Annotated in this window: 57 protein-coding genes, 5 tRNA genes, 1 other RNA gene and 2 pseudogenes (2 of these 65 only partly in view); 39 read left to right on the plus strand and 26 right to left on the minus strand. The window is 43.7% G+C overall.

The annotated features are described in order from the left end of the window. Positions 1-522: the 5' portion of a hypothetical protein gene (locus tag NT141_01845; protein MCX6783792.1), read on the minus strand. It extends 54 nt beyond the left edge of the window; only the first 522 of its 576 coding nucleotides appear in the window; its start codon is at positions 520-522; its stop codon lies off the left edge, out of view. A gap of 126 nt (positions 523-648) precedes the next feature. On the opposite strand from NT141_01845, the gene NT141_01850 reads away from it, so the two are divergent. The 4 genes from NT141_01850 to NT141_01865 all read left to right on the plus strand — a co-directional run bounded on the left by NT141_01850 (position 649) and on the right by NT141_01865 (position 5782). After that, positions 649-723, plus strand: a tRNA-Ile gene (locus NT141_01850). A gap of 109 nt (positions 724-832) precedes the next feature. Beyond that, complete coding sequence (locus tag NT141_01855) at positions 833-2743, plus strand: hypothetical protein (protein MCX6783793.1); 1911 nt, start codon at positions 833-835, stop codon at positions 2741-2743. A 124-nt stretch (positions 2744-2867) separates the two neighbouring features. Then, positions 2868-4706, plus strand: a complete 1839-nt coding sequence (ftsH, locus tag NT141_01860) for an ATP-dependent zinc metalloprotease FtsH (protein ID MCX6783794.1) — start codon at positions 2868-2870, stop codon at positions 4704-4706. A 143-nt stretch (positions 4707-4849) separates the two neighbouring features. Beyond that, positions 4850-5782, plus strand: coding sequence for a hypothetical protein (locus NT141_01865; protein MCX6783795.1), 933 nt, complete (start codon positions 4850-4852; stop codon positions 5780-5782). Positions 5783-5835: 53 nt separating this feature from the next. Here NT141_01865 and NT141_01870 read toward each other — a convergent pair whose 3' ends face one another. After that, positions 5836-6180: a hypothetical protein gene (locus tag NT141_01870; GenBank protein ID MCX6783796.1), complete on the minus strand. Its 345-nt coding sequence runs from the start codon at positions 6178-6180 to the stop codon at positions 5836-5838. 153 nt (positions 6181-6333) lie between these two features. On the opposite strand from NT141_01870, the gene NT141_01875 reads away from it, so the two are divergent. Together NT141_01875 and NT141_01880 are read left to right on the plus strand one after the other, a co-directional pair. Next, positions 6334-6645, plus strand: a complete 312-nt coding sequence (locus tag NT141_01875) for a hypothetical protein (GenBank protein ID MCX6783797.1) — start codon at positions 6334-6336, stop codon at positions 6643-6645. Positions 6646-6649: 4 nt separating this feature from the next. Beyond that, positions 6650-6724 (plus strand) — tRNA-Asn (locus NT141_01880). A gap of 366 nt (positions 6725-7090) precedes the next feature. Here NT141_01880 and NT141_01885 read toward each other — a convergent pair. Further along, positions 7091-7387, minus strand: coding sequence for a septation protein SpoVG family protein (locus tag NT141_01885; GenBank protein ID MCX6783798.1), 297 nt, complete (start codon positions 7385-7387; stop codon positions 7091-7093). Between the two features lie 209 nt (positions 7388-7596). Continuing rightward, positions 7597-8970, minus strand: a complete 1374-nt coding sequence (locus tag NT141_01890; GenBank protein MCX6783799.1) for a hypothetical protein — start codon at positions 8968-8970, stop codon at positions 7597-7599. 129 nt (positions 8971-9099) lie between these two features. Here NT141_01890 and NT141_01895 point away from each other — a divergent pair, with 129 nt between their 5' ends. From NT141_01895 to NT141_01910, 4 genes and pseudogenes are all read left to right on the plus strand, one after another. Beyond that, a complete protein-coding gene (locus tag NT141_01895; protein ID MCX6783800.1) occupies positions 9100-9465 on the plus strand; it encodes a hypothetical protein in 366 nt (121 codons plus the stop codon). Positions 9466-9557: 92 nt separating this feature from the next. After that, positions 9558-9965, plus strand: coding sequence for a hypothetical protein (locus NT141_01900; protein MCX6783801.1), 408 nt, complete (start codon positions 9558-9560; stop codon positions 9963-9965). A 259-nt stretch (positions 9966-10224) separates the two neighbouring features. Beyond that, positions 10225-11364: a Fic family protein gene (locus NT141_01905; GenBank protein MCX6783802.1), complete on the plus strand. Its 1140-nt coding sequence runs from the start codon at positions 10225-10227 to the stop codon at positions 11362-11364. Between the two features lie 137 nt (positions 11365-11501). Then, a pseudogene (locus NT141_01910) lies at positions 11502-11654 on the plus strand (DUF4256 domain-containing protein). A 59-nt stretch (positions 11655-11713) separates the two neighbouring features. Here NT141_01910 and NT141_01915 read toward each other — a convergent pair. Continuing rightward, a complete protein-coding gene (locus tag NT141_01915; protein MCX6783803.1) occupies positions 11714-12439 on the minus strand; it encodes a GGDEF domain-containing protein in 726 nt (241 codons plus the stop codon). 46 nt (positions 12440-12485) lie between these two features. Between NT141_01915 and NT141_01920 the strand changes: the two genes are divergently transcribed. The 4 genes from NT141_01920 to NT141_01935 are packed head-to-tail and all read left to right on the plus strand — an operon-like array spanning position 12486 to position 15376. After that, a complete protein-coding gene (locus NT141_01920) occupies positions 12486-12911 on the plus strand; it encodes a tryptophan-rich sensory protein (GenBank protein ID MCX6783804.1) in 426 nt (141 codons plus the stop codon). Further along, entirely contained in the window at positions 12898-13035 is a 138-nt protein-coding gene (locus NT141_01925; protein ID MCX6783805.1) for a hypothetical protein, read from the plus strand. Before NT141_01920 ends, NT141_01925 begins: the two co-directional genes overlap by 14 nt. Then, complete coding sequence (locus NT141_01930) at positions 13032-15080, plus strand: hypothetical protein (GenBank protein MCX6783806.1); 2049 nt, start codon at positions 13032-13034, stop codon at positions 15078-15080. Before NT141_01925 ends, NT141_01930 begins: the two co-directional genes overlap by 4 nt. Beyond that, positions 15080-15376 carry a GIY-YIG nuclease family protein gene (locus NT141_01935; GenBank protein MCX6783807.1) on the plus strand — a complete coding sequence of 99 codons (297 nt, stop codon included), beginning with the start codon at positions 15080-15082 and terminating at the stop codon, positions 15374-15376. Before NT141_01930 ends, NT141_01935 begins: the two co-directional genes overlap by 1 nt. Here the strand turns inward: NT141_01935 and NT141_01940 are convergent. The 3 genes and pseudogenes from NT141_01940 to NT141_01950 all read right to left on the minus strand — a co-directional run bounded on the left by NT141_01940 (position 15312) and on the right by NT141_01950 (position 17005). Then, positions 15312-15482, minus strand: a pseudogene (locus tag NT141_01940) (Rieske 2Fe-2S domain-containing protein). The gene NT141_01935 and the pseudogene NT141_01940 overlap by 65 nt on opposite strands. Before the next feature lie 343 nt (positions 15483-15825). Beyond that, positions 15826-16710, minus strand: a complete 885-nt coding sequence (locus tag NT141_01945) for a glycosyltransferase family 2 protein (protein MCX6783808.1) — start codon at positions 16708-16710, stop codon at positions 15826-15828. A 67-nt stretch (positions 16711-16777) separates the two neighbouring features. Beyond that, the gene (locus NT141_01950; GenBank protein MCX6783809.1) at positions 16778-17005 is read right to left on the minus strand and encodes a DUF1059 domain-containing protein; all 228 of its coding nucleotides are present in this window, start codon (positions 17003-17005) and stop codon (positions 16778-16780) included. Positions 17006-17281: 276 nt separating this feature from the next. On the opposite strand from NT141_01950, the gene NT141_01955 reads away from it, so the two are divergent. From NT141_01955 to NT141_01965, 3 genes are read left to right on the plus strand one after another with little or no spacing between them, the layout of a single operon-like run. After that, a complete protein-coding gene (locus NT141_01955; protein MCX6783810.1) occupies positions 17282-17854 on the plus strand; it encodes a vitamin K epoxide reductase family protein in 573 nt (190 codons plus the stop codon). Further along, positions 17851-18540 carry a VIT1/CCC1 transporter family protein gene (locus tag NT141_01960; protein ID MCX6783811.1) on the plus strand — a complete coding sequence of 230 codons (690 nt, stop codon included), beginning with the start codon at positions 17851-17853 and terminating at the stop codon, positions 18538-18540. The genes NT141_01955 and NT141_01960 overlap by 4 nt, the downstream gene beginning before the upstream one ends. Positions 18541-18563: 23 nt before the next feature. Beyond that, positions 18564-18821: an ATP cone domain-containing protein gene (locus tag NT141_01965; GenBank protein ID MCX6783812.1), complete on the plus strand. Its 258-nt coding sequence runs from the start codon at positions 18564-18566 to the stop codon at positions 18819-18821. Positions 18822-18898: 77 nt separating this feature from the next. On the opposite strand, the gene recF is transcribed toward NT141_01965, so the two are convergent. Beyond that, on the minus strand, positions 18899-19954 hold the full coding sequence (gene recF, locus NT141_01970) for a DNA replication and repair protein RecF (GenBank protein ID MCX6783813.1): 1056 nt from the start codon (positions 19952-19954) through the stop codon (positions 18899-18901). A gap of 175 nt (positions 19955-20129) precedes the next feature. On the opposite strand from recF, the gene mutM reads away from it, so the two are divergent. Then, positions 20130-20963 carry a bifunctional DNA-formamidopyrimidine glycosylase/DNA-(apurinic or apyrimidinic site) lyase gene (gene mutM, locus NT141_01975; protein MCX6783814.1) on the plus strand — a complete coding sequence of 278 codons (834 nt, stop codon included), beginning with the start codon at positions 20130-20132 and terminating at the stop codon, positions 20961-20963. On the opposite strand, the gene NT141_01980 is transcribed toward mutM, so the two are convergent. The 6 genes from NT141_01980 to NT141_02005 all read right to left on the minus strand — a co-directional run bounded on the left by NT141_01980 (position 20908) and on the right by NT141_02005 (position 25350). Next, positions 20908-22044, minus strand: a complete 1137-nt coding sequence (locus tag NT141_01980; GenBank protein MCX6783815.1) for a glycosyltransferase — start codon at positions 22042-22044, stop codon at positions 20908-20910. The genes mutM and NT141_01980 overlap by 56 nt on opposite strands. A gap of 7 nt (positions 22045-22051) precedes the next feature. Continuing rightward, positions 22052-22143: transfer RNA gene (locus tag NT141_01985), tRNA-Ser, on the minus strand. Between the two features lie 330 nt (positions 22144-22473). Next, on the minus strand, positions 22474-22938 hold the full coding sequence (gene smpB, locus NT141_01990) for an SsrA-binding protein SmpB (GenBank protein MCX6783816.1): 465 nt from the start codon (positions 22936-22938) through the stop codon (positions 22474-22476). Further along, positions 22935-24560 (minus strand): hypothetical protein, encoded by a 1626-nt coding sequence (locus tag NT141_01995; protein ID MCX6783817.1) that lies wholly within the window; start codon positions 24558-24560, stop codon positions 22935-22937. Before NT141_01995 ends, smpB begins: the two co-directional genes overlap by 4 nt. Before the next feature lie 3 nt (positions 24561-24563). Further along, entirely contained in the window at positions 24564-24770 is a 207-nt protein-coding gene (locus NT141_02000; protein MCX6783818.1) for a hypothetical protein, read from the minus strand. A 4-nt stretch (positions 24771-24774) separates the two neighbouring features. Then, positions 24775-25350 carry a PH domain-containing protein gene (locus NT141_02005; GenBank protein ID MCX6783819.1) on the minus strand — a complete coding sequence of 192 codons (576 nt, stop codon included), beginning with the start codon at positions 25348-25350 and terminating at the stop codon, positions 24775-24777. Positions 25351-25487: 137 nt separating this feature from the next. Here NT141_02005 and NT141_02010 point away from each other — a divergent pair, with 137 nt between their 5' ends. The 5 genes from NT141_02010 to NT141_02030 are packed head-to-tail and all read left to right on the plus strand — an operon-like array spanning position 25488 to position 29958. Then, positions 25488-26171: a class I SAM-dependent methyltransferase gene (locus tag NT141_02010; protein MCX6783820.1), complete on the plus strand. Its 684-nt coding sequence runs from the start codon at positions 25488-25490 to the stop codon at positions 26169-26171. Continuing rightward, a complete protein-coding gene (locus tag NT141_02015; protein ID MCX6783821.1) occupies positions 26168-26911 on the plus strand; it encodes a class I SAM-dependent methyltransferase in 744 nt (247 codons plus the stop codon). The genes NT141_02010 and NT141_02015 overlap by 4 nt, the downstream gene beginning before the upstream one ends. After that, positions 26908-27828: a hypothetical protein gene (locus NT141_02020; GenBank protein ID MCX6783822.1), complete on the plus strand. Its 921-nt coding sequence runs from the start codon at positions 26908-26910 to the stop codon at positions 27826-27828. The genes NT141_02015 and NT141_02020 overlap by 4 nt, the downstream gene beginning before the upstream one ends. Before the next feature lie 35 nt (positions 27829-27863). Next, positions 27864-28418, plus strand: a complete 555-nt coding sequence (locus NT141_02025; protein ID MCX6783823.1) for a hypothetical protein — start codon at positions 27864-27866, stop codon at positions 28416-28418. Then, the gene (locus tag NT141_02030) at positions 28399-29958 is read left to right on the plus strand and encodes a hypothetical protein (protein ID MCX6783824.1); all 1560 of its coding nucleotides are present in this window, start codon (positions 28399-28401) and stop codon (positions 29956-29958) included. Before NT141_02025 ends, NT141_02030 begins: the two co-directional genes overlap by 20 nt. Before the next feature lie 92 nt (positions 29959-30050). Here the strand turns inward: NT141_02030 and NT141_02035 are convergent, their stop codons facing one another. Further along, positions 30051-31778 (minus strand): hypothetical protein, encoded by a 1728-nt coding sequence (locus NT141_02035; GenBank protein MCX6783825.1) that lies wholly within the window; start codon positions 31776-31778, stop codon positions 30051-30053. On the opposite strand from NT141_02035, the gene NT141_02040 reads away from it, so the two are divergent. The 8 genes from NT141_02040 (at position 31759) to NT141_02075 (ending at position 39542) form a co-directional block, all read left to right on the plus strand. Beyond that, positions 31759-32112 carry a hypothetical protein gene (locus tag NT141_02040; protein MCX6783826.1) on the plus strand — a complete coding sequence of 118 codons (354 nt, stop codon included), beginning with the start codon at positions 31759-31761 and terminating at the stop codon, positions 32110-32112. The genes NT141_02035 and NT141_02040 overlap by 20 nt on opposite strands. A gap of 2 nt (positions 32113-32114) precedes the next feature. Then, complete coding sequence (locus NT141_02045) at positions 32115-33065, plus strand: pilin (protein MCX6783827.1); 951 nt, start codon at positions 32115-32117, stop codon at positions 33063-33065. Positions 33066-33068: 3 nt separating this feature from the next. Then, positions 33069-33383 carry a hypothetical protein gene (locus NT141_02050; GenBank protein ID MCX6783828.1) on the plus strand — a complete coding sequence of 105 codons (315 nt, stop codon included), beginning with the start codon at positions 33069-33071 and terminating at the stop codon, positions 33381-33383. 24 nt (positions 33384-33407) lie between these two features. Further along, on the plus strand, positions 33408-33677 hold the full coding sequence (locus NT141_02055; GenBank protein ID MCX6783829.1) for a hypothetical protein: 270 nt from the start codon (positions 33408-33410) through the stop codon (positions 33675-33677). Positions 33678-33787: 110 nt separating this feature from the next. Next, positions 33788-34141 carry a hypothetical protein gene (locus NT141_02060; GenBank protein MCX6783830.1) on the plus strand — a complete coding sequence of 118 codons (354 nt, stop codon included), beginning with the start codon at positions 33788-33790 and terminating at the stop codon, positions 34139-34141. A 63-nt stretch (positions 34142-34204) separates the two neighbouring features. Further along, on the plus strand, positions 34205-34513 hold the full coding sequence (locus NT141_02065) for a hypothetical protein (GenBank protein MCX6783831.1): 309 nt from the start codon (positions 34205-34207) through the stop codon (positions 34511-34513). A 76-nt stretch (positions 34514-34589) separates the two neighbouring features. Then, a complete protein-coding gene (locus NT141_02070; GenBank protein ID MCX6783832.1) occupies positions 34590-37997 on the plus strand; it encodes a hypothetical protein in 3408 nt (1135 codons plus the stop codon). Positions 37998-38030: 33 nt separating this feature from the next. Further along, on the plus strand, positions 38031-39542 hold the full coding sequence (locus NT141_02075; GenBank protein ID MCX6783833.1) for a hypothetical protein: 1512 nt from the start codon (positions 38031-38033) through the stop codon (positions 39540-39542). Positions 39543-39642: 100 nt separating this feature from the next. Here NT141_02075 and NT141_02080 read toward each other — a convergent pair whose 3' ends face one another. From NT141_02080 to NT141_02090, 3 genes are all read right to left on the minus strand, one after another. Further along, on the minus strand, positions 39643-40653 hold the full coding sequence (locus NT141_02080; GenBank protein ID MCX6783834.1) for a hypothetical protein: 1011 nt from the start codon (positions 40651-40653) through the stop codon (positions 39643-39645). Continuing rightward, a complete protein-coding gene (locus tag NT141_02085) occupies positions 40653-44189 on the minus strand; it encodes a peptidoglycan DD-metalloendopeptidase family protein (GenBank protein MCX6783835.1) in 3537 nt (1178 codons plus the stop codon). Before NT141_02085 ends, NT141_02080 begins: the two co-directional genes overlap by 1 nt. Before the next feature lie 189 nt (positions 44190-44378). After that, the gene (locus NT141_02090) at positions 44379-45119 is read right to left on the minus strand and encodes a double zinc ribbon domain-containing protein (GenBank protein MCX6783836.1); all 741 of its coding nucleotides are present in this window, start codon (positions 45117-45119) and stop codon (positions 44379-44381) included. A gap of 238 nt (positions 45120-45357) precedes the next feature. Here NT141_02090 and NT141_02095 point away from each other — a divergent pair, with 238 nt between their 5' ends. The 3 genes from NT141_02095 (at position 45358) to ssrA (ending at position 46475) form a co-directional block, all read left to right on the plus strand. Beyond that, a complete protein-coding gene (locus NT141_02095; protein MCX6783837.1) occupies positions 45358-45843 on the plus strand; it encodes a hypothetical protein in 486 nt (161 codons plus the stop codon). A gap of 127 nt (positions 45844-45970) precedes the next feature. After that, positions 45971-46046: transfer RNA gene (locus tag NT141_02100), tRNA-Arg, on the plus strand. A gap of 59 nt (positions 46047-46105) precedes the next feature. Beyond that, positions 46106-46475, plus strand: a transfer-messenger RNA (tmRNA) gene (gene ssrA, locus NT141_02105). A gap of 157 nt (positions 46476-46632) precedes the next feature. Here the strand turns inward: ssrA and NT141_02110 are convergent. Both NT141_02110 and NT141_02115 read right to left on the minus strand, forming a co-directional pair. Further along, positions 46633-47493 carry an RDD family protein gene (locus tag NT141_02110; protein ID MCX6783838.1) on the minus strand — a complete coding sequence of 287 codons (861 nt, stop codon included), beginning with the start codon at positions 47491-47493 and terminating at the stop codon, positions 46633-46635. Beyond that, entirely contained in the window at positions 47490-48443 is a 954-nt protein-coding gene (locus NT141_02115) for a hypothetical protein (GenBank protein MCX6783839.1), read from the minus strand. The genes NT141_02110 and NT141_02115 overlap by 4 nt, the downstream gene beginning before the upstream one ends. Positions 48444-48504: 61 nt before the next feature. Here NT141_02115 and NT141_02120 point away from each other — a divergent pair, with 61 nt between their 5' ends. The 3 genes from NT141_02120 to NT141_02130 all read left to right on the plus strand — a co-directional run bounded on the left by NT141_02120 (position 48505) and on the right by NT141_02130 (position 50133). Next, on the plus strand, positions 48505-48888 hold the full coding sequence (locus tag NT141_02120; GenBank protein MCX6783840.1) for a hypothetical protein: 384 nt from the start codon (positions 48505-48507) through the stop codon (positions 48886-48888). Between the two features lie 227 nt (positions 48889-49115). Next, positions 49116-49616 (plus strand): hypothetical protein, encoded by a 501-nt coding sequence (locus tag NT141_02125; GenBank protein ID MCX6783841.1) that lies wholly within the window; start codon positions 49116-49118, stop codon positions 49614-49616. After that, complete coding sequence (locus NT141_02130; protein MCX6783842.1) at positions 49606-50133, plus strand: hypothetical protein; 528 nt, start codon at positions 49606-49608, stop codon at positions 50131-50133. Before NT141_02125 ends, NT141_02130 begins: the two co-directional genes overlap by 11 nt. A gap of 123 nt (positions 50134-50256) precedes the next feature. Here the strand turns inward: NT141_02130 and NT141_02135 are convergent. Next, positions 50257-50347 (minus strand) — tRNA-Ser (locus NT141_02135). Between the two features lie 41 nt (positions 50348-50388). Here NT141_02135 and dnaG point away from each other — a divergent pair. Together dnaG and rpoD are read left to right on the plus strand one after the other, a co-directional pair. Next, positions 50389-52146, plus strand: coding sequence for a DNA primase (gene dnaG / locus NT141_02140; protein MCX6783843.1), 1758 nt, complete (start codon positions 50389-50391; stop codon positions 52144-52146). Continuing rightward, complete coding sequence (gene rpoD / locus NT141_02145) at positions 52143-53234, plus strand: RNA polymerase sigma factor RpoD (GenBank protein ID MCX6783844.1); 1092 nt, start codon at positions 52143-52145, stop codon at positions 53232-53234. Before dnaG ends, rpoD begins: the two co-directional genes overlap by 4 nt. Positions 53235-53318: 84 nt before the next feature. Here rpoD and NT141_02150 read toward each other — a convergent pair whose 3' ends face one another. From NT141_02150 to NT141_02165, 4 genes are all read right to left on the minus strand, one after another. Continuing rightward, the gene (locus tag NT141_02150) at positions 53319-53900 is read right to left on the minus strand and encodes a hypothetical protein (GenBank protein ID MCX6783845.1); all 582 of its coding nucleotides are present in this window, start codon (positions 53898-53900) and stop codon (positions 53319-53321) included. Positions 53901-53975: 75 nt separating this feature from the next. Beyond that, positions 53976-54971 carry a cellulase family glycosylhydrolase gene (locus tag NT141_02155; protein MCX6783846.1) on the minus strand — a complete coding sequence of 332 codons (996 nt, stop codon included), beginning with the start codon at positions 54969-54971 and terminating at the stop codon, positions 53976-53978. An 18-nt stretch (positions 54972-54989) separates the two neighbouring features. Further along, the gene (locus tag NT141_02160) at positions 54990-55322 is read right to left on the minus strand and encodes an S-adenosylmethionine decarboxylase (GenBank protein MCX6783847.1); all 333 of its coding nucleotides are present in this window, start codon (positions 55320-55322) and stop codon (positions 54990-54992) included. Beyond that, positions 55309-56938, minus strand: partial view of a polyribonucleotide nucleotidyltransferase gene (locus NT141_02165; GenBank protein MCX6783848.1) — the 3' portion only. The gene runs 587 nt beyond the window's last position; 1630 of the gene's 2217 nt are visible here — the last part of the coding sequence; its start codon lies beyond the right edge, outside the window; its stop codon occupies positions 55309-55311. The genes NT141_02160 and NT141_02165 overlap by 14 nt, the downstream gene beginning before the upstream one ends.

Here is a 56938-nt window from a genome sequence, read left to right on the forward strand (position 1 = left end):
TTTAGCCAAATCAACGTGAGTTAGGTCAAGGTCTTTGTGATTAAGGTTGGTAAGGCCACGAGATTCAAAATACAGAGTATCCAAAAGAGCCTTCTCAGGCATGGCTATTAGAAACTCACCGGTTTTTTGGTAACCGAAGAAGAGTTTCTGTCCCAAATGAGAATATTTAATAATTTGGTTATCATAAGCAGTTTCGCGGCTTTTCTTGATAGTCGCCACTGTTATAACTTGCGGATTTTGTGACAGTATTCCATAATAATTTAAAGCGGATTCGAAGGAAATGTAGCTGGGAGAAACTACAGCCGTTGCTACCGCGAATTTTTCAGGAGCTTTAAAACTGTTGGCGTAGAGGCCTTTGCGAATCGGCAGTAACCACCGATTCTTAACAAACCGATGTATTGCGGTGTTTTTAGAGTTAGCTGACTTAAACCCTAAAGCGTTTTGCAAATCCTGACTCCCCAAAATGCTTTTAGTGGTACTTTGCAGAAATGAGATAAGTTGTTTGTTATAGATGGGTTCCATATTATGTACAATAATGTACATTATCTGGGATCCTGTCAAGCACTAAAAGGTTGCGCCGTGCTAAAATAGCTCCGGAGCCAGCATTTAATCGCGGGGTCAGAGCCGTCGTCTTCAGATTGAATTTTTGGGTGAGTAGCTTAATGGTAGAGCAGACGTCTTATACACGTCCGGTTCCAGGTTCGAATCCCGGCTCACCCACCAAAATTCAATCGCTGCGAGCGCAGCGAGAAGTTACACGACTGGTCGGAGTTTTCAGTCCAGCTAAGTGCACCACTTAACAGTCACTAAAATAAATGTTAAATTTAAGGTAATGAAAAACGAAAATAAAAGAGATGACGAAGTCACCAGTATTACCCCGGAAACGATCAGGGAAGAACTCCCTAGTCATATCGAAGCCACGGTTAAGGCTGCTAAAGATCCTCAAGGTCAGGAAAAAGGCTTTGGTTTTGTAATAATTCCGGAAGGAAGTTTAACTGAGCATCCGGAAGTCTTAGGCGGCGCCAGAGTCGATGGGGCTACCCTAAGAAGTTGGGAAAGAAAGGGAGTGTTCGTCCATGCCTCGGCCATTTCGGGCCATTATCAACGGGAACCGCTTGAAGGTCTTGTAATTGTTCCCCAGAAAATTGGAATCAACCCTAGAAATGGAATGTATGCCGTTACTGAAGCTCAAACGGCTGAAGCATACAAAAGAGACGCTCAAGCCACCAGGATCCAAGCGCTCGCGGAACAACAGAAAAAGCAGGCTGAAGCCGCCAGAGAAAAGGCGGAGACCGAAAGGTCCCAGCAAATATTTGACCAACTAGTAGCAAAAGGACATCACTTAGATTCGGAATCACTTTGGGGAATCGCCAAAAGTTACGCTAGGTTTTATTACGCCAATGATGGTCGCTACCAGCAAGGAGATTTACAGGAACAGTTAGCCCAAGCTGAAATCTCCGCGACCACAGCCGTCAAGAGGCAAAAATATGAAGAGGCTTTACCAGGAATCAGAGCCTGGGCTCAAGAGGAGGCCACTAAATGCGGCGGGGTGGTTGAAGAAGTTGACTGGCCTAAAGAAATTCGAATAGTGCTTAAAGAGGAACCCAAGGAGTATCAACAAGCCTCAGCGGCCTACGGGCGAGCCGCGGAAGTTGATAAATGGTTAGCCCAACAAAAATTGGTGCCGGTTCTCCCTAAGACCGATGACAACACTAACTACGCTGGCCGGTTTACCGGGGGTAGGGTGACTGTACACTCATGGTACAGCCCCGGAGATATGTACAGTAACCGCGGCGGCTCTTCTAGCGTTTCTTACGAAGTTGTCCCGCCTACCGATCAACCGGTAGCGGAAGTGGTAATTTGGAATCGACGTCTTGACGGAGTGACCGTCGATCGGTTAGCTGAATCTGCAGACCTTCGCGCTAATTTTCCACAAATTCTTAACAAATGGACGGAAGCCGCAGAGCTTGCCGAAGCCTACCAAAGGACTATCGAGTTAAAAGAAGCACAGGAGGCCGAAGCCAAGAAGCAAGCCGCTGAATATATAGAGTGGTTAACTAATAAAGTCTATCCGCCGATTGCCGATAAGGTGGATGTCACTCAAGAAAAAGAATGGCTCGGCCTGCCCGTGATTACGAAGTCTTGGTACGACCATTCAGATGTAACCATTAGATCAGTGCTGGTTAGATCCTGCGAGGTTGATATTCCCGGATTTGGCGCTTTGGATCTAATTCGCCATGGTTACTGGCCCGATGATGTCCGGCCTGCGGCGGCGTATCTTAAGGAGCAGTGGGATAGGCAGCAGCCGGAAGAGGCGGTGGTTGCAAACGAAACTAAAGACGAAGCTCTCACCAGATTAATAGGATTTGCTTTCAAGGAGGAGAATTTACCAACCATCCCTGGAATGGACTGGAAAATTAGCGGAGCTCTCCATCAAGCCCAAGCCTTTGCCGATGCTCAAAAAGAAACTTTAGCTCCGGCAATTCCAAAAGTTCCAGGAGAATGGGACCAAAAACACGAGCAGTACTATACTCACGATTTGGTGTTATCAGGTCGCGGATTACCGGATACAGTCATTTCCTCAATCTACTTTAGAGCCGGTCGACGTGGTAATGGGTACTTGGCCGAAGTCGAAGGCTCACCAAATTACCGAGTGGACGATTTATTTAAGGCGCATCCTGAGCTTGACCCCCGTCAAATCAGAGCCACCTGGAAAGTCGTGGAACCACCCAAAACCTCTTGACAAACTCTTAGTCCTGTAGTATAATAATGAGTGATCAAGTCTCTTAACCACTGAAACGAGCGAACCCTAATATTCAACATCCTCTCAGCCCAACCTCATCAAAATGTTATATAATCACTAAGTTATGCCAAATGGAAATCAAAATCCACAGTCAAACGTCAAAGCTCCCAAAAAGAAAAACTTTTGGGACAATATTTTCTTTTATCTGTTAATAATTGCCATCGGTTGGGCGTTAATAAGTGCTTTCGGAAACAGTAGCAAAAGCGACGTCACTAAACCCTTTTCCAATGTTATTGGCCTTGCGCTCCAAGGGAAGGTTAGAGGCATCGAAGTGGCTGGCGACACAGTCACAGTGACCCTTAAGGACAGTTCCAAGTTTGATGCCACTAAAGAAAGCAACGTTTCCGTTTTGGAAACCCTGCAGCGAAGCAACGTTGACCTAAATAATATTCCTGATGGCGTGACTACTAAAACAAACCTCCCCATCCTCGACCTTCTCCTAAATTTTGGCCCAATAATACTAATGGGCGCTCTACTCTTTTTCTTCTTCCGCCGAGCTCAGGGCGGGGCTTCCGACATTTTGTCGTTTGGTCGCAGCAAAGCTAAATTATTTATTAAAGATGCTAATAAAGAAGTTAAAGGCGTCACTTTTGGCGATGTGGCTGGCTCAACAGAAGCCAAACGAGAACTTACCGAAGTAGTCGACTTTTTAAAATTCCCCGAAAAATATCGCAAACTGGGAGCCCGCATTCCTAAAGGGGTTCTATTAATTGGGCCACCCGGGGTTGGGAAGACAATGCTGGCCAAAGCTGTCGCCAACGAGGCCGGTGTCCCCTTCTTTAGCATGGCCGGCAGTGAATTTATGGAAATGCTCGTTGGCGTTGGCGCGAGTCGCGTTCGCGATTTGTTTGACACTGCCAAGAAGGCTCAGCCCAGTTTAATTTTCATTGACGAAGTGGAATCTATTGGTAAGCAGCGGGGTGGCGGGATGATGGGCGGTCATGATGAACGAGAGCAGACCCTTAATCAGATTTTGGTGGAAATGGATGGCTTTGACACCCGCACGAACGTGATCGTGATTGCGGCGACGAACCGACCGGATATGCTTGATAGTGCCCTGCTGAGACCCGGAAGGTTTGACCGAACAGTAACACTGGAGTTACCAGACTTAAAAGAGCGCGAGGAAATTATTAAAATTCACATGCGCGGTAAACCTTTTACAGGCAATGTTTCCGTGGAACACGTGGCCCAGCAAACCAGCGGTTTTAGCGGAGCAGATCTAGAAAATATGCTTAATGAAGCCGCCATTTTAGCCGCCCGCAATGATAAAAAAGAAATTGATGATCGTGATTTAACGGAAGCTTCCCTAAAAGTTAAATTAGGCCCCGAAAGGCGCCGCTTGCAAAGCGATGAGGATAAAAAAGTAATTGCTTACCATGAAGCCGGGCACGCTTTGGTGTCTTCCCAAATTCCGGGCTTGGATCCGGTGACGAGAGTGTCGATTGTGGCCCGCGGCATGGCCCTGGGCTTTACTCAAAGTGCGCCTCTTTCTGATCGCCGTAACGAAAGCAAGACTCGACTCTTAGGAATGATTACCTCTGCTCTTGGTGGCAGAAGTGCCGAAGAATTAGTCTTTGGTGAAGTAACGACTGGAGCGTCTAACGATATTGAAGTGGCCACAGCGTTAGCGCGAAGAATGGTTACCGAGTTTGGAATGAGCGAACTCGGGCCTGTCTCTTTTGATAATTCAAATGAGAAGATGCTCTTCCCATTTGGTGATTCTGCGATGTCGGAAGAAACTAAAAGTAAAGTCGACAAAGCTGTTAAAAAAATCGTCGACGATGCCCACGAAAGAGCTTTAGAATTATTAACCACACATCGCGAAAAGCTCGACAAAATCGTGGCCGGTTTAGTAGAAAAAGAGACTTTGGAAGCAGAAGACTTTAAAGTGTTGATTGGATAAAGGAAACATGTCATTCCGGGCTTGACCCGGAATCCAGTAACGGATTAAAATTTTTAATTTAAAATTTTTAATCAAACATTAATTTTTAATGAATTAATTCATTAATTATTGATTGAAAATTAAAAATTGGTAATTAAAAAATTATGTCTACCTTACTAATCTTAGATACATTTAATTTCCTACACCGCGCCTTTCACGCCATTCCCGCGACTTTAACTAATAGTGACGGTGAACCGATTAATGCCGTTTACGGAGTGGCCTCGATGCTCCTTACTATCATTGCGGATCAGCAGCCCACATATTTAGTGGCCGCCATGGAAAGCAAAGAAAAAGAAATTATTCGGGCTAGTCAATTTGTGGGTTATAAAGCCACTAGGCCAGAAATGGACTCGGGGCTGCGAAACCAAATCCCTAAAGTCGAGCGTCTTTTTTCCGCCATTGGTATCCCCCAACTTAAAGTGGAAGGTTATGAAGCCGACGACGTCATCGGCACTTTAGCCACCCAAATGATTAAAGTAGATCCCACCTTACAAGTTTTAGTGGTTAGTAATGATCAAGATATGATGCAGCTCATCAATCCTCGCGTCAAAGTTCTCTCACCCACTTTAGGCTCGGCCAAAAAGCCAGAGCTCTACGACGAAGCAACCATGATTGCTAAATACGGTTTTAAGCCGCGGCAGATGATTGACTATAAATCCCTGCGCGGCGATCCGTCAGACAATATTCCCGGCGTTTTTGGCATTGGCGAAAAAACGGCTAAAGAATTAATCGAACAATTTGGAAATTTAGATGCGATTTATAATAATTTAGGAAAAGTGACGAAGGAAAGTGTTCGCACGAAGTTGGCCGAAAATGCCGAAATGGCCGTGCAAAGTAAAATGCTAGCCACCATTAATTGTGATTTACCACTGTCAGAAAAGCTAGCCGATTTAAAACTCCCTAGTGATTGGAAAATAAAGGCAATAGATGTACTAAAAGAATTTCACTTTAAATCTCTCGTCGCCCGCCTCGAAGGTCCCGTGACAGCATCAAAAACCAAAGTCGACCCCGACTCTCCGCAACTAGGTTTACTGTAAAAACAAAAAAACCGACACCCTGTTGTTTAAAAACAAAGTGTCGGCCGGAGAAGCTACACTCGAAGTGCTTCAACCAAGAGATTGATTATCTCGTGAAGCTGCGCCTCCAAGAAAACGTGAACAGCAAAGACATCAGCCCGTAGGAGGTTGTCGTTGTTCTTCACAGCACAGTTAATCAGAACCGCCCATCTCCCACCAACCGTTCTCATCGGACTCACCTGATGAAAAACCGGCCCGAGTACTTTATGAAACCAAGTGTCAGTTGGGTAACCGGTGACCGGAATCTTGGGCTCAAAAAGCATCGTCACTTCTACGAAGCCGTTAATATTACCAACAACTCCCACAAACGTCAGGTCGCCCATAGCATCATGTAGTATGGGGTTACGATCTTTATCCATATTTAAATCTCCTTATCTAATTGCGAGTCTTTATAAACAGGGCGATGGTAGCATGCGCAAGCGTTTACAGCAACCATCCTTAATGCTAAGATTCAAGGCGGAAAGATACATTAAGCTCGTTGACAACTACTGTGAATTATCTAAAATGAAGTAATGCCGAAAGAAACACGAAAGTATTCCGATCGCCCCGAGTACATGACGATGGCCGTAACGCGCCGGCGTCGGAGGCTTAAAGAGATGGCAGTAGGTTTAAAAGGCGGCTGTTGTCATTTTTGTGGATATAATAAATACATCGGAGCTTTAGACCTTCATCATATTAATGAAAGTGAAAAGAGTTTCGGTCTTTCATCTCGAGGCCTAACTCGTGGTTGGGAAAAGGTGAAATTAGAACTTACTAAGTGTGTTCTGGTTTGCGCTAATTGTCATAGAGAAATTCATGGTGGTTTATTAAAAATTGAATATTAAATGTTCCTCCCTGGCGCAATGGTAGCGCGGCGCCCTGTTAAGGCGATGGTTGGTGGTTCGAATCCACCGGGAGGAGCCAAAGTTTACGAGAGGCGTAAAAAGCAATCTTATCAAAGGGTTTTACCCAGTCGTAGCTTACTTTCTTGCCCGTAAGCGTTAAGTTCTGAAGTGCCATTTTCAAAAGCAGTCGTTTTTCTAGCGGTTCAGAACTTTCAAAGATTTTGCTGGCGTTAGAAGCCAGTTTTAGCAAGTAATCAGAGGTAATATAGTACTCTTCGTCAGCGACCCGCAGCTTGCCCATTTTGGTCTCAATACCCTTCTGTTTTTCCCTAAACTCTTTTCTCTTTTTCTCATAGTAGCTCTCAGTAATCCACCATCACTACTATAAAGCCCTTTTGTGGACGGGCTAAACTTGTCGTGGTCCAGTATTGTAAACATTCCTGGTTTAAGTGTTAGCACAATAGTGTCTATCATTTTGGTTTTTCATTACTTCTTCGTAACGCTTTACAACTTCGTCCTCTGCAAATTCCGCAAAACCTTTGTTTAAGGGATAGAAAATGTTTAAGTTCCTCTCGGCCACTTTTTTCGTTGGGTAAATTAGCCTGTACCCGCCACTTGGCCTGGTCATAATGCCGATTGAGCCAAGATAAAGGTTGTTGTCCAGCACAAAACTGGCAAAGGCTACCAGCCCGTTCTGCGGTTTTATGGGTATTATTTGGACCTCAGTTAGTCGGTTTTCCATAGGTTTTCGTAACATTTACCCTGCGGTCAATTTCCATTAGGACCGAGAAGAAGTCAGTTAAATGCCTCTTTTCTTCGGTCGTTAAAATTAACCTGTTGGGCTGTAGTTGCTGGTTATTTAATTCTGAAACGACCTTGCTTATTTCCATTAAGCAAAGTCTAGAAAATGGTGTGCTAGCTTTAAGTAGCTAGTAATTAGCTAAAAACTAGCTAGATGTACTTGGGGTTAATGTGGACTGTGTTCTGGGTATAATCCAAAAAGTCGTTTATGCCAGTTTTCTGTGCGATAGCTTTGGCCAAGCCGTCGCAAGCAGGGTAAAACTTTTTCCTACATTTTTGTAAAACAACCTCATCGTCAGTGCCTTCAATTTGCTGGACGACCTCATCCCAACTCCAATCTTTCTTCTTGTTTTGAGGGCTTTTCATCAATAAAGCAATTAAATTGGTTCTAAACCTATCCTTTTGTAGCTTTAATTCTCGCTCTTGTATGTGCAGGGTGCTAGTTTTGTCGTTATAGCTGGAAGTGAGTGGCTTCTGAGCCTCAGATGGTTTTGTAACCGTTGGCAATACTGGCTCTATGGACCCTCGTTTTTGTTCAACTAATTTTGCTGTTTCCCAAGTATCCAAGAAATTATTTACATCTACCTGAACTTCTGCATCAACCGAGTTTTTACTGTGGGAGTAATCTTTAATCACACCAATTTTCTGAAGATAATTTAGTGCTGTGAGGTACCAATCAGCCAACTCATCAATATCGTGACTGTCGTAGCCTTCAATCTCGTTTAGCGAGCGTATAAATGGTAAGTTGAGTGTGCTTGATTGGCTAAGTTGTAATTGGTCATCAATTTGAGCTAGAACCGAATAAATTTGACCGAAATTGGTTGCTGACAGGTTCTCAATCTTCCCTTTCTGCTTTATTTGATACCCTTCGTACCAGGTATCAAAGCCGTCAAGAACATCAATATAGAAGAGGCTGGGGTTAATTGGTTGTTCGCTGAGAGGTAAAAGCCTATTAGTTATCTGACGGACCTTAATAATTTTCTCATCTTGCAGTTGTAGCAGGATGTTACGGATTTCCTCGTTGTCCAAGTAATTCAACCCACTATTTGCATTTGTGTGTAGTGTTGTTGGTTGGTCCTTGCGGGTGGCCTTTCTGGCCTCAATAATGGCTTTGACAATGCGTCCTAGCTTCTCTTCATAAGGCATTAGAGTGCTACTACCCAGCTTTTCAGGGCTAGTTACTGGTTTTTTGCCTGTAAATCTTTGATATTCTGGCTCTTGTTGGATTTTTAGAAAGTAGCGGTCAAAAGCGGGGAGAAGTTGAAGATGCCAGCAACCGTCGTCAGCGTGGTCATAAGGGTCAAACTCGTCAAGGTACGACTTTATCCTCGTGGGAACTTTTAGGACCTTTAAGACCTTCTCGTCTTTTTCTAATTTGGTTAACAATTGCGGTAGCTCAGTACCGCTATAATTTTGGTACAGGCCTTTAGAAGGGTCTAGCAGGGCTGGTTGGCCAGAAGGGGCAATAACCCTTGCGTCCTCAATTCTATTTAAGAGTAAATATAGCTTTTCTTTGCCGTTCATAATCAATCATTACTTTTTCAAGAATTACGCTGTTATTTACCTATTTTATCACTGCTTTACATTGGCCACTATATTTTGGTATCATTTGATAAGTGAAATGTCCTTTTGGGACTTAAGGGGGTGATATATGTGAAAAAACAAAGAGGTAAATTTTTAACCTTTATGCTGGTGTTAGCAGCTTTAGGCATTATTCAAACTCCTTATTACTTAATAAATACTAACGCCCTCCAATTGGCTTACGGCAATGTTCCTTCGTGGTATCCGATATATGCGGTACTAGGTCTGGGACTTGGCATCGGAATGATAATTGGAATGTGGCAACTAAAAAAATGGGCCGTGTACTTGCTAGTTGCATCTACTACACTGACCTTCTTGTCACAGTTATTTATACTAAAGCCAGCTCAACAGTTTGCAGGTGTCACATATGCGATGACCATAGTATCGGCTGGTTTGTGGTTTTGGGCAATATCACGGAAGTGGGCTTCTTTTGATTAGTTTCTAATGTATGCTCCCTCTACCAGTATGGCACGGAGCATATTTAGTTAACCGTCTCTTTACAAAGATTATTGATTTGCTAACATTCTAGTATGAGTGGAGCAGCAGCAGGAGCCGCTGCGGCAGCAGCTGCGGCCGCTAGGATGCGGCAAGAGGAAGAAGAAATGACAACTTACACACCAGAAGACCTTAACAATGGTTGGGAGTTCAAGATACTGAGAGCCAATAGAATTGGCGGCTTTAAGGACCCGCTGGTTCTTAAAAAAGCTCTTGATGAAGAAGCACAAACAGGCTGGCAACTTGTAGAGAAGTTTGACGACTACCGCTTGCGGTTAAAAAGGAAGATAAGCGAACGCAGTAAGGACTCTCAGGCAACTAGTGACCCCTACAGAACAATCTACGGAATGTCTACCGCAGCTATGTTTTGGTTAGTTATGGGTGGTACATTGGGATTTACTGCCTTAATTATTTTGATAGCCTTTGCTGCCTCTGGTACATAACCTAACCGTACTAACTATTTATCACATAAACCCTACATTAAATGTCTTACTTTCTTCAAATCAGGCTAAGTGGTCAATAACGCCAGCGTATACAGTTTGGATATTTTGAAGCGTAAAACCGTACTCTAACTCTTGGTTGCAGAATAGGTATTTTAAGGGGAGCCACTAAACTCTAGTATTTCCTTGTTATTAAAGCCCAAACTCAATCCGTACATCTACTTGACAGATGTACAGTTAAACATGTATTATCCATACATCTATGAAAGTAGGAACCTTTATAACACAGCCTGGAGGATTTAAGGCGTTCGTTCCGGAACTCTTTCCTCCACAGGAAGAGGTACCTATGGATATTGGGCTGATTAATCTTTTAAACAAAGCTACTCATAGTTTAGGAAAGTTGGACGGTATAACACAAACGTTACCTAATCTCTCATTCTTTATTTTTATGTATGTGAGAAAAGAGGCGGCGTTGTCCAGTGAGATAGAAGGGACTAGAGCAACGATGATAGATTCTATTAAAGCTGAATTAGAGGAATCAACCGACTTGCCTGATGACGTAGACGACATATTTCATTATATAAAGGCGATGGACTATGGTTTACAAGCTCTCAGTGATTTACCCTTGTCATTACGGTTAATAAAGGATGTACATAGAGTGCTGCTTACAGGAGGAAGGCATTCTCAACCTGCTACTCCTGGGGAGTTTAGAAAATCTCAGAATTGGATTGGTGGCGCTACCCCGGATAGTGCAAAATTTGTTCCGCCCCCTGTTCACGAAATGTTGCGTTCTTTGGGGGAGTTGGAGCTATTCTTAAAAAACGAGGATGGTCCTATACCATCGCTAATTAAGATAGGCTTGGCTCACGCTCAATTTGAGACAATACATCCTTTTAGAGATGGTAACGGTAGAACTGGTAGACTGCTAGTAACCTTTTACCTATGCGAGCAAGGCGCTTTGGAGAAACCAGTTCTCTACTTGTCTGAGTTTTTTAAGAAAAACAGAGATTTATATTTTGATTTGCTGAATAATTATCACAACAAAGGAGAAGTTTTACCGTGGCTTACCTTTTTTCTTGAGGGGGTAACTTCTGTAGCAGAGGCTGCTATTAAAACTTCAAAGAAAATAGATGCTTTGAGGAATAAAGATATAGAGAGAATTCAGTCCTTCGGTGGCAAATCTACTAAACCTGTTATGGCGGTGCTGAATAAGTTATACGAACTTCCTATTGTGAATGTCTCCAAAGTACAAGAGTGGGCAGGCTTTTCCTCTCGTTCCAGTGCTAATGAATTAGTGGACAAGTTGGTAAAAGTGGGAATTTTAAAGCAACGAGACGAAAGTAAAGATTATGCTAGAACATTCGCTTACCAGGAATATCTGGATGCTTTTGCAACCGAGTAACTTAATTCCCTTTTTTAGTTGGAATAAACACTTACATTTTTATAGTATAACTACTTCAGCATACTCCTGAAGGTGTTGGAAGTAATAATTTACAACATAGTTTGCAAGGGCGAGCCATCATTCGATCAAAAATCACTCTTAAAACGTCGAGCTGGCTCAAAACGCCTCCCGAAGTTAGAAAGTTGGATGGCGCTATCTTTGCTGACCGTCTTTACGACCGGGTCTTTATCTTCCGTAACAGCGCCGATTCTTATAAATGTCTCATTTACATAGACCGAACACCTTCTTAAGATTTAAAAATGTGAGGTATATACTAAGGATCAAGAGGCTTTCGCGGATCCTTAAAGGTTTAATTTGAGCTAACTTGCTTCTTTTTCTTCTTCTCTACATACATCGCCGCGTCGGCTTGATGAACTAGATCTGCTAAAGTACAGGGATGATCGGGATCAAATACGGTTACTCCAATACTCATAGATAACTTATATTTTAATGTTACTTCTTCGGTAAGACTGGCTATTCGGGAAAGTATGACGGCGGTTCCACTCGATTTACCAAGTGTTAAGATAGCAAATTCGTCACCACCTAGGCGTGCCACTATATCGGATCCTCTAAATGTTTTCTTTAAAACTGCAGCAGCCGCTTGAATGGCTTCATCACCAATCCGGTGACCAAAGGTATCGTTAATTAATTTTAAGTTGTCTAAATCTACAAAAAATAATTCTAAATTTTCCTTAGCCCGGATCGCGTATTTAAGTTGCTGTTCCGCTAAAATATTAAAGCCCCGCCGATTAGTTAGACCGGTTAAATGATCAATTATTGAAAGGTTTTCTAAACTAACTAGATCACGTCTAATCGGCCGCACAATCAATAAATAAAACAGTGGCACCATCAGTATCGCAGTGGCCACACTACTGACTGACATATGCACAAAAGTATTTGGAGAATCAGGCATTACCTGTAATAACAGAAATAGTGACAAATTTAGAATAATTACAGCCGCCAAAACAATTAACGAAATTCTAATAAATAATTTAACGCTATTTTTAGTTAGGGGCATAATATAAGGATCTGACATATAAATGTTTGACCAGCTTCAATGATCATCGTAGACTAACAGGGAAGTGGTGAAAGTTATACAAGCGAATAAAAATTACAGTTGGTACGCTAAACTTAAAAAGCCCGCCTGGGCCCCACCGTCTTGGCTATTTGGGCCAGTGTGGTCGGTACTATACTTAATTATAGCGGTTACCTTCGGCTTTGTCTTTTTTAAAGCCTGGCAAGGGCAACTGCCGCGATTTATCGTTATTTCTTTTATTATCAATTTAATTAGTAACCTTATTTTTACTCCGCTACAGTTTGGACTGCGCAATAATTTGGCCGCCGCTATAGACATTTTTATAGTGTTATTAAGTTTAGTAGTGAGCCTCAGTTTTATCTACCCCTTTATTCCCCTAATTGCCTGGTTACTCATTCCCTATCTACTCTGGGTCTCCTTCGCCACAGTTCTTCAGTTGACCGTCACCTATTTAAATTATGGCCAAAAATAATATTGACAAAACAAGCAAATTAAAAAGGATTAAAGAAATTAGGCTTGAAATTGTTAAAATAATGGCTCAGATTGATGAGAAATCAGCCGCCGAAATCATAAAGCAACTGCGTAAAAACTTATGAGCCTCGAAAGTCACAGTGATAATGCAAACGACATTTCTCAGTCAACCGAAGGCCTACCGGATTCCAAGCAGCCCGAGTCAATTAGTATCCCCTCTTCCAAAACCGAAGATCAGAACGAAATTATTATCCCCACCATCGAAATTGAAACTGGCGAAAAGTTAACTGTAGCGGAACTAGACTTCCAAACCACTCAAACAACTAGCCGAGCTGTTTCTGAGGTGGAGGCTACCACAACGTTTGGCCAGGAAAAATCGGCCGAAATTGTTAAGCAGGGCGGTGACCCAACTGTCGTCGCACCAGAGTTACATAGATTAGAGGAGTTACACCAGGAATTAGCGGATTTAACCATCGAAACACCAGCCACAACTGAATTTAGAACTAAAGTCGGAGGTAACAAAACCGATGAGATTGAGATTAAGTTAGCAACGGCGGAAGATTTACAAATAGTTGAGCGGGCTGCTTGGATTACCTACACCGCAGAAAGAGCCCACAGTTTAGCCGAGGTTAAAAGCCTAAGCGCCCAGGTTCAAGAGATCGCCAAGCAGGATTTCGAAGATGACAATATTTATGACGCTGCCACAGCCGTGGTGATGCAAGAAGCTCAGTTTATTGCTGCTGCTACCCCATTGACGATTGAAAATGGAGCCACAATTTCTGGTCAAAAACCAGTCAACATTGAGGTATCTAATCCTAACGAAACTTTACCAACTCGCCCCACAACTGAAGAGTTAGCGGCCGCTTGGGAACAGATTGACCATACCACTCGCGGAAAACTAGGTGAAGTATTAGCGTACTTGCAAGATTATGAAGCTGTAGCCACCAACCATTTTGAACCTTACCAAGTAGGCATGCCGGATAGTCGGAGACGCGAGTTGGGACGAAAGTCGTGGTTTGAAGAAGGGTCTTCAAATCAAATAAAACCAAATTTAGAAAGTAGTTCAAGTGGAATCGTAGCTGAAGTAAAGATAAGCAATCACGAAATTAACTTTGAAACCGTTAGTCAACATCTTGAAAGTAGCACAACTTACAGTGGCCCAGAAGACAAAAAAGCCTCTAGGCAACTTGAAGCTACCTTAACACTCATGAATATGAGCGCACAGGAAAATATAAAGGCAGCGGGGGATTTAATAGCTCAACAAATAGAACTATTTGAAAATAGTTACGGTAACGAGGGGGTAATAGTTTATTTTAGTGAGGGAGGCGAAGTGCAATCAGCGACTGTTTTTAGCGTTAACAACGAGGTTAATACTCGCCTCAGACTACAGGTAAATAGTTTGTATTTTAATAATTCTCCAATTGAAGAACGAGAGCTAGTGCTAATTCACGAGTCCGGACATTTAGCGGATCTTCTAGAAGGAGCAAATGACGAAACCAGTACTGAGTACCACATCTTATTGGAAACACGGGCTTTTTATGAAGAGTTAAAAGCATACTCAGATTTACGAAGTAACACCTTTCAAGATGTAAATAGAAATCGAGCGTTAGAATTAACAGAGCAACTCGGAGGTCTGCAGAATGTCTGCAATATACTAGGCAAATACCATGTTCTTTATCCAGAAGCTAACTTTAGTGAACTCATTAAATTAATGGAGTCTATCGAGTTAAAACAAAAAAAAGCTGACACTACAGCAACTAATCAATTAGCGTTAAATGATGCCGATGCCGCTAAATATTTTGCTACCTTACCTGTAGCAACCCCAGCAGAAAATAGCCTAACCATAAGTGTAAACGAAGCTAGTCTCAGTAAAGCCCCGGAAGACGCGACACTACCGCAAAGGCTTTTATCGCAAGTAGAAATTACCACCGCAGAATTACTGGAACTTAAAGGTAACGAAGCAGTATTTAATTTTATTCGTCGCCTAACCCCGCTTCTACCCACAGACAGTCCCGAAAGAAACGCTTTAATAAAAAAGGCGCAGTATTTAGATTACTTATTTCATGGTGGAATCGAGTCATATGTTACCAAGAATCCAGGAGAAACAAAGATCGGGTTAATTCCGCCGGAAGATTTTAACCCCGAGGAAAGTTGGAAATTTACTTATTGATGTATTACGTTTACGCCTTGTATAACTCTAAACATCAGCGCCGCTATGTGGGCCAAACTAGTAACTTGGCTAAAAGATTAGCCGCACACAACACTCACTCAAGCGAAGGTGCCAAAAGTACCGCCGCTTTTGACGGGTCTTGGCAGCTTATTTATCAGGAAGCGGTAGCTACTAAATCAGAAGCCTTAAAAAGAGAGCATTACTTAAAGACTTATCAAGGGCGAAAATTAATCACGGCAGAGTTATATCGGTGGTTGCTGGGCCGCGAAGCACCCGACCATCCGCAGAAAATTTAGAGCCGTGGCAGGGGCAATCCCAAATTTCGGCCTCACTGTTCCAGCGCACCGGGCAGCCCAAATGCGGGCAGCGCGCGGAAACGGTGTGAGTTACTCCAGATTTATCAACCGCCGACACTTTTTTAGTTTTATTTATATTCAAAATAGTTTTTAAAGTTTCCAACACCTCTTAAGAATACACCAATTAGCCTATTCCCGCCCCTAGTGCTAGAATCGCAGACGACTAAACCTAGTAAGGAGAGTGAAACCGTGTGTATAGCTTTAGATAGCCCGTGGATAGCTAGTATCCTACCTGGTACAAGTTGCACTATCCAGCCAGGCAATATAGATGCCGTGGATCTGTTCATCGACACTTTTGGTCGATGTGAGCCGGAAAACGTGGCGCAAAAAATCGTGCTTCTGGCTCAACAAAAGGGTGGTTGGTATCCGTTTACGAGAGCTGTTTTTATTTAGAAGCGATACTTTAAACTGATTACTTCTCGCCGCAGATCAATAAGGCCTAAGATAGCGGCATTTAAAAGTTTGGGGTACTTACTAGCTAGGTGTTTTTTATAGAATTGCTGCTGCGCTTCCGAGGCGGATTTAGTCATGCGAAGACGCGTCTCTTTGGAAGCTTGCGTGATATCAGCAGTTTCTTTACGCACCCCCACACTCGCCCCCTTATAATGAACGGCGGTAACTTCCGGAACGTAAAATATTTTCCAGCCAGCCGCTTTAACCCGATAACAGAAGTCGACATCTTCTCCAAAGACAAAAAAGTTTTCGTCAAAAGGGCCAACTTCAATCAAAGTTTGGCGACGAATCAACATAAAATGGGAGATGCATAAATCAATCTCATGCGTTTTAGTAAGATCTTGATACTTCTGGGTGTAGCCGTTAAAAAGTTTTGACGTTGCGAAGAGACGATCAAGATATAAAAAATGGAAGATAGCAACCCAGGGCGTTGGAAAACCCCGATGGGCATCCCAGTCAGTCTGACCGGACCGCAGGACGAGTCTACAAGTAACGAGACCAGCTTTGGGGTTCTCATTCATAAAGTTGACAAGGTATGGAAGCGTTGACGACTCTGGAAAAGCGTCCGTCCCTAAAAGTAAGACGAAGTCCCCTGTCGCTTGAACTAACCCCAAGTTGTAACCGGCCGAGAGCCCAACATTAGTTGACCGAATCAAAGATACTTCTGAAAACTTTGAGGCGACCGCGTCGGCTGAGCCGTCGCTAGAGCCATTATCTACCACAATCACTTGAGCTTCTGGACTCACTTTCTGTAAATTTTCCAGACATTTTAAAAGAATTTCCCGAGTGTTGTAGTTGACGATCACAATTGATATGGTCATTAGCCTAAATTCTAACATACCCTAAAGAGCCGGCCAGAGTAAACTGACCAGCTCGTGAGTTTACACTTTACATATGCGGTAAAGCGTTAAATTTGGCCACAAATTCGTCATTCCACTTTTTCATTTCCACTGAATCCGTACTCATTTTTTCCATATCGGCCACTAGCTTCATGTGAGCCGGATCTTTCATCTTCCGCAAATGCTCTTCCCCTATTTTCATCATCTCATCTGGGGTCTCACCACTAATTTTAGTATCGCACGGGCCGCCCATGTCGCGGCAAGTCATTGTTTTCATATCTTCATGTCACCTCCTAAATCTAATAATTATTGAAACCTAAACAAGTCATTCCGGGCTTGACCCGGAATCCAGTAAATCAATAACAGTTGTCAGTTCCCTGTTTTCGGTTTTCAGATGTTTGTTCTTCAGTTGTCTGTTAATCAGTCAATTTGACCGGTTCACGGACGACCAGCAAACTAAATTCTGAGAACTGATAACTAATCTATAGTTACTAGATTCCGGCTCCGGGGCCGGAATGACAAGTGGTGCTAAGTCTTGCTATATTAAAGGCGCATGACAACTATCTCTAAAGTTCTGACTGCCTGTGGATTTATCGGTCTATTAGTCTCTACAATCATCACCATTGACCGCATTAAAATACTCAGCAATCCCAACTTTGTCCCCATTTGTGACCTTAACCCGTTTATTAGCTGCGGCTCGGTTAATACGACAGCCCAAGCCTCAATCTTCGGCTTCCCTAATTCATTTCTCGGCATCATCGGATTTGCGGCAGTCTTTGGTCTGGGATTGTACCTCCTGACCGGCCGCAATCTTAAACCAAGTCTTTGGAAACTTCTAAATTTAGGTCTCCTGGTCGCCGTCTTATTTACTCACTGGCTCGCCTACCAAAGTCTGTACGTGATCCAAGCCCTCTGCACTTACTGTATGGTCGTTTGGGCCATGACCATTGCTACCTTCATTACCATCACCCGCTACAATCTGCTGGTCGAAAATCTCAAGGTGTCATTCTTAAAGGACCTGCTTGCAAAACACTCTTTAATTCTGATCTTGAGCTGGTATGCTTTTATTGTTGGGCTGGTTCTACAACATTTCTGGTATTACTGGCGAACCTTAATTGGAGTATGAAAAGACATTTAGAACTCCATAGCCGAGTGAGTGTGATGCGTGACGTAATTCTTGGAGGCCAAGATGGTTTAGTAAACGTTTTGGGCATAGTTCTTGGGGTATCGGCCGCCTCTACCGACAATAAAATCTTAGTAGCTGCTGCTATGTCGGCCGCTTTCGCCGAAGCGGTGTCCATGGCCGCCGTCGCCTACACTTCGACCATGGCCGAAAAGGATCATTTTGACAAAGAGGAGGCTCGTGAGAAATTAGAGGTCGAAACGAAGCCACAAGATGAAATTAAGGAAATTCGTGATATTTACGTCGCCAAAGGCTTTAATGGGCAGCTTTTAGAGGACGTGGTGACGCATATTACCAGTGACAAAACCCGTTGGGTTAATATTATGATGAAAGAGGAACTGGGAATAACCAGAGTTAACACCACAACGGTTCTGTGGACCGCGGCGACGGTAGGAATAGCCGCTTTAATTGCCTCATTTATTCCGGTTTTTCCGTTCTTCCTGACGACCGGAATAAAGGCTGTCGCTATTTCTTTGACCGTCAGCGCGATTTCTTTGTTCGCGATCGGCGCCTATGAAGCCAAAACATATGTTGGTTCTTGGAAACGGAGCGGTGTACAATTAATGATAATTGGAATGGGAGCGGCTACTGTCGGATTTTTAATTGGTAAAATATTTCACGTTAATTAGTTTTTTTAAGGAGGTGATTTTTAATGTTTAAAGTCGAAAAAAAGGATGGTACTTTACAAGAGTACGATCAAAGTAAAGTAATAAACTCTATGGTTACCGCCGGGGCCAGTCATGAGGAAGCAGCCAAAGTATTACCAGAAGTGGAAGCTTGGGCGGAAGCCATGGCCGAAAACGGGGTGATTAAGTCGGTGGATATTCGCTTAGAAGTAATTAAAGAATTACGAACGGTGAATCCAGAAGCCGCTAGCGTTTTTGAGAAGTTTAGCAAGCCACAGGCCTAAAACCACCGATATAAACGTAGGGGCGACATTTATGACGCCCTCAACCGATCTGATTGAGGGCTTGATGAATCAAGCCCCTACGTTGTGTGGATTCTCTGACAATACTTTAACTCTCTAAATTCAGGAACGTGTGTCGCCGTTAGAATTGTTTGTTGCTTCCCAATAGTAGCCAAAACGGCCTCCTGATGAACGTCATCCAGTTCCGAAAAGACATCATCCAGCAGTAACAACGGTCGCTCCCCTACTTTCATCGAAATATAATCAAGTTCAAAGAGTTTAAGGGCTAGGACCCCGGTCCGTTGCTGCCCCCGGGACCCAAAGAGTGACAAATCATAATCTGACTCTAATAATTTCCAGTCATCGCGATGCGGCCCTATTAAAGTTATGTGAGAGGCCAGTTCCGCGGCTTCGTGCGACAATAATCGCTCTTTATTCAACCTGTTGGGAAGATAATTTATCTGTAAATCTGTGAGCAGACCTCCTAAGAGATCGTTGACGACCTGTGGCAAATCGTGATTTAACTCGGCAATAAACGCTTGGCGTTTCTCCTGGATGACCGTGCCAAATGACAATAATTCTTGATTCCAATATTCCAATTCTTGTAGTAGCTGAGTGGACGACCGCGTGTCATCGGCCAGCAAATGATTACGACGAGTGACTATTTTGCCGTAGTTACTGAGTGATTTGCTGTAAGCACCGTCGACTTGGCTTAAAGCGTCATCCAAATAACGCCGTCGAACTGCCGGCCCGTCAACCAGCAGATCAATATCCTCAGGTCGAAAGATGACAGACCGCAAATTCCCCACAAAGCCGGAAATATGCTTTGGAACGTTGTTAACTTTATAAAGTTTTTGCGAACTGTACTGGTTATCACCACGCTCTTGAACGACCACAGACAACTCGTTGTCAGAAGTAACGCCAAAAACATCAGCGTAAGTTTTACCGTGCCTGATTACTTCGCGGTCAAAGCGACCCCGAAAAGTGCGACCCGCTGAAAGCATCCCTAAGGCCTCTAAGATATTAGTTTTACCGCTGCCGTTAGGACCGACGATGAGCGTCGTTTTGGGGTCAAAGCTAAACTTGGCTTTCGAGTAAGATCTAAAATTTCGGAGCTCTAACGATTTTAGTTCCATATGCAGTATTCAGTATAGAGTATTCAGAAATCGAAACCGTTGTTTTCTTGTCATTCCGGCCCCAGAGCCGGAATCCAGTAAATCCGATTGTTTTTTGTTATTTGTTGTTTGTTTTTTTGAAGTTACTGGATTCCGGGTCAAGCCCGGAATGACGAATTTAGTTTATAATACTGTTATGCCCGAATTACCAGAAGTCGAGACCGTCCGCGCTGATTTAAATAAAGAGCTAGCCGGTCAAACAGTCAAAGGAATCAAAGTCGACAAGCCTAACCTAATTAAAGGCTCACATCTAGACTTTATTAAAGAGTTAACCGGAGCTAAGTTCACCGGTGTTCGCCGCCAAGCCAAACTACTTATATTCGACCTCACTAAAGACGGTCGTGATTTCCATGTCGTCGCCCATCTTAAAATGACCGGCCGCTTTCTACTACGAGAGCAGTCGGATCAACCTGATAATTACCAGCACATCACTATCGACATCGGAGGCGGCAAGGAACTCCGTTTTTGCGACCTCCGCCAATTTGGTTATCTAGCAATTACCTCTAAAGAGGACCTAGCTAAAATTTTAGCTGGTTACGGCCCGGAACCACTTAAAGACTTGACCGTAGAGAAGTTTGAAGAGGCGTTAAAACGTAAATTAGCCATTAAAAAGCTGCTTCTCGATCAAGCCGTTTTCTCCGGTATTGGTAATATTTATGCCAATGAAGCCCTATTTGAAGCCAAGATTCAGCCAGAGCGACTGGCTAACACACTTTCGATTAAAGAAGCAAGTGACCTTTTTCAGGCGATCTCTAAAGTCATCACTTCCGGTCTTACTAATCGAGGTACCACCACCAAAGATGATTCTTTTAAAGATATTTACAACCGAGCTGGATCGAATGCGAAGTATCTTAGGGTCTACGAGCGGACCGGTCAACCCTGTTTAAACAATTGTGGCGATAAGATTAAGAAGATTATGGTTGGTGGTCGCGGGACGTATTTTTGCCCCAGTTGTCAGCCACAACTTTAAAAACCTCATTCTTAAAATCCTTACCTGAAAACACTGCCGCCCGTTTCCGACATTCCTCAGACAAATAGTTTGTCGACTTAAAATTAGACAAGACACTTTCTAAAGACGCAACAGTTGCCTCAGGAAATAATTCCCCTGTGATTCCGGGGGTAATTACCTCACTGGCCCCGCCGCCTGTAAGCGCCACTACGGGCTTACCGTACGACAAAGCCTCTACAGGCACGATCCCAAAATCCTCATCGCTGACAGGGTTTAGCAAGGCCTGGCACCCCTTGTAGAGACCTGCTAGCTCACTATCAGACACCCGTCCTAAGAACTTGGTGGTTGGCACGGCCAAATGTTTCAGTCTGGCTAGTTCCGGCCCGCTACCCACAATCTGTAAGCTTAAGCCTAGTTTCTGGCAGGCTAAAATCGCCAAATCGAAGTTCTTATAACGCACCAATCGCCCCACGCACAGAAAATAAGGCTCAATACTGCTATTGTCTACAGAAGTAACTATCGTTTCAGAGAGCAATTTAGACGGAGGGTATGTCACAATAGAATCTCTCCTATAAAACTTATAAATCCGATCCGCCGTATTCTTTGATGGCGCCAGCAGAATGTTTGGTCGCTGAGCGGCCGAGTAATCCCAAACCCTTAAATAATTGTCGACGATACTGAGGATTGGCTTCCAGAACCAGTTCGACCGTTTGTTCGTCTCCGTTTCGTAGCCATACAGAAAACGCGGTGGAGTGTGAATGTAGCTAACGTGTAACTGCTTTGAAGTAGTGATAACCCCTTTGGCAAAGTTGGCAGTATCGGAAATGACCACATCATAGGCCGACAGATCCAAGCCTTCAAAATATAACGGCCAAAAGAGGGTAAAGTACTTAAAAATATGACGAATTAAAGGGATTCTAGAAGCCGACGAGACCCGAATATCCCAGGATGACGAGGGGAACGAGGCTTCAAGGCGTTTATCAAAGATAGTGGTGTACACCGGCGCCTGCGGGTACAGTTCGTGCAGCGCTCGCAGCACCTGCTCTGCCCCACCGTCTTGAATTAAAAAATCGTGAATTAGAGCTACTTTAGGGTTTGTCATAAATATCTGGCGGAGAGGGAGGGATTTGAACCCTCGAAGCCGAAAAATCGACTTACAGGCTTAGCAAGCCCGCGCACTAGACCACTATGCGACCTCTCCAGGTATGTTTTGTCATTCCGGGCTTGACCCGGAATCTAGTAACTGGATTCCGGCTCCGGGGCCGGAATGACAAGTTATTAAACGCAGCCTCTCACTTTTCCCCTATTTATGTTTTAAATAGTACTATCGTTTATACGCGTCAACTTTATTCAAACCGCCTTCAATGTAAATTAAGCGCCAAGGACCAAAAGGCCAAGTCGCTTTGGCAGAGCCCGTGTTATGCTCCTTGACTTGACTTTCAATGTCTAGAGTGACACCAACATATGTTCGCTGATGCGTCAAACTTTGAATAATATACACTAAATATAACCTAAATGCTCAAAATTATAGTCACTCTGCAGGTCGTTGGTTACCAGTATCAATTTCCTTGAGTTCTCGATCCGTCTCCCGCTCGATATCTCTTGATTTAACCAGCTCTTTCTTACCGTATTGGTTGCGACCGTGACCTAAGCCCACCGTGAGCTTAATGCGATCGCCTAAGGTATAAAATTGCAACGGAATAAGCGCATAGCCCTTACGTCCTCCTAGGCCAACCATGCGTTTAACCTCTGATTTAGTAAGCAACAATTGGCGGGATCGTTCCGGATCAAACATTATTGCCGAGTTTTTATAGTTTTGGATATGGGCCCCCACGAGGTACGGCTGAGCATTAAAGAATTTAACGTAAGCACCATTAAGCCTGGCATTTTTGCCGCGAACGGACTTCACTTCCGACCCTAGCAGTGCAATTCCCGCTTCCCAGGTTTCTAAAATTTCGTAATCATGCCGAGCCATCCGATTTTCGGCCAGGATCATTGGAAACTCCCACTCAAAGCCTGAGTATCACCGGCGACCGTAAAAGTCTTAGCGGTTTCGGAGACTACTAAATCCCGCACCGTAAAAGGCACTTTTGGCAGAGCCACTTGAAATTTGTAAAGACCGGTTTTGTTAACCGCTACCAAACGGCTGTTTCCGGCATCATAGACGTAGAGGTTATCGCTGTCACCATCGGTATAAAGCGCCAGCGGATTATTAAAAGGCGCATCAATTCCGGAAATTGTGAAAAGAGTGCTGTCATTTTTGTAGAACTTCTTGATGCTTGTTGCATCCAGAACCCAAACATTACCGTCGACCGCAATCCCCAAACCTTTTCCAACATCTGACGAATTCTTAAGCCACGGAGTAACAGTGAAACTTTTGCCTAACGGTGTTGCTTTGTATATTTGCGAATCAGTAGGCGAAACTAAATATAAAAAGCCAACGTAGTCGCTGTAAGCCGTAACGCTCCCTTTTTTGTTGAAGGTGAGATCCTTAAACTTGGCGCGGACGACACCCAAAGTAGCCGGCATAGAAGCCTCTCGCCACGATGGCAGAGCCGAAATATTGTAAGCTTGGATTTTTAAGGAAGTAAGTGAGTCACTTAAAGTTTTAAAGTTAGCCTTGCGTTTGTCTTCCGGCGACAAATTATTTAAAGTGGTAAACGCCACCGTTAATTCTGCTTTGGCGGCCGGCAAATCGATGCTAAGATTACTGGTAATCTCCGAAATTTTGGCGTTTAAATCGTCGGTGCTACTACCCAGTACTTTTGTAGCGGGCGAGGTCGCGACGGTCTGCTTATCGCGTAAAGATAAAGCCAGTGACCCTACCAACACCACCCCTAAAACCAAGACGGCAATCCCTAGTAATTTAGTTTTCTTAAGTCCGGGATTCTCATTAACATTACTTTTAGATTTAAAACTAAAGCGATGAATTAAATTACTTAACGACTTTTTACCGGAATTAGAACCGGTCTTAGTCAAGGTTTCGGTATTCTTAATTATTAAAGCTAGTTCTGCGGCTTTATTAGGACTTATAGCCAGCTCGCTTTCTAAAGTTCCCAGAGTAGTTAACAACTTTTCAAAAGAAAGGCGATTCCCCAAATGCTTGGAAGTGAGCATTACAATATCGTCGGTATCCAGTGGGTGCGAGGCAAAACTCACCTCCATGGAACTGTCACAAACTATCTCTTTAACTCCCATGCCCCGAATCAAAAATATTTTGCCGCCTCCCAGAACCGCCGTATATAAGAACTGGCCCCATTTTACTATCGCCACCAAATTTAATTCAAAATTAGGGGCTGTTTCCATTGACGGCAACGGATTAATACTCAAGCCAAGAAGTCGCCCGCGAACGGCGGTTAAAGCTTTTTCCAAGGCCTGTAAAGGGGTTCCCTCAATCTCACTGTAATAACTATCTTTTAAAGTATCCCAAACGAGTCTGCCAAAGAGAGGGGCGGTTTGGGCGGAGATACCGCTAAAATCAAGGACCGAGTATAAACTGCCGCGACTTTCCAAAACCGGTAAATCGACCGGCTCTTCAATGTTGGAAAAGGCTATTTCCCCGGTTTTGGGGTTGGGGGCAACATTACCACCGATTTTTTGGATTTTGGCGGGTATCATAAATTACAGCACAATAACGGCCAAAACGGTTAAGGAGAGAGCGAATACTAAGTGGAAGCGGGCCACTACCCGTAAGGTTGGGTCCAAATTGGTGCCGAGCACCTCGGTCATCAAACCAATCTGACGGAGCACCATAAAAGCAAAGCCACAATATAAGGCGAGCAGAACAATGTAGCCAATTTTAATAATTTGCCAAATATCAAAAATCATAAATTTAAATAATTACCGTGGGATCGCTTAATTTAGGAGTCCCGTGCGTCCCCGCCATTAAATCAGTAATCAAATCATGTACCTGGGCCGGATCGGGAGCCCCCTCAAACTCAAATTCCCGCTGCTCTCCTGCCGTTTGCATCGATACACTGCCGTAATTAAGCAAACTTTGAAACACGCCATGTTGGGCGTAAGTGCAATCTTCTAAATGAGCAATTTCGGTTTCAGAAACATTCTTATTAAGTAATCCCCAAAAATCAACGTCCACAATTCTTTTTTTGGTGATTATTAACACATTAAAATACCAAATAATAAAGGTTTCTAGAGAGTAGGCAAATACAAAGAGCAGCCAAAAGATAACGCCAAAAGTAATAAAGCGGCCCGGAATAAACGGCAGTAATCGCGGCGCAAAGGGGCCAGCTACTAAAGGGACTGCAGCTAAAATTAGAATGGTAATAATACTACCCACTTGGGTAAACCAATGGCGGCGCACTAGCATTAATAAAGCTTCCCCCTCTTCTTGAGATTGAAAACTTACACTAATTGGTTTTTTAATTAACGCGGCAAAAACTTCCTTCATATGCCCAATTATAGCAACTTCCTTTAATTATGGGAGTAAGCTAGAATGCAATCTGCTAAGTTATGCAATGCGGACTCTGTAAATCCTTTAAATTTAATACTATTTTTGAGAATCAGACTAATTCAATTGTTAAATGTGTGGAATGTGGGTTAGGTTTATTAAATAAGCCACCTGCGGCAGTAGCTGAAACATATAAGTGTGATTATTTTAATGATAAAAAAACTGAAGATTACTATAAAGATTCCTTAAAGAAGTTTGCGTATGTTAAACCATATTTAAATTTAGAGTCTCGTATTTTAGATTTCGGTTGCGCAGTTGGTCACTTTGCAGGTGTTTGCAAAAACAAGGGATACTCTGTAGCTGGATTTGATATTTCTGAATATGCTGCAAGTCAAACGGCGACTAGCTATGATATCGAAACTAAGTCGGGGGCGTTAAATAAAGATCTCTTTGCTGAAAATTACTTCGATGTTATTACTTGTTTCGATGTAATCGAACATATTCCCAACTATATAGAAACGTTGAAAATTATAAAAACGTGGTTAAAGCCAGGTGGACACATTTTTATCACTACCCCAGATACGGAAAGTTGGGATGCTAAGATTCTAGGTAAATATTGGTACGGTTTTACCAAAATACCACAACATATTCTTTATTTTAATAGAAATTCACTACAACGAATACTTACAGAAACTGGTTTTACGAATATTAAAATTAATCAATGGGGTTTTGTTAGGAGCCTGGGATTCTGGTTTAAAAAAAGTTTTCCGCCTTATTTTTATATTCCGATGGTAGATATGATAGTAGTTGCTAAAAAATGAACTTTTTACAGGAGTTTCTAAAAATAGCCCCGTATTCTTTAGCTGTGTGGCGGGCGGGAGAGGCTGAGGCCATAAACCAAGCTTATGCTGATTTTAAACCGCAGGGCAAAATTCTAGATATTGGCTGCGGCTTTGGAGAATTCATGAGCGTTTTTAGTAAAGTTATTAACGGTAATAAAATTGATTTGGGTGTAGATATTTGCCAATCAGATATTAATGAGGCTCTTAAAAAAAATGTTTATGAAAAAATTATCTGCTGTGACGCTAGGGACTTACATCAAATAAAAGATAAATATAATACTGTCTTAGCCGTTAGTGTTTTAGAGCATATTAGTAATGTAGAAAAAGTATTTGACCAAGTGCAAACGGTACTTAATCCTGGTGGCTATTGCATCTTTACGGTACCTACGAATAAACTTAATTCTAAATTGTGGACTAAACTGCTCCATAAAACTTTTAAACACGTCAGCCTTTTAAGTAAAGAAGAATGGATTAAAATATCGGAAAATAGCGGTCTTACGATTAGGCAAGTAAAAGGAACAATTTCGCAAAAAGAATTAACTGCCTTTGAATCTGGCTTGATTACGGCTTTAGTAACCCAGCCCAGCAGATGGCTATTTAAAAAACGTTTACTAATATCCCCCGAGGCTAGACTAAAAACCTTCGAAAAAGTAGCTGTAGCGGCAGTTGCTGATGAAAAGATGGAAAGCAACATTTTAGTAGTTGCCCAAAAAATATGATCTGTAAAAGATGGTTTAGAGAATATAAAATAGAATTTTCTTTATTTATAGTGGCTCTAATTTTATCGCTGTTACCAATTTTTGTTAGTGTAGTTAAAACTCCACGAGACTTTATACCAACTCTAAACAACCAGTTTTACGATATGCGTGACGTTTTTGTTTATACAGCAGGTGTAAGGCTAGGGCTAGATGGTAACTTTTTGTATAAATATAAATTTTACCCGGCTAAAGCAGAGAACCAGGTGTTAATCTATCCTGCCTTAACTATTACCGGTTTAATTCTAAAACCTCTAAGCGTATTAATCCCCAAATTTTACCTAGCTATCGGTGGGTACCTATTACTTAAAATTATCGGGTCTGTTTTACTTTTTTTAGCAGCCCTGCACTTTTTCAAATCTTTTAATTTTAGTAAAAGAGAATCTATAATTACCACCGCTTTTTTATTGTTTTCTGGAGGCTCAGTAAGTATTGATTTCCCTGGATTATTTCCTGAGGCGGCCCTAACTATCGCCTCCTTTTCTTTAGATTTATCATTTACACTACTGGCCGTAAGCTTTACAAAAAGGATCGTTGAACATTTCAATAAAATAAATTGCCTGTGGTTAGCGGCAGCAATACTTGGAGTAGTAGTTACCCACCCCTATAGCCTATTACCAGTGTTATGTATAGTTATAGGAACTACTACAATTTTACTAGCCAAGAAAACTATTAAAATCCAAACAAGTGCGGGTATTTTTGCGACGTTTATACCGGCATTAAGTTACTGTGTGTATCTGTACTACAATTATTATCAATTGGATGCATTAGGTTGGGTAAAGATGTTTGATGGGGTGGCCCAATTTATGAAAACTCCACCGGTAATCGTAATAGTTATCTACCTCGGTTTACAGGGGACACTGGTGGCGGGTATATCTTAAAAAATATTAGAATTACCAAATTTTCCCAGTTAATAATGTTTGTATGGTTGGGTTCGGCTTTTATTACAGCTTACCTACCAAGCAATACACAAAAGGCGCAAATAAAAAGCCTAGGTTTAGTATTGGTCGTTATGGCGGGTGCGGCCTTTGCCAATATAATTAGTAGTAAGTTAACTAAAATAAACTGGAAAATATTAAGCCCAATCTTACTAATTTTTCTAGGAGGCTATTTTATTAATACAACTTTCCCAATTTATAGAATACTTAACCAAAAGACCCCAGATAAAATCAGTTACATCTCAAAAAATAGATTAATGGCTTTAGATTGGTTAGACAAACACGAAAATAACAAAAGTAGAACGGTATTATCAACCGAAAAAGAAATGGGCAGCTATGTACCCCTAATAACAAATTTAACTACATTAAATAGTTATGCATTATTTGAAAGTGCGGAAATTATAAAGGACAATTCTAAAGTTATACCCGATTATGTAATCGAAATTAGCGGCGGTAACATTATAAAATCTACGGAATATGGGGCAGTTTACCAAAATCCGGAGGTAACTATTTATGAAAATACCAAAATTTAATAAACCAATCTTTACTGAGGCACTGTGGATTGGTTTAACAGCAGCCATTTTATTTTTCGTATTTCTTAATATAGCTCTTAAATACTTAGATCCCGATTTAGGTTGGCATTTAGTAATTGCCCAAAATTTCTTAGAAACCGGCTTCTTCCCCAGTGTAGATGTGTACTCTTTTGCTATTAAAAACTTTCCTTGGGTAGTGTTTGAATTTCACCTCTCTAACCTAATGTACTTAATTTATAAGCAAATTAGTTATTTAGGGTTAGCGGTAGTTTTTTCGGGAATAACAGCCGCCTTACTCACTTTACATATTTATTTAACTCGCCAAATATTTAAAATACGCCTACTAACTATCCTAATTTTCGGTGGCGTTTTAATAATCGGCACCTTTAGCACTTTTGGGATTCGCACCCCGGTATTTTCGATTTGGGCCAACATAATCCTTTTTTGGTTGCTGTGGGATCTACTAAAAGACAAACCTCGATTACTTACTAGATTATCGTTGATGGGACTATTTTTAATCTGGGCTAATTGCCACCCCAGCTTTTTTGTAGGAGTGGCCACTTTAGTGATTGCGGTAATCTATAAAACTCTGCGCCGCAAAACAGTTAGTTTAGCCGACATTACCACCGTCATCACTACCGGCTTAATAACACTGCTGAACCCTTACGGCATTCGACTATGGTGGGAAGCTCTGGGGCACTTTTTGCCCACTAGTAGCTTAATGCATACATATATTAGAGAGTGGCAATCGGTGTTTAAAATGTTTCCAGTGGATTTACTGGGGCTAATTACTCTCTTTTTCGTACTGCTGGTGTTTATAGAAAATTTTAAGAAACTGTGGAAAAACTACCCCGCTCATTTTATCGTCGCTGTAATCTTTTTAGTGGGTACTTTTATGGCCACTCGTAATATTGGCCTCTTAGCTATTTGGGCCTTACCCTTAGTCTTAGCTACCCTAAACAATAGTGTAAAGGTGGCTCTTCCGCCAAAACATTATCATTTAATTAGGGTGCTCCAAGGCGCCCTAGCCATTTTAATAGTTAGTGAATTTGTCAGCTTATTAGCAATTAATTGGTGCACTAACTTTCTGCAAACTGGGGCCAGTGGCTACCCTTCAAGTAAAGCTTTAGACGAAGTTAAGCAATTAACTAATCAGGGTGAGTGGTTATACAATCCTTATGATTGGGGTGGCTATTTAGACTGGCACTTTAAAGGGACTCCTCAAGTTTTTATTGACGGACGAATGCCCGCCACCTGGTTTAATAAAGATAATTTCCCGTTTAAAGATTATGTGGCCATGTATAGCACTAAGGGTAAAGGGGAAATTTTCGCCAAGTATGATTTTACGGTGGCGATAGTTAAACCAACTATAGCGTCCAGTCTTGACCCTTTTAATCGATTTTTAATTGGGGGAGCGGCGGGCGAAGCTAAACTGAACGCCGAGGCGGAAAGATTATCCGTAAAAACTTGGCTGGAGGGGCAACCGAATTGGAAAAAAGTTTATAAAGATGACACAGCTGTAATATTTGTCAAAAAGTAATCGATATTCGGATACATTCGGAATCAATTCGGATTAATGAACGCTCATTTCATTCGCTATCAATTTCACTAGGCTTTCAATTGTAGGATGTCTCACTTCACTTCAAACCAAGTGCTGTAAATCCAATCTTTCTCCGGGCTACGAACGTTAAAGGCGTAGCGAAAGCGGATGCCAGTGATCTCACCACTATCGATTGACCGGTTGGACCCTTCGGCTTTAACCCATTTGACTCGGGAACTGCTGCCTCCCATCGTCTCCACAGACACTGATTTAACGGCTTCGATTGGCGTCTTCCCCTCACTCTTCAGCATCGAGCGGACATCTTCCATTGACGTTTTGCTGCTGACCTTATCCAAATCCGACGGACTTAAAAGAGCGGTATTTAAAACGTCACCCATATCAATTTGTCCAATCTGGGTCCCCTCAGAACTATCCTTTTTTGGCGGAAAACTTTGGGTTTTCCAGGAATTACTCATGAGGGCACTCCAATTATTGTAGGGCGACATGGTGTCGTTAAAGTCTGTTGACCGAAGATAGGGATAAGCATCGTTAATAGAGCCTGAATCTTTATACTGCCGCGTATCGCTATTAAAAGCAAACGACGGTGTGTCGCCAATAGAATCGGTGTGCGGCCCGGAAGTCGAGAAGTAAAAAGCCCGAATTGGTTCGCCTGAATAAACCATAATTTTACCCCGAGTTTTATCGGCGGCGTCTTTTTTGGCCGTCCCGCCAATGTAAACTTGACAAGCTTGAGTGGTACAAATGGAACTGTTATTTATGGCATAAGTGCGAGCGGCAATGATTTGGACCCGATCCATGACGGCGGCAGCATCACTATTAATTGTCCGCCACACCGGATCGGTTTCGCCAATTCCGGCTAAATACTCGTCCTCAAAGTTCATGCTTCCATAACCCTCGACGTTAATCGAGTCTTTAGAGACGGTCTTAAAGTCGATATCGTGATAATAAAATTTAAGAATCCTTTCTTCGTCCCAACCTTGGGCGGCCAACATAAAAGCGCCCCATTGGCTCATGCCCACTCCATGCTCCGTCCCGTAACCACCAATGCGCCACGAGGGAGCACCGGAGGCATTTGGAGTATTTGGGCGGCCGGACCCAGATTCTTTAATATTCTGAACGGCCGACTGCTGCCAACTCATTTGACTGCTAATCTCGGCACTTAAGTCCGACAGTTTCTGACCAAGAATGGCTTCCTGAGCGGCATATTGTGACAAACGAGCCGAGGCTTCATTCGCCTGATTTTTAAGTTTGCTTTGCAAATTAGCTAAGGCTTGTTGTTGAGCCAGCAATTGATTTTTAATGGACAGGGCTTCCGCTTTGTTGGCCTCAAAATTAGTGATCTCGTCGTTAAGATTGGTAACAGTGGCGCGAACGTTGTTTAAAGTGACTTTAAAATAGATTAGACGCTCCGGCCATTCCTGCCAGGAATTAGAAGAAAATAAGAGGACCAAAGGAATGACTTCGCCCCGTTTGTAATAATCCAAAACCGCCGCGTCTCGCAAAGTTTCCTGTATTGCAATTTTGCCTTTGCGATCAGCCAAACTGGCTTCAATTTGAGTTAAAGTTGACAGCGTGGCCGTAATTTTAGCTTGCACTGCCGCAATTTGAGAGTCGGTTAAGCCCAGTTTGGTAGACAAATCTTTTAGTTCCACCGCCAAGTTGTCTTTATCGGATTTGAGTTTAGACAGTTGAGTGGCGGTACTTTGATAATCATCCAAAATTGAAGCCGAGGCAACATTTCCGTTGACAGAAAGCGCCAGAGACACTAGGATGATGGGAATGAAGAGAAACCACCGCATTGGTTTGATTATACCAACTATTTTGGCTTCCCAATTTTTACTGGCTCCCAAAGTTTTGGCCGCGGATATTGCCACTAACGACATCGGTAGTTTTGTGGGCGGTATCGCAGTCGCGGCAGTGGGTATTGGCGGTGGTGTCGCTCTACTTTTAATAATTATTGGTGGCCTCATGTTTTCTTTAAGTCGTGGCGATCAGGATAAAGTTCAAAAGGCTAAAGATATGATCACCAGCGCTATTGCAGGGCTGCTCTTAATAATCTTCGCGACTGTAATTCTTCGAGTCATCGGCGTTGATATCTTTGGTTTACCGGGAATGCCAGTCTTTAATTTCTAGTTATGAAATTTTTAAAAGTCTTTTTTTTGTGTTCGATTATCTCTGCAGCTCTAGTATTTTCAAGTCGACCTGTTTTGGCAGCTGCCGGAGACTGCGGAGCGGGCTCCTGTCCGGCTAATTATACCTGCCAAGCGACATCCAATCCGATATTTTGTTGCCCAGTTGCTACTCCGACTCTTACCGCTTGTGGCACCAGCTGCTGCGAAGTCGCTAATTGCTATCATCCGGCAATAGGTTTACCAACCTGCGTTAATACCAACACCAGTAACTTAAGCACCTGTGGAAGTAATCTCTGTGTCACACAAATTTGTTGTGATACAGGCACATTAGATAACTGTGTGCCATTACCAGCTGCCGGTTGTAGTCAGCGTCAACGGGTAAACGATGGCTGCGATAGCGACGGCGTTACCTGTCACCTAAAGCCTACCGACGCTTCGGTCCCCGCGCGGTTCATCACCGCGGCCGGTTCTGAGTGTGGTAATCACTTATGTGACCCCGGTGAGGCGTGTGAGTTTTCGATTGTCGCCGGAGGCGTACCTTTTACCTGCGATGGCAATGGCGGCACATCACCACTACCTGCTGGACAAACTTGCAACGCCACCTGTACACAAATTATTTCCAACGGCCAAGGTGGAGCGATTAGCGGCAATCCCTCAACGTATCATCTTGACACCACTGCCATCGGGGTCACCCCTAAATTCACAACGCTTGGTGGCATTACTTCTTTTGTCGTTAAGACAATGGTCGGGTTGGCTGGCGTGGCTTTTATGATCATGTTTTTGATCGGCGCCTTTAAGTTTGTGACTTCCCAAGGCGATAAAGCGGCTGTAGAGAGTGCCAAAGGCACGATTACCAGTGCTTTTATTGGCGTGGCCTTAACGGCGGCCTTATTTGCTATAATGACGCTGCTACAGAACGTTTTTGGCGTTTCGTTACTAAACATCACGACCTAAGTTATGAACTTAATTACTAAAGCCTACGCTGTTGTGATTGATCCTGGAATGATTGGGGTTAAAAATATTACCCCGGAATCGGGAATTATGATGGTCGTTAAAGCTCTAATTGGCGCTTGCGGCTTTGGCGCTTTTATTTTTTTAATAATCGGTGGCGTCAAATTTGTGGTCTCAGCGGGAGACAAAGGGGCCGTGGAAAGTGCTAAAAAGACAATTACCTTCGCCGTCATCGGCCTGGTCCTGGCCGCGGCCGCTTTTGCAATTGCCTCCTTGTTACAAAACGTATTAGGGATTAATATTCTAAATGTAACTATCTAAAAACAGGAGGTGACTTAATTTATTATGTTTTTAATCAAAGATCTATTAGTAAAAGCTGCGTATGCGGCACCAATTGATATTTTTAAAACTGCAGACGCTACCAGCGTTGACTTAAAAATTCAGAATGTTCAGACAGTAGTTTCTACCGGTATTAAAGCCCTAATCGGAGCCGCCGGTTTACTGTTCTTTGTGATGTTAGTCTGGGGTGGTATTCAATTCGTCACTTCTGGCGGCGATAAAGCTCAAGCTACCGCCGCTAAAGACCGAATTACTCACGCTTTATTGGCATCGTAATTGTGGCAGCCGCTTTCGCTATTGCCACGTTGCTCCAAAACGTCTTAGGAATTGGAATTACCGATTACAACATTAGTAATGCTTACTAAGGGAGGTGAATTGTTATAATTATGAATTTTTTAAATATAATCTCTGGTAAAGCTTTCGCTGAAAGTGTATTTGTAACCGGAAATAAAGCCACCGCTGTAGGCTTAAATATCTCCGACACCGGACTTCTGGTGTCCACAGCTATCAAAGCCTTAATCGGAGCCGCCGGTTTACTGTTCTTTGTGATGTTAGTCTGGGGTGGTATTCAATTCGTCACTTCTGGCGGCGATAAAGCTCAAGCTACCGCCGCTAAAGACCGAATTACTCACGCTCTTATTGGCATCGTAATTGTGGCAGCCGCTTTCGCTATTGCCACGTTGCTCCAAAACGTCTTAGGAATTGGAGTTACCAACTTCACGATCCAACAGGCTTACTAATCAAACGTTTCGCCCGGTAGCTAGGCAATCTAGCTACCGAAGCATCGTTAGATTTTTTAGTATATGGCTATATGCACAATTGGTGATCCACCCACTATAGATCAACTGGGCCCCTGCTTTGTAAGCATTATTAAGCTAGTGGTAGGTTTTGCTGGGGTGGCTACCGTAATTGTGTTTTTAATTGGCACCGTTCAGTACATCACTTCCCGCGGTGACAAAGAAGGCGTTACCGCGGCTAAGGGTACCCTCACCTACGCCATTATTGGCCTGGTGGTGGTCGCCGTCGCCTTTGGGCTAGTCAGTCTTATTGACCGAACTATTCTTGGTGGAACCAACACTCTTCTCAACTTCGACGTTCCCAGTATTCACTAAACTCCATTTGTCATTCCGGGCTTGACCCGGAATCCAGTAACTTCAGATTGATAATTAATTAGTTTATACTTACCTCATGCCCAAGCGAGTGTCGATAATATTGGAATTTTCATTATTATTAATTGCAATTATTATTCTAAAACCAACCCCCGCCTTTGCCGCTGCTCCGGATCCCGTGGCCTGCTTCACCAACGAAGATCCCACCTTTGGGGGCGTTACTCGAGGCAATTCTACCAGCTTTAATGTTCTATTGAACATGAAAATCACCGATTTCTACTGCGCCGCTCCTAACTGGCCCGTCGCTTCCGTTCTTGAAGGCAACGATGCCACGCATATGGATGTTGGCACTAACTGCCCGGCGGCCAATGATCCGGCAGTCCTGGCTAAAATCGTGGCCCAACTAAAAAGCCAAATCGAGAATGTTTCCTTAATCCCAGGTGCCATGACCAATCCCAGCGTTCTTAGTCAAGCCAATTTTCAGGGCGATACTACTTGGACGTTACTGCGACCGCCTAGTGATATTACTCCCAACAAAGTCAACAATATTACCGGCCAAACCGCTCTTAATACAGTGGGCACTTCCAAGATTTACTACGCCGCCTGCACCAACGTGCCCGAGGTGGGACCGGTCTGGTTTTCAATGGCTAAAGACGTCCCAGCTCCTCAGGGCAAAGTCCTACCCTCGTATCGTAAAGAAGCCGCCGCCTCTTTTTACCTGCAAAATTATTTGACCCAAGTGCCGGGTGACGATCCAATCATTAAAGAGCTTAAAAAGGAAACGCCGGTTTTTAATGACAATACTACCTCCGACCTTCTTCCCTTTCCAAAACTTAGCTTTCAGTTAGCCTCTCGAAAAATTGCCGAAAGCGATTATTTAATTTACTGGAAACTATGCGCCAAAAAGGGACCTGTGGACACAGTCAAAAAAAATATTTCATGCCAACTTAGTAATTTTATTACTGACATCGAGCACACCGATGTTAGCGGTGCGAAAAGTCTGGTCGCCGAAATTCCTAACGATGCTTGGGGCAAGAACACCGGCGATGACTTCACTTGCTTTACCACCGGCGATTTCGACACCCATCCTCTTAAAGTGACAGCAACCCCAGGCAGCAGCTACCCGCTTTCCGTCAAACTCATTGGCACGCCGATTGACGAAAACGTTTGTCAGAATAATGCGCAGCTCGATAGTGCCGTTTATCTCGACCCCAATAATCAATTGGCATACAGCGGTTATTCGACTACCCCTCACGTGGCCTTCTGTAATGGCGTCAACTCAACAGTCGTCAACAATACCAGTCAGAGCGTGTGTATTGGTGGAGACTGTCATGTGACGGCGATTGCCAAATTTTTTAACGACGCTTCCGCTAAAATCAGTGCTGTTTTTGACAATTGGATTCATCAACTCACTCCTACTACTACTTGGGGTGACGTAAATCCTGATTCCGCAGCGTCCTGTCAAAAGACAGCGGAAGATATTTGTAATGGCCCCAAAGGTCAAGGCGCTTCTGATAATCTAATCATCACCCAGTCCACGGACTTCAATTGGATTCAGGTGGATCCGGCCGCCAAACCGGTCGACAAAATAATTAAGGTTTTCGTTACCAACAATAGTAAAAGGGATGCCACCCTTAATGTTTACAGCCAAGTTCTGGTCACTAGCGAAAGATCGCTCCCGGTAACAATTACCACCTCCAATGCCGCGGGAAGCCAAAATAGTCCTCAAATTGCCGTTTACGGAAACACTATTTACTGGAATGGCCTGATCGTCCCCGCAAATGGCGTCACTACTGAACTTGATTATCACGTTAGCGTGACTGCAATAAACTCCGGAACTATTTCAGCTACTTCTGGTGTCAGTGGTGATATTTATAAAACTGTCACTTTTTATAGTGACACTAACTTTGCTTGTCAGAAAGTCGCTGGAGTTGGTACAAATTCCTGTGATCCTAAAAATAATGACGCCGACTGTAGCGCTAAGCACCTAGCATGTAATAACGGCACCGGTATCTGTGAGTTAGTAAACGGCGCCGGTACTAATACTTGTTTAACTAATTCCCAATGTAAAGACGACAAGCGACATCTTGACTGTGTAGGTAACGCCTGTGTGGCTGTGCAGGGGACTGGGGTAGATAATTGTAATCGTTTGGCGAGTTGTAATACTACTACCCATACCGGTTGTAGCCTCGATTCGGCAAACCCAACTTGCGCGAGTTTTACTTATGTTGGTCCTAATAAACCAACCAATAATTGCAGTATCAGTGGTAATAGCGGATGCGACGGTGCTAACTCCTCAAGTTTTCATATGGAGTGCAGCAGCGTCGGTAAACCCGAGCCTAGAGATGTTTCGCAGCCCGAATCGACTTCCACGCAGTCCGGCTTAATTACCGTTTCCAGTACCAACGCTTCTGACGATGAAAACTTATGTGTGAAGATTGCGAAAATCGTCTGCTATATAACCACTATGCCGTCCCTAATGAGCGGTTACTCCTACACCCAACCTCTAGAGGTTAAAGTTTATCCGTACCCGGAGGCTTCATATACTCAAGGCATAGACACGCAAGCCGCCAGCCCTAAGGATGGTCTTTTTAATCTCTTCTACGCGCCTGGACAAGATAACAAAATCGCCGCTTTAAGCGAAAAGGATGTTGACGCCAAAGCCGGATTAAATACTAATATAAACGGTAACAGCCCCGCCACCGACGCTTCGATTAAAGGCAGCCAACAGACCCTGTCGCCTTTGAAGTATCTGCAGAAAAATGCCCTCTGCCCTCCCGGTCAAGAGGCAACCTGCCCCGATATGCCCCAAACTGTCAACGAGGCGATGCCAACTGACGGGAGCATTCCACCTCCCGATACTCCACCGCTACCAGGACCAGTTGTTCCCGGCGCCAACGTTGGCTTCAGCGTTCCAGCTTGCACCGGAGGCAATGACGTGGCCATTTCCCAGCGTTCGACCTACACCCAAAATATATTAGCCCAAGCCGCAGCAGCCGAGGGCGTTCCAGTGAGTTTATTAACAGCTATTTTGACCGTCGAAAGCGGTAACGACGCTCTAATCTCCGCCAACGGGACCGCCCCCGTCTGCGTTACTTCTGTTTGTAGTGCTCGCGGCTGGTTTCAAATCACTAGCGGCTATCAAAATGTGGATTGTAGTGAGTGCAGCGCTTGGTGCTGTGATTACAATAATGACAGCATTAAAGAAGCGGTGTGCTTAGAATCTAGAAGCGCTTTTGATCCCCCCGGAAATTTTGACCTCTGCAACCCAGCCCAGTCCGCCATCGCCGCTGCTAAAGTTTTAAAGGCTAAGATGGGTGTCGATGGTACACACGTGTGGACGATCGATGATGCCTGTGTAGCTGCTGCTCGCTACTTTGGAGCGGATAGCTCAGCCTGTGAAACCAGTGGTGGTTATTATCCGCGCCTTGCTAACTGTACTTATGGCGGATTTGTAAAAAAGTTTGTGAATATTACCGGACTTTAGGCAGTTAGGGCGCTACTATGCTAAAATAACCTCGTGAAACCAGCCACAACTACCGCCAAAATAATAGCCCTTATCACCCTTACCGCCTTTATCACCCTTATTAACACCACCCCTACAAATGCGGAGACGATAAGCTGCGGTGAAGTGGTGCCTACCACTGGTGCTGGGGCCGCTAAAAGCCCTTCCCAATATTTTGAAGTTTCAGTACCGGCCAGCTTTGGTATGTCTGAAGAAGATATTAGAAAGTCAGCCGAAGAAAAGTTAACCCGAGAAATTACCGTGGCTCAAGATAAATACTCAACTCCCAAAGCCGCCAGTCTCTCCCAAAAATATGAAGACATGCGCTTTGTGTTGCAGCCGCCAATGAATCCCACCGTCAACAGCTCTGCGCAAGGCATGAGTAAGGCCACGGAATATATAACCGCCTGCGAAGAAGGCACTACTAATTGGTTTTATATTGAGAGCCAGGGCATTGAAGGGCAAATTAGTAAGGATTTCACCCTGGCCGATAAGGCCACACAGCCCCTCAATGATTATTTAATTCATCTACCGCTGTCGCCAACCAGAGTTGAAGAAGTAAATTCCAGCCAAGGGGCCGCCGCTCACTATTTTTTGGACCAACCCGACAGCGGAATTCCCAAGATGTCACTGATTCTGCGACCAAGGATCGAAGACACTGATAGTTATAACGTTTATTGGGATCTGTGCGTGACACCTCCCAACCCCTACGACGCGAGTAATAGGGTCAGTTGCCCTTTTGAAGAGTTTGTGACCGAATTATCGACGAGTACCGGTGACACGCAGTCGATCGTTCCTGGAGCCTATACCAGCTTTGACGGCTCGATCGTTAACTGGGGAAATAGCCAAAGTGCCATGTGTGTAAGTTCCGAGACGCTAAAACTATCACCCTTTAAAGTTGCTAAAGGCCAAGGAGTGAGCGTGACGGCTAAGATTTTCGGTCGGCCGAGTGAAGCCAAAAGAGATACTTGCGTTGATAACGCCGCCGAAGTAACAGCCAACGCCTTTGCCTCGATTGATGGTGTGACCAAAAGTGAACATAGTCAAGCAGCCACCAAAGTGATGTGCCCCGGCGTCTATACCCCGGCCGGCCGGATTTTTAAACCGGAAGACCACTGCATTGCTGGTGTTTGTAAAATCGACCCGGCTATTCACACTGTTCAATCAATTACCGGAAACCTATGGGCCTGGCTTCAAAGTGCCCTTAGTAACTGCAACTCCGTCGCCGAGTGTATTGCCAAAATCCTCGTCCAAGACACTCGTAAATACTATGTTTATTTTTATAACGCTGGGGGCAATTACGGAGCCATCAATAGCAGTGCTACCAATACCGGCGTTCAGTCCGGTTTTAATCAGTTATTTCGCCCACCTCAAGATGAATTTTCCAGTATCTTTGCCGAGGAACCAGCCGGCGATAACAACCACTTAAGCCACAACACGCCAATTAAGTCGGACTACACCAAAGTGCAGACGTATTTAACCCCACCGGGACAAAGTTTCCTCACAGATAAATCAGAAATGCGTTAATCGTTGAGGACGAGGCATGCCTCGTCCCTACACTTATCGTCAGGAGGCCTCCTTTAGATTTGTAGGGACGACCCATGGGTCGTCCTCGATGATTCCGCTTTTATTGCAACGCCTTGACGAAATATACAGCCGTCGTCGACCGCCCATCCGCCAACGTCACCGTCCCACTAAACGCATATACCGGTTCCAAATACGTACCTCCCTTACGAGTTTCCAGATACTCAAGTTTAACGTCAGTGAAACTGGCGGCATTAATTCCCGCCACCATCGCCAAACTATCTCCTACAATTCCCAAAGTCGCGAGAGTCGCCCGTCCAGCCTTTAAGTCTTCCAAAGCCGTTTCGATCGTCTTTAAAGGATAAACCCCAAAACTACCGTCACCATTTTGCAGCAAATGATAGTAAAACTTACCGGAAATTAGACCGTCATTTTGCCAACCAAAAGTTATCAGGGTTTCGTCACCAGGCAAACTGGTTACCGGCACATTATTAACGATTCGCAGCACATTAAAATCGCCGGTTGGCGTATTTAAAGGCTGGTCGAAACTTAAATCAGGATAATTTAAATCCAGTGATTTTAATAGATTCTGCAGCACTTCGGTCTTTGAAGAAGCCTCCCCGCCAAATGACGCGATATCGCGAGGCTGCGCCAAGTTAAAAATAAAGCCATCGCTTACGGAATCGTAAAATAGATAATTGCCTTTTTCCTGCCACGTCTGACCCCCAAAAGTCGGTTTTGACTTAACCGTAAAACCTAATTTGACCGCCAATTTGTCTAGGGTGGACGGGGTTAAAACAGCTGTTTGCCCAAAGCGATAGACTCGAGCGGTCGCTGGAAACTTTAAAGTCGCTGTATCAATAAAGCTCTGCATGGCTGAAGGAGTGGCTCCCGGAATCGGGCTCGGTGGTAAAGAAATGACCGGCAGCGAGCCGAAAGTTTGGCTAACAGGCTCGCTAGGCACGGTAGTTGAAGTTGCCGGGGTCGTTGGTGCCGAGCTGCGCGAGGCCAACAAAAAGATGATTAAACCAATCCCGACAGCGCTAATAATGGCAATGGCCAGGATTTTATTATTCGCATAAAACTCTTTAAAAGCGGCAATATATTTATCCATTAAGAACCTCCACTACAAACCGCAGCCGTCGAATTAACATAAGTTTCCGGGCAGACGCGGCTACCACTCGGATCAAAGATTTCATAATGTAAATGGTACCCCGTGGAATAACCGGTTGATCCGGTTTTACCAACAATGCCGCCAATTCCCACATGCCAACAAGAACCCGTTGGCTTTCCGGGCATATAGCCGCTACCGGAATCACCGGCAATCGGTTGAAGGTGGGCGTAACGAGTGCGGTAACCGCCATCACCGGTAATATCAATATACACACCGTAAGGTAAATTGTTATTGTTTTCGGTGGAAACGGCGTAACGACAAGCATTTCCCGCGATTAAAGCGTGGATCTCTGTGCCATCGCCGTAAGGTAAGTCGACGGCCAGCAACCCCTCACTACCCTGATGCCAGGAACAGCCAAAAGTGACAGAGGCTGCCCCATCAGGCAAGCCACATGGCGCTATTTCCGCCGGCGTCCCCACTTTTATAACGGCGGTGGCGCTGTTACTCACACTCGCCCCCGAAATTGTGCCGGTGGCCGTCACCGTAGCAACAATAAAACGACTAGTGGTCGTGTACACTGTCATATTACAAGTATAGGTGATGCTGGCTCCTGCGGCCAGAGTCCCGGACCCAAAAGAAATATTCCCGCCGGATTCGGTGCCACTGGGCGTACAGGAACCGTAGCTAACGCCATGGCCTGGTTGATAATTGTAATTAACGTTTAAACCGATAAGTTCGCTGCTACTGATATTAGTCACCTTTATGGTGTAAACAACAGCGGGACTGGAGTTTAAAGTTATAATTGGGCGGTCCACCGACATCTCTACTTTTAGATTAGGTGACGCCGCCCCCGCATCCGCCCCGCCGTGAGCGTTAAAATTCGCCCCGCCAATTACCCCCATCGCGCCAAAAAGTAGTAGTGGGAATAGACATCCCACCGCGCAACAACCACAACTAACCACTTTTATATTTTCCCCGGAACTCATGAAGCCGTAATCGGTAAATACGGTCATTTTAAAAGGTCGCCAATAAAAAGCTGCCGCTTTTGACACCGGCCCCTTAATCGCACTCCAAATCTTCCCTAAAAGTTTTTGGCCAATCCACGCCAAAACAGCGGTGATAATTGGACCTAAAACAGGAAGGGCATTAGATAACGCTTCGATTCCGCCTAATATAGCCCCCAAAACTGCTTTTAAAGCCACTTTAAGTGCACCTTTAAGACCTAGCTTAAGTGCCATTTTGGCCCCAGAAGAAATAAGTCTTGTCTTTAACAGTAAAGCCCAAGCCTTAGGATCCGCCGCAGCTGATTTTACCCAGCCACCTCTAAAAAAATTGATGGGACCCTTCAGCCACGGAACTCTTTTAAAGAGCGCCTCGAAGGCCACGCTTTGAAGATGATCTAAATTTTTACCGACTGAAGATACGGCCCCAATATATTTCTTAGCCAATCCATGAGAATCGATATCTTCCCAAAATTTAGCGAATTTGGTTAAATCAGAAACGCTGCCAGTAGCATCAATAATACCGTGGCTAGTTAGAAATGCCTTAATTTGCGGGTTTTTAGCTAAAAAGGTAGCTAATTCCCCCGCTGTAAGACCGGCCACATCACGAGTCATCCCAGGAGCTTGACTAACAGACCGACCAATAACAGCCTGAAGAACATCAATACTCCCTGGAGCCCCTGAAAGAATTCCATTGATTTCTGCGGCACTTACTAATGGAAGATTAGTAGAAGGATCAATTATAGAGGCTGCTTTCTGTAAGAAGTTAACTACTTTCCAATCGGTGTCAGCAAAACCTAAAGCGCTACTTACTTTACCGGCAGTTAGCTTAATTGTTCTCTTAGCGACATCTTTATATTCTTTTTTGACGGGATCCCAGGTAGAGGCTCCGAAAGCGTCGAATTTATCAATTACATGTATGTATCCAAAATTCTCGGTGTCAATTAAACCAAATGATAACCTATTTACAACATTCGCTAATTTGGGATGATCCGCAACTGCTTTAGTTAATTTGTAGAATGGCTGCCAACCGGTTATATCTGTGTCATCAAATCCATTTAGCAACCCGAATGTTTTTACCTTCTTCATTGCAAAACTAACGTAGTCTGCTGGGCTTAAGTACTTGGCGTATTGGGAAATGCCAGGAATATATTTGGCGACCCTGGTACCCCAAACAAAAAACTTAAAAAAAGATTTTGAATCAACTGCTTCTAAAAAGTCTGTCGCGGTACTTTGAGTTTCACGATAATTAACTAACTTCACCCAAGTCACCATCCGAGTTGCTTCAGTTGCAGACAAGCCTAGATCAGTCAAATATTGCGTACCACCCTTCAACACATCCTTCCACGTTTGATCAACATTTTTATACATCTCCTGATACTCTTTCTCTTTTTCCCAGAATTTATCTCTCGCCGCTTTAAGGTCAGGGTTGGTCATACTGGCCGCGGCGGCCGCCCCAATAACCAGTGGTTGGGGTACAAACGGAACCGCTAGGACACCTAACCCAGCAGTCGCGGGACTCATGCTACTTAGCCCTTTATTAAACCTATCTTGTATTTTCCCTTTGGTACTTATGTCAAATCTTAAGTTGTCCCACTTTCTTCCTTGAATATCCCCACTAAAAGGATGAAAAACACCACCGGAATCGGTATAACCGGTTTGTACTACACCGCTTGTGTCTGTATAAGAATACGTAACCGTCTGAGTTGGTGGAGCCACAGCAAAAGGATCTACTTTATCCGCTACCTCTATTGCTGACCCTTGAAGATTCTGCCAACGCAATGCAGCCGCTTGAACAGCCGGATTAGGAGAGGCTAACATGCTGGTTAAATTAGCCGCATTTATTTGGGCGTTAATAGAATCCAATAAATCAACTTGAAGATCTTGGTAATTCTTTAAACGGCTAGGGCGACTACCGCGAGTTATTCCCCATTTCTGAATATCGTTAGCCACTTTCTTGTACATGTCGGTTCCGTTAACTATTACAGAAGCTGAAGAGCTGATAGCCCCAGTAACAGGATCTTCTACAACTAAACCTTTACCACCGATACCGTGATTCTCACCTTTAACTAAAGGCTGCCAAAAATACTCCAGCTCTGCAACTGCTTCTAGATCTTCCGTGTTAACTACTGCTTTCCACCAATTATCTGCAGTTTTTTCTAAAACTTTCTCAGGGTCATCTAACCAATCTTTTAAATTTAGGGAGAGTGGGGTGCCCGCAGCTCCTGGGAGGTCCCTGAGTTCTTGTTTAGTAGTTTCTACATCAATATCCTTCTCACGATCACCTTCAGGGTTATAGCGAGCGCTCAAGAAGCGGTTTATATCTGCACCTAAATTTTTATAAACTTTAGCCGGATAAGTACCAATATTTAAATCGTCTATAAAAGCGTCAAAATCGCCCTCGTCTAAAAGTCCACCCCCGTACTCATAAGGCTCCCATTCTTTTACGTAGCCTCGAGCAATCGGTTTTCTACCTTTTGGGGGAACTTTTTTAAAACTCCGGCCTGGGCCTCGCTTCTTTTTGGGTGGTGGCATATGTGAGTAGTTTAGTGTAAATAGAGCAAATTGTCACCGATCATCCGTCATTCTGAACTTGATTCAGAATCCAGTAACAGTAAATGAATTTGAAATTCTAAATTTGAAATTTGAAATTGTAAATTATCTACAGAGGAACTTTGAGGCTTTGTAAATCTTTATCTAAGGCGTTTAGATCGGCGTCTGGCGTCAATCTTTGGCTAGCGATAAACACCACACTTGCCCGCAACCGGCTTCTTTTAAAGCTTTCGCGGCGGAAAGGAAAGTGGCCCCGGTCGTACAGACATCGTCAATCAGAAGAATGTCCTTGTCGACTAGTTTTGACGTGACCTGCGACCGGACTTTAAAAGCCCCGCTAACATTTTGGTGACGTTCTTCCCTCTTCAATCTGGTTTGGGTTTTAGTATTCTTGATCCGCAATAGGGATTTGACGTCTAAAGTTAAACCAAAGTATGTAACGAGAGAGCGGGCAATTAGTTCCGAAACATTAAAACCACGGATCATCCGCCGTCGCCAATGTAAAGGAATCGGGATAACGATGGTTTCAGGACCGAATGACACTCCTTTATCGACTAATTCCGACCAGGCGATTGGCAGTAATTCCTGAAGAGAATTAAAGGCGTATGGCGAATATTTGGCCTTTTGGAGGATTTTCGAAAACGGCCGTTTGTAAGTATAAATCGACAGGAATTTTTCCGGTGTAAATTGCGTCGCGCATTGACGATGCGTGTGACCTTTTACTGAGGCCTTGTCGCATTTTAAACATACGTTATCACTGCAGAATTTAAGATCACGCTGGCAATCGCCGCAAACAAACTGACCCCTCTTCCCGCAACCGCCACAACGAATTGGAAATAATAAATCTCCAATAACTTTCAAGAAGTTATCCACAGTGGTTGTTGTGCTTGTCATTACTGCTTTTAGCGACATATATGGCTTGTAGTTGTTTGCTCGCTAGGCTCGTAGTTTACGTGCAGAATTCTAATTTTCAATTTGCAATTCGAAATATACGCTCGCTCGGCTCGCTACCAATTATCGTGACGATAATTGTTGAAAATGCTTAAAAATTGAATTCAACAATTTGCCACAAATTGGTAGTGAACAAAGTGAACGTTTATTTTAAATTGTAAATTTCAAAAGTATAATCTAAACCAGGAGGTGATTTTAATTGGAAATAACTGCCTTAAAGTGGTCGGCCCCCAGTCGGCCTTTTAAGAAATTAAATAAAAAATACTACTCAACAATTGGAATTTTAGTACTAGCTGCCTGCTTGGTCTTTTTGGCGGCCGGTCAATTTGCGCTCATTGCTGTGCTATTTGCGGTGTTATTTGCCAACTACGTCCTGGCTAACGTTGAGCCTGGGATAATTCATCACGAAATTAATGACCGCGGCATCAGCTATGACGGCACTATTTACCTGTGGGACGACTTAAAAAGCTTTGGCTTTAAACATAAAGATGGCTATACTTTGCTTTTAGTTAACACTAAAGCCATGTTCCCCGGTCAACTTACGCTAATATTGCAGCAAATTGACTTAGAAGAAGTGAAGCAAGTGCTAATAACTCATTTGCCTTTTGAAGAACGCTTAAGCAATCCCACCTTCTTTGAGAAGATCAGCCACCGCTTCTCAACCATGCTCGCGCTCGACAAATAAGGCTTTTGAGGGTATAACCACTTTGTCATTCCGGGCTTGACCCGGAATCCAGTAACCGGTTAAAATTTTCAATCGATTTTTAAATATTGATTAAAAATTAAGAATTAAAAATTAAAAATTCCGATCTGCGCTCGTAGCTTAATGGATAGAGCATTAGCTTGCGGAGCTAACGGTTGCGCGTTCGAATCGCGCCGAGCGCACCACGTTTTTTGACTACCATCTAAAAAAGGCGTATAATGGTTCCCAGGCACTTTAAAAACATGGGGACGACGGGTCTAGACTAGATTCTGTCGATTACCTGTTGCAAGCCCAGCCAAGTTAACTGGTAAAACTGACTTAAAACATAATTGCTGACAAAACAGCTACTGTTCCCGCTTACGCCTACGCTAACGTGTATGCTTAAGTTTTCGAACCGTTCTTAAGAGTGATTTTTCCTAGGTGATCGCTTAAGGGCGTAATAAAATCTGGGATCGGGGGTTCTACCGGTGAGTAGAACTTTTTAGGCATTATTCACCACTGGCTTACTTTGTTTGTTGATTTAAAGGAGTAAGTTTTATCTAAAAATCATCTATGCTTGTAGATACGGGAGTCAAAGCTTTAGGACGAGGGTTCAACTCCCTCCGTCTCCACCAAAAAATCTTAGTGAAGTGCCTTAGTAGGCACTGAACTTAGAGTTTTTGAGTGCCCTCCGTAGCTTTAGCGGAGGAGGGCGGGTGTAAAACTAAACTTAAGAAAAAAAAGAAAATCCTCCACTCGGGGGATTTTTTAGTTTCTTAAGACTTGTGATCCTTATGTCCGACTATCTCGCCAAATCACCTCGCAGTTTTGCTTCAGCATATTAAAATTACTACATTTTCCATCCCCCTGGCCGGTAAAACCACCATCAGGAGAACAAATCATCTTTCCATTAAAATCATAAACTCGGCTCGGAACGTCACAACAGTGAGCCGGCTGATAAATCACAGTTTGACCGTTGTACAGGCATTTTAACAGTGCCGCTGGTGGGTTGGCCACCGGAGCAGCCGCTTCGGAAGCAATCAGATTTGTAAGCCACGGCGACTGCGGTGTTTGATTTTTTCCAGGAAAGGTACTTTCTATTTTTAGAACTAATTTCCCCAAGTCATCTCTTAACACTTGATTGTTTACTAAACTTTGATAACTCCCATACCAACCACCAACGTTCGTCACTAAAAGTACCAGCACCACCAAAATTCCCAGCGGCCATAGTGGGCGTTTTCGAACCACTGAAGAACCAACTAACAAATCGTGCCAAGCCAAACGTTCCTTTCGCAAGGTCCAAAAGAAGCCCAAGCAAAAAAGGGCGGCCGACAGAACATACCCTACTGTATAACGAAGCAGTGACGTTGCTAAAGACAGATGTTTATTGTCGATGTCACAAATTTCTATCCCCACCAAAAGCTTTCCTAAAGTGCCGCCAAAGAAATGCGTAAATAAAACCCGATAAACCAGGACTAACCCGATATCGTTAAGAATCACAATTCCAAAAATAGTTAGAGAGCTGGTAAGGAGCTTTACTAAATTTGGCTGATTTAGAAAAACTAAATAAAACGCCCCCATATTTATAAGGCCAAAAAGTAAGGCGTCAATTATTCGGGCCAAGAGCCGTTCCCAAAAAGTGGCTTTGATCATTTAACCTCCTTAGGTTCCTTCAAATCTTTAAAAAGCGTTGACCAAGTAGCATATTTAAAAGCGGTGAAGATGCCCAGCCCTAGCGTCACGATGGTCAAAAGAGCCAGTCCCAAAATCACAAATACCGGTATCAGTAGCCAACCAACGACTGGTATCAAACTAAAAACTATTAAAATCAAAATGACTACGGTCGAAATTGGTACGAGTACGCACCCCAGACCACAACCCAGTAAAGTGTTAACAAGACCAATCAGCAAGGTCGACGACAAATTCTTCCAAAACATTTTAAAACCCTCTTTAAAGGCCGCCCACCAGCCTAAATTATGAATAACGATTAAGCGTTCGCCCCACAAACTAGCCACACCAGTAAAGAAACCGCCGATCACAACAGCCAGTATCCCCGAAATCAGAACCAAAAATCCGAGGAAGGTTGCCTGTCGTGAAACAATTAGAATTGCCCCAATTCCCCCAATTGCCCCTAAAGCAAAGAGGAGCAGAAGTTTCGGGAGAAAGCTCAGGGCCGCCAAACTCTTCCAACTTTTTTTACCCCAATGAGAAATTTCCGGAAAACCAACTTTAGTGCCGTTAAGTGCTTCATAGGTGCCTCCAATTAGGGCCCCGACCGCGAAACTGCGAATTAATAAAGCGACGGCGATACCAACCACAATCGCGATGACGACGGCGACAGCGACAAAGACCCAAGTCGTCATTGGAATCTGTTTAAGCAAACCTAAGATGATATTGCTTAAAGATGAAAATGTTGATTCAACATTCTTAAGTGACGCTGACGCTGATGAAGAACCGGTCTGTGACTTACCAAAATTACTAAAATTACCACCGGAAAATCCAGTCCCGCCGGTCACCGCCATGACGAGGACCCCAATTACCCACAGGACTTTATTGTTCTTAACCGCTTGCCAAGCGCGTTTATAAACACTACCTAAATCCATATCTATATATTATAACGAAACTTAATGATTTTTTCATGTCCTTCAGGTAGAATGACTAAACATGAAAAAGACTACTATTTTACTTGTTATTGCTTTAGGTTTAGTTATCGCTGGCTGGTTTTTATTGAGATCAAAAGGGAGTAGCACTCCGTCAAAGAATAGTGAAGCTTCCTCGTCTGCGATGATCCTTTTCTACGGTGACGGCTGCCCCCATTGCAAGAACGTTGATGATTTTGTAGCTACCGTTCCCAACCTTCAAAATAAATTAGGTTACAGTCACAAAGAAGTTTTTCTGAATAAAGACAACGCCGCCACAATGCTGGACAAAGCCAAGACTTGCAAGCTGGACACGACTCAAGGCATGGGCGTGCCATTCCTGTGGACGGGATCGGCCTGTGTTGAAGGAGACACTGATATAATTAATTTCTTTAAGAGCAAATTGTAAAAAACATGTCATTCCGGCCCCGGAGCCGGAATCCAGTAACTTCCGATTTTAGTTATCAGTTCTCGGTTGTCGGTTGTCAGAATTTAGTTGCCCAGTTTTCAGTTTGTCGGTCAAATTGACTGATTAACAGACAACTGACAAACCAACATCTGAAAATAGAAAACTGAGAACAGATAACTTGATCGATTTACTGGATTCCGGGTCAAGCCCGGAATGACAATATTATTGTGTCATTTCTAATATCACTACTTTCAACAATCTCGACCCCAGCCTACGCCATCTGCCCCGTCTGCGTCGTGGCTGTGGGCGCCGGCATTGGACTCTCTCGCTATCTAGGTGTTGACGATACTATCACCGGACTCTGGGTCGGAGCTCTAATCGTTTCAATGATTGTAACCACGCTAGACTTTCTAAAGAAACGTCACTGGGTCTTTAAAGGCGTCGGAATCGTCATCACTCTTGGATATTACCTTCTCGTCATCATCCCACTCTACCTAAAAGATATCATTGGCCACCCTTTTAATAGGATTTTAGGAATCGACAAATTAGTTTTCGGAATTATCTTTGGGACTATGGCACTGATTGTTGGACCCAAAATCCACGCTTGGCTTAAAAGTCGACATGGCGATAAATCATATTTCCCCTTTCAGAAGGTCGCTGTCCCCGTCTCGCTCTTAATAATCTTAAGTGGTATATTTTATATATTCACTAAATTCTATGGAAGATAAAAATATTGACGCCTTAATTAAAAAAATAAACGATGCTAAAAAGCAAAATCCTCTGGACCTGTCGTCCGATGAGGATCTGTCGATTGCCATCATGAACCTGGTAAGTATAGAAGAACATCTATTCTTTACCGCCGAAAAAACTAATCAACCCAATTATTATGACCTCTTAAACGAGGTTCGCGAAATCAGAAAGTCGCTCCTAGCCAAGATTGTGACCAATCCTAAGGGAGAGGAATGGTGCATCAGCAAACATCTGCTGGCCTCCTCGATGCGGCTGATGGAAGTTGGTACCAAGCAGCTTTCTAAAGGTAATAAAGATGAGGCCTACGACCTATTTCGCAAAGCCTACGACCTGTATTCCATGTTTTGGGGGATTAATTTAAAAGTGATTCAACCCTCAGAAGTAAAGAAAATTGACGAAACGGCCATTAGCAAATCCGACCCCACCCCATCTGCCGGTTTCACCGGCAAACTCGGCGACCTCGTCCGCAGAGCCATTAATTGCTGTATCGAGTAAACACCTCCGTAATTATGTCATTCCGGGCTTGACCCGGAATCCAGTAACCGAAAATTACATGTAGAGACGCAGCATGCTGTGTCTCTACAATTATTTTTGGCTGCGCCACGTTAGATCTTTACGTGGCGGAGGGGGTGGGATTCGAACCCACGTGCCCCTTGCGGGACGCTTAGTTTTCGAGACTAGCCCATTGTGACCACTTTGGTACCCCTCCGCGTAACCTGTATTTTAGCACTGATCTGCTAAAATGAGGCCATGGATACGAAGGAATCACCCATTAAAGAAATTAAATCGAAGATTTCAATTGTTGATCTTGTCTCTTCCTACGTCCCCCTAAAAAAATCCGGCCGAAATTACAAGGGCTTATGCCCTTTTCACAACGAGAAGACCCCATCTTTCATGGTCAACCCCGATCTTGGCATGTTTAAATGTTTCGGTTGCGACGCCCACGGCGATCAGTTTGAGTTTATTCAGCAAGTCGAAGGAGTGGATTTTCCGGAAGCCTTAAAGATTTTAGGCCAAAAGACGGGAGTGGAAGTTAAGAACTTTAAAAGTTCCGAGGACGCAACTCGGTCATCGCAGCGTGACCGTTACCTCGCCATCAACAGCCAAGCCGCCGAATTCTTTCACTTTATTTTAACCAAACATAAAATCGGAGCGGAAGCCTTAGAGTACCTTCATAAACGTGACGTTAGCGACACAACTATTAATGAGTTTAAACTCGGTTATGCCCCCAATTCCTGGCACAGTCTAGCCGATTTTCTAAACAAAAAAGGCAAACGGCCGGAAGAAATTATTGGCGTGGGCCTATCAATCCTCGGTGACAATGGCCGGGCGCATGATCGCTTCCGCGGCCGCGTCATGATCCCCTTCTTTAACTTAAGCAACGAAGTCATCGGCTTTACCGGGCGGACTCTGCTCCCGGGTGAAGAAGCCAAGTATGTTAATTCACCCGAGTCGCCGGTTTTTAGCAAGAGCAATTTTTTATTCGGTTTAAATGCCGCGCGTCTGGAAATTAAAAAAAGCGACCTGGCTATCATTGTGGAAGGCCAAATGGATTTTTTAACGCCTTTTCAAGCCGGTTTTAAAAACATTGTCGCTAGCGGCGGAACGGCATTGACACTGGGACAACTCAACCTGCTAGGACGATATACCAAAAACTTGGCCCTCTGTTTTGATGGTGACAAAGCTGGTGAAATGGCCATGCGGAGGGCGATTAACCTCTGCGAGGAAAAAGGCTTTAACGTTAAATTAATTATTTTGCCCAAAGAGTTTAAGGATCCGGATGAATGCGTCCGTCATGACCCGGAAATTTTTAAAAAAGCCGTCAATGATGCTTTAAACGCCTATGATTTTTACTTCGTTAGTGCCGCTAAAAGATTTGATTTAAATTCGGCCGTTGGCAAAAAAGAAGCTAGTAATTTTCTACTTCCGATCATTAAAGAAATCCCGAGTATCATTGAACAGGCTCACTACATTCAAAAAGCGGCCGACGTGCTTAAAGTGTTGCCGGAAGTTATTAGTCGCGCTTTACAATCAACCGCTGTTAAAGTTGATCGGGATTTTAAGGATGATCACCAAGCAATCAGTGTTAGCCGCGGAGTGGCTGGTCGGGAAGAATTTCTCCTATCGACGCTTCTCAAGGCCCCTATTAACGATATTTTGCCGATTATTGATGAACTTGCCAAAAAAGACTTTAGTGAAAATAATCAGAGCCGTTTTGAATACCTTAAAGAACACTTGCTGCTGGAACCCGATATGGATATAACGGAATTTGTGACCCAAAGCCTGGAACCGGATTATTGGCAAAACCTGTTATTGCTGGATAGTGGCGACTTTAAATTGGAAATACTGCTGGATTTGGTAAAGTATCTTAAAAAAGAGGCCCTTAATACTCGGCTGCGGGAACTGGGCGGTAAAATCAAGACCGCCGAAGTAGCCAGTGACAAAGATAAAGTGGCTGAATTGCGTTTGGAGAGCAAGGAAATATATGATAAAATCGGCTCATTATGAATATTTCTAAAATTCCGGGGTTAGAGAAGCTCATTACCAAAGGCAAGAAACAGGGCTACGTGACCCAAGAAGAAATATTTAAGATTTTCCCGGCCGCCGAGGACGACCTCGAAACCTTAGACGCCATGTATACCAAGCTCATAAGCCTTGGGATTGACGTTTTTGAGGACTTGGAAAGTGCTAAGGGCAAAGAAAGTAAAAAAGAAATTCTCTCCGAAAAAGAGCTCCAGTCGGCAGCGCCACTTGATAAAGCCGTCAGTAATGACCCGGTGCGGATGTACCTGCGGGAAATTGGCCGCGTGCCTCTAATTGATAAAGCCGGTGAAGTCGCTTTGGCTAAAAGAGTCGAAAAAAATGATCAGGAAGCCGTCCATGATCTGATTCGGGCTAATTTGCGGCTAGTCGTCTCCATTGCTAAAAAATACATGAACCGCGGCATGGTTTTCCTTGATTTAATTGAAGAGGGTAATTTGGGCTTAATGAGAGCTGTGCAAAAATTCGACTGGCGTCGTGGTTATAAATTTAGCACTTACGCAACTTGGTGGATTCGTCAAGCCATTACTCGGGCCATTGCCGACCAAGCCCGAACGATTCGAATTCCGGTCCACATGATTGAAACGATCAACAAATATCGCCGGGCCGAACGGGAACTATCTCAAAAACTGGAAAGAGAACCTAAAGTGGAAGAAATTGCTAAAGCGGCCGGTCTTGAGTTATTCCGAGCTAAAGAAATCGTTAAAATGCTCAACCAGGAGCCAACTTCTCTAGAAACGCCGGTTGGTAAAGAAGAAGATAGCCGCTTAAAAGAATTTATCCCGGATGATGATTTGTCGTCTTCCCCGGAAGCTTCGGCTAGCTTTGAGTTATTAAAAGAGCAATTAAAAGAAGTGCTGGACACTCTGGGTGAGCGGGAAAAGAAAGTGTTGCGGCTGCGCTTTGGGATTGACGATGGTCGTAACCGAACGCTGGAAGAAGTTGGTAAGCAGTTCGGGGTCACTCGGGAAAGAATTCGGCAGATTGAAGCTAAAGCTCTTCGCAAGTTACGGCACCCTAGTCGTGCGAAAAAACTCAGGGACTATCTAGCGTAATAAACCTTGTCATTCCGGGCTTGACCCGGAATCCAGTAACAACAAAACAACTGTAGGGGCGCCTTTTTGGCGCCCGCATTGAATCTAAATTTTATTGTCAATAAAAATATCTGCTGCACCATCAGGTCGATACTTATTAAAAAAGTCTCGGTCATTGGGCATAAATAAATTGTCCCATATATCTGCAATTTCTGTGTTGTTATCTTTAAGCAAGTCTCGATTTTTTCCAAACTTGGTGGCAAGTTCAAGTGATAAGTTAATCCAAATTTTAAAATCAAAATAAGATACTGTTTCTGGGTGGAAAATACTACAACCTTCGACTATTTGAAACATCTTCTTTTCCAAAGAAATAGTTATTTCAGCTTTTACACCTGGCCAAAAAGCACTATCGTAAATTATTGGCCAAATATTTTTCTTCGCAGGATCTATAACTTCTTCGATTAGCCTTTTTCGATTAAAATTACTCCAGTCGCTATCTCTACGCCACGGAAATTGGGAACTAAAGGAATCAATTGAAACAATATTACAATTACCTAATCTGTCTGCAAGTTCCCTTGCAAGCGTGCTTTTACCGGACCCACCGAAACCAGAGATACCAATAATATATAAATCTTTACCAGCACTTTCTGTAGTAATTTTTGTGATAGCTTCTGAAATATCAAACATGCTTAAATTATATACGCTCAAAAATCTTAAATAATTGCGGGCGGGAAAACCCCGCCCCTACGATCGGAATCGTTTTTAGTTATTGTAACTGGATTCCGGCTCAGGGGCCGGAATGACATGCCTAACAGCTTCCCAATATTCAGGGTGTCCTTGTGATTTGGCCCACAGCCACCACTCCACTCCCCACAAATAAACCCGCGAATAATTGCTGGCCGAAATATAATGCAAACTTTTAGTAAACTGCTCAATACTTAAAATCTTTGTTTGATCGGCGATTGACAGGCCAGTAAGTCCATTTTGACCCCAGGGCTCCATTTGCAGTTCCGTCGCCCAAACTTTTTCTGGAACCCAACCTGTTAAATACCCTTTTAGATAGTAGTAAACTAGCGGAAATTTTAAATTAACGTAACCCAAAGTCTGGTTATAAGCCTGGCGATAAATACTAATTCCTAAAATGTCCGCTGACCCTTTTAGAGGCCTCCACGGACCCCATTCTCCGGAATCCGTGATAACAACTAGACGTGTAGGGTCGAGTGACCGCACGTAATCAGCCTCGACCTTAAGATCGGCCGCGGTTGATGTCCCACAACTGCCAAAATTAAATAAAGGCTCATTTTCCACCTGCCAAGCAATGACTAGCGGATTATTTTTGTAACGATTAACGACCGCTTGGTACATTTTAAATAAAGATGTCCGGTCACCCCACGCTGGTTGGTAACATTCCGGCCAGCGCGGCGCTTTCTTGCCCATGGCGAGTAGTATCGTGGCATTGCGAGAACTTGCTTCTTTGACCTCGTAATCCAGTTCTGAAAAGTCGTAATGACCTGGAGATAATTCGATCTGATCCCAATACGCCACTAGCCTTAGATTTCGAACCTTGAGATCGTCAAGGACATCCTTGTAGGCCTTTTTCCAGTCTAAGCCCAAATAAGTGGCATACTGCGGCGTAAAAGTGACTCCAAAAATTGGAGGGTTTGCCGGAGCGGAGAAATAATTTAAATAAAGAAGATAAATTCCAAAGATACTAAAGATTGCGATGATTCCAATGATTAACTTCCGACGGATAGTCACCCTTTAATATTAGTGTTTTTATTCGTAATTAACCACTGAGACTTTAATTGTTTGAGGCTGATAGATTTCGGAAATGACAGACTTAAATGTATCGGCGCTAATCGACTCTGGAGAGCTGGTGACGAGATCAAAATGCAAGTAACCCAGTTCCGGCCAGGCATGAATCGCTAAGTGACTCTCCGCCAACACGAAGACCTGCGTAAAGCCTTGCGGCTCAAAGGGGTGATTAAATTCTTCGACTACGGTTAAATCTAGTTTTTTAACAAGTTCTCGTCCAGACTCAGGAGACACGGCTGACGCAGCCGTGTCGAAAGCTTGAGCAACAAGATGATTAATTTTAGGAGGCAGCATAAGGCGATTTCCCACTATCATTATGGCCCTGACTGCGCGGTCTAAAAGTCGGCCGAGGGCCGCGATCAAAGGATGGTCGAGGCGGCCGTGGGGCCCGAACTTGCTCCACATACCCTTCAGGCCGTGGTTCTAAAGCCTTTTTAGAGAGGCTAATTTTACCCTCATCATTCACGCCGACTACCTTGACCTTAAATTTGTCGCCAACTTTAACCTTGTCGTCAATCCGATCAATGTACTCGTAGGCGAGTTCCGAGACGTGGACTAAACCTTCTTTACCAGGCAAATATTCCACAAAAGCCCCAAAGTCCATCACTTTTTTAACCGTAGCGTCAAACTCTTCGCCAATGGTGGCTTCGTGAGTCATCGCCAAGATTTCTTTAATGGCCTGTTCTCCACCTACCGCATCAACGGCCGCTACATACACACTACCGTCTTCTTCAACATCAATCGTCGCTCCGGTCCGGGCAATAATGTCGCGGATAGTTTTGCCACCAGGCCCAATCAGCAGACCAATTTGATCGGTCTTAATTTTTAAGGTCGTAATGCGAGGAGCATGCGCCGACAGTTCAGTTCGCGGGACGCTAATCGTTTCGGCCATTTTATCTAAAATAGTCAAACGGGCCTTTCGTGACGCCGCGATGATTTCGGACATTTGCTGTAAAGTAAGTCCGTGGCATTTAATGTCCATTTGAATCGCGGTCACGCCTTCTTTGGACCCGGTCATTTTAAAGTCCATGAAGCCATAAAAGTCCTCAAAGTTGGCGATGTCGGTTAAGATTTGATACTGGGTTTCGTCTTCATTAAAGACTATCCCAATGGCAATCCCGGCAACCGGAGCCTTAATAGGCACCCCGGCATCCATTAGCGACAAGCTGGAACCGCAAGTGGCCGCCATCGATGAAGATCCTTGTTGTGATAGGATTTCAGAAACCACTCGAATGGCGTATGGAAACTCTTCTTTAGAAGGAATGACCGGAAGGAGTGCCTTTTCCGCCAACATCCCATGCCCAATTTCACGCCTTCCTGGTGTGCTATTCTTCCCAATTTCGCCCAAAGAGAAAGCTGGACCATTATAATGGTGCATGTAGCGTTTAGTAGTTTCGCCATACATGTTTTCGATCGTCTGTTCCAGCGACATGCTGCCGAGTGTAGTCACAACTAAGCCTTGGGTTAGTCCCCTCGTGAACAAAGCTGAACCGTGAGTTCGGGGCAGAATACCGATTGACATCGACAGAGGCCGAATTTCGTCAAAAGCCCGACTGTCTGGACGACGTTTTTCTTCCAGAATTAATTTCCGAGTGGTATATTTCTCAAGTTTTGCGAGTGCTTTGTTCATTTCCACTTTGGAAAACTTGCCCTCAAACTTTTCGTAAACTTTAGTGGCTAATGCCAAAGTCTGGTCGGCACGGTCTAAGTAAGTAGAACAAATGATGTTAACCACATCATTTTTAGCAAAAGCTTCAACCGCCTCGTAAACTTCGTGATCAACATCTCGTGAAACGTAACTAATGATGTTCTGCTTACAAGCTTTGGCAAAGTCGTCAACGAACGTTAGGAGTGGTTGGGTGGCCTCAAAACCAAACTTAATGGCCGCGAGGACCTTTTCCTCGGGAACC

The organism is candidate division WWE3 bacterium (assembly GCA_026396615.1).
Lineage (GTDB): Bacteria > Patescibacteriota > WWE3 > JAPLWK01 > JAPLWK01 > JAPLWK01.

Bases quoted from the DNA above. Each gene is read 5' to 3' on its own strand.
- NT141_01855 (MCX6783793.1), top strand. From the start codon at position 833: ATGAAAAACGAAAATAAAAGAGATGACGAAGTCACCAGTATTACCCCG.
- ftsH (MCX6783794.1), top strand. From the start codon at position 2,868: ATGCCAAATGGAAATCAAAATCCACAGTCAAACGTCAAAGCTCCCAAA.
- NT141_01865 (MCX6783795.1), top strand. From the start codon at position 4,850: ATGTCTACCTTACTAATCTTAGATACATTTAATTTCCTACACCGCGCC.
- NT141_01870 (MCX6783796.1), bottom strand. From the start codon at position 6,180: ATGGATAAAGATCGTAACCCCATACTACATGATGCTATGGGCGACCTG.
- NT141_01875 (MCX6783797.1), top strand. From the start codon at position 6,334: ATGCCGAAAGAAACACGAAAGTATTCCGATCGCCCCGAGTACATGACG.
- NT141_01885 (MCX6783798.1), bottom strand. From the start codon at position 7,387: ATGGAAAACCGACTAACTGAGGTCCAAATAATACCCATAAAACCGCAG.
- NT141_01890 (MCX6783799.1), bottom strand. From the start codon at position 8,970: ATGAACGGCAAAGAAAAGCTATATTTACTCTTAAATAGAATTGAGGAC.
- NT141_01900 (MCX6783801.1), top strand. From the start codon at position 9,558: ATGAGTGGAGCAGCAGCAGGAGCCGCTGCGGCAGCAGCTGCGGCCGCT.
- NT141_01905 (MCX6783802.1), top strand. From the start codon at position 10,225: ATGAAAGTAGGAACCTTTATAACACAGCCTGGAGGATTTAAGGCGTTC.
- NT141_01915 (MCX6783803.1), bottom strand. From the start codon at position 12,439: ATGTCAGATCCTTATATTATGCCCCTAACTAAAAATAGCGTTAAATTA.
- NT141_01925 (MCX6783805.1), top strand. From the start codon at position 12,898: ATGGCCAAAAATAATATTGACAAAACAAGCAAATTAAAAAGGATTAAA.
- NT141_01930 (MCX6783806.1), top strand. From the start codon at position 13,032: ATGAGCCTCGAAAGTCACAGTGATAATGCAAACGACATTTCTCAGTCA.
- NT141_01935 (MCX6783807.1), top strand. From the start codon at position 15,080: ATGTATTACGTTTACGCCTTGTATAACTCTAAACATCAGCGCCGCTAT.
- NT141_01945 (MCX6783808.1), bottom strand. From the start codon at position 16,710: ATGACCATATCAATTGTGATCGTCAACTACAACACTCGGGAAATTCTT.
- NT141_01950 (MCX6783809.1), bottom strand. From the start codon at position 17,005: ATGAAAACAATGACTTGCCGCGACATGGGCGGCCCGTGCGATACTAAA.
- NT141_01955 (MCX6783810.1), top strand. From the start codon at position 17,282: ATGACAACTATCTCTAAAGTTCTGACTGCCTGTGGATTTATCGGTCTA.
- NT141_01960 (MCX6783811.1), top strand. From the start codon at position 17,851: ATGAAAAGACATTTAGAACTCCATAGCCGAGTGAGTGTGATGCGTGAC.
- NT141_01965 (MCX6783812.1), top strand. From the start codon at position 18,564: ATGTTTAAAGTCGAAAAAAAGGATGGTACTTTACAAGAGTACGATCAA.
- recF (MCX6783813.1), bottom strand. From the start codon at position 19,954: ATGGAACTAAAATCGTTAGAGCTCCGAAATTTTAGATCTTACTCGAAA.
- mutM (MCX6783814.1), top strand. From the start codon at position 20,130: ATGCCCGAATTACCAGAAGTCGAGACCGTCCGCGCTGATTTAAATAAA.
- NT141_01980 (MCX6783815.1), bottom strand. From the start codon at position 22,044: ATGACAAACCCTAAAGTAGCTCTAATTCACGATTTTTTAATTCAAGAC.
- smpB (MCX6783816.1), bottom strand. From the start codon at position 22,938: ATGATCCTGGCCGAAAATCGGATGGCTCGGCATGATTACGAAATTTTA.
- NT141_01995 (MCX6783817.1), bottom strand. From the start codon at position 24,560: ATGATACCCGCCAAAATCCAAAAAATCGGTGGTAATGTTGCCCCCAAC.
- NT141_02000 (MCX6783818.1), bottom strand. From the start codon at position 24,770: ATGATTTTTGATATTTGGCAAATTATTAAAATTGGCTACATTGTTCTG.
- NT141_02005 (MCX6783819.1), bottom strand. From the start codon at position 25,350: ATGAAGGAAGTTTTTGCCGCGTTAATTAAAAAACCAATTAGTGTAAGT.
- NT141_02015 (MCX6783821.1), top strand. From the start codon at position 26,168: ATGAACTTTTTACAGGAGTTTCTAAAAATAGCCCCGTATTCTTTAGCT.
- NT141_02020 (MCX6783822.1), top strand. From the start codon at position 26,908: ATGATCTGTAAAAGATGGTTTAGAGAATATAAAATAGAATTTTCTTTA.
- NT141_02025 (MCX6783823.1), top strand. From the start codon at position 27,864: ATGTTTGTATGGTTGGGTTCGGCTTTTATTACAGCTTACCTACCAAGC.
- NT141_02030 (MCX6783824.1), top strand. From the start codon at position 28,399: ATGAAAATACCAAAATTTAATAAACCAATCTTTACTGAGGCACTGTGG.
- NT141_02040 (MCX6783826.1), top strand. From the start codon at position 31,759: ATGAAGAGAAACCACCGCATTGGTTTGATTATACCAACTATTTTGGCT.
- NT141_02035 (MCX6783825.1), bottom strand. From the start codon at position 31,778: ATGCGGTGGTTTCTCTTCATTCCCATCATCCTAGTGTCTCTGGCGCTT.
- NT141_02045 (MCX6783827.1), top strand. From the start codon at position 32,115: ATGAAATTTTTAAAAGTCTTTTTTTTGTGTTCGATTATCTCTGCAGCT.
- NT141_02050 (MCX6783828.1), top strand. From the start codon at position 33,069: ATGAACTTAATTACTAAAGCCTACGCTGTTGTGATTGATCCTGGAATG.
- NT141_02055 (MCX6783829.1), top strand. From the start codon at position 33,408: ATGTTTTTAATCAAAGATCTATTAGTAAAAGCTGCGTATGCGGCACCA.
- NT141_02060 (MCX6783830.1), top strand. From the start codon at position 33,788: ATGAATTTTTTAAATATAATCTCTGGTAAAGCTTTCGCTGAAAGTGTA.
- NT141_02065 (MCX6783831.1), top strand. From the start codon at position 34,205: ATGGCTATATGCACAATTGGTGATCCACCCACTATAGATCAACTGGGC.
- NT141_02070 (MCX6783832.1), top strand. From the start codon at position 34,590: ATGCCCAAGCGAGTGTCGATAATATTGGAATTTTCATTATTATTAATT.
- NT141_02080 (MCX6783834.1), bottom strand. From the start codon at position 40,653: ATGGATAAATATATTGCCGCTTTTAAAGAGTTTTATGCGAATAATAAA.
- NT141_02085 (MCX6783835.1), bottom strand. From the start codon at position 44,189: ATGCCACCACCCAAAAAGAAGCGAGGCCCAGGCCGGAGTTTTAAAAAA.
- NT141_02090 (MCX6783836.1), bottom strand. From the start codon at position 45,119: ATGTCGCTAAAAGCAGTAATGACAAGCACAACAACCACTGTGGATAAC.
- NT141_02110 (MCX6783838.1), bottom strand. From the start codon at position 47,493: ATGATCAAAGCCACTTTTTGGGAACGGCTCTTGGCCCGAATAATTGAC.
- NT141_02115 (MCX6783839.1), bottom strand. From the start codon at position 48,443: ATGGATTTAGGTAGTGTTTATAAACGCGCTTGGCAAGCGGTTAAGAAC.
- NT141_02120 (MCX6783840.1), top strand. From the start codon at position 48,505: ATGAAAAAGACTACTATTTTACTTGTTATTGCTTTAGGTTTAGTTATC.
- NT141_02130 (MCX6783842.1), top strand. From the start codon at position 49,606: ATGGAAGATAAAAATATTGACGCCTTAATTAAAAAAATAAACGATGCT.
- dnaG (MCX6783843.1), top strand. From the start codon at position 50,389: ATGGATACGAAGGAATCACCCATTAAAGAAATTAAATCGAAGATTTCA.
- rpoD (MCX6783844.1), top strand. From the start codon at position 52,143: ATGAATATTTCTAAAATTCCGGGGTTAGAGAAGCTCATTACCAAAGGC.
- NT141_02150 (MCX6783845.1), bottom strand. From the start codon at position 53,900: ATGTTTGATATTTCAGAAGCTATCACAAAAATTACTACAGAAAGTGCT.
- NT141_02160 (MCX6783847.1), bottom strand. From the start codon at position 55,322: ATGCTGCCTCCTAAAATTAATCATCTTGTTGCTCAAGCTTTCGACACG.